Source organism: Pseudomonas avellanae BPIC 631, assembly GCF_000444135.1.
Classification (GTDB): Bacteria; Pseudomonadota; Gammaproteobacteria; order Pseudomonadales; family Pseudomonadaceae; genus Aquipseudomonas; species Aquipseudomonas avellanae.
In genome coordinates this window covers 1-44838 of sequence record NZ_ATDK01000220.1, presented here as the reverse complement: position 1 = coordinate 44838, position 44838 = coordinate 1, and the positions used below count along the sequence as shown (strand labels likewise).

35 protein-coding genes and 1 pseudogene are annotated in these 44838 nt (G+C 58.0%); 16 read left to right on the top strand and 20 right to left on the bottom strand.

Annotation, left to right across the window (positions count from 1 at the left end):
- The first annotated feature begins 317 nt into the window (after nt 1-317).
- Together purU and DW49_RS0109445 are read left to right on the top strand one after the other, a co-directional pair.
- Nucleotides 318-1169, top strand: coding sequence for a formyltetrahydrofolate deformylase (gene purU, locus DW49_RS0109450; protein ID WP_003363851.1), 852 nt, complete (start codon nt 318-320; stop codon nt 1167-1169).
- A 78-nt stretch (nt 1170-1247) separates the two neighbouring features.
- Complete coding sequence (locus DW49_RS0109445; RefSeq protein ID WP_005620207.1) at nt 1248-1457, top strand: hypothetical protein; 210 nt, start codon at nt 1248-1250, stop codon at nt 1455-1457.
- Nucleotides 1458-1508: 51 nt separating this feature from the next.
- Here DW49_RS0109445 and DW49_RS0109440 read toward each other — a convergent pair whose 3' ends face one another.
- Together DW49_RS0109440 and DW49_RS0109435 are read right to left on the bottom strand one after the other, a co-directional pair.
- Nucleotides 1509-2981, bottom strand: coding sequence for an inorganic phosphate transporter (locus DW49_RS0109440; protein WP_005620206.1), 1473 nt, complete (start codon nt 2979-2981; stop codon nt 1509-1511).
- Nucleotides 2982-3186: 205 nt separating this feature from the next.
- Entirely contained in the window at nt 3187-3384 is a 198-nt protein-coding gene (locus DW49_RS0109435) for a hypothetical protein (RefSeq protein WP_003381628.1), read from the bottom strand.
- 857 nt (nt 3385-4241) lie between these two features.
- Here DW49_RS0109435 and pcaR point away from each other — a divergent pair.
- The 5 genes from pcaR (at nt 4242) to DW49_RS0109405 (ending at nt 9525) form a co-directional block, all read left to right on the top strand.
- Entirely contained in the window at nt 4242-5084 is an 843-nt protein-coding gene (pcaR, locus tag DW49_RS0109430) for a pca regulon transcriptional regulator PcaR (RefSeq protein ID WP_005620205.1), read from the top strand.
- 157 nt (nt 5085-5241) lie between these two features.
- The gene (locus DW49_RS0109420) at nt 5242-6099 is read left to right on the top strand and encodes a CoA transferase subunit A (RefSeq protein WP_024419763.1); all 858 of its coding nucleotides are present in this window, start codon (nt 5242-5244) and stop codon (nt 6097-6099) included.
- Complete coding sequence (locus tag DW49_RS0109415) at nt 6096-6878, top strand: CoA-transferase subunit beta (RefSeq protein WP_170870100.1); 783 nt, start codon at nt 6096-6098, stop codon at nt 6876-6878. Before DW49_RS0109420 ends, DW49_RS0109415 begins: the two co-directional genes overlap by 4 nt.
- The gene (gene pcaF, locus DW49_RS0109410) at nt 6875-8077 is read left to right on the top strand and encodes a 3-oxoadipyl-CoA thiolase (RefSeq protein WP_005620202.1); all 1203 of its coding nucleotides are present in this window, start codon (nt 6875-6877) and stop codon (nt 8075-8077) included. Before DW49_RS0109415 ends, pcaF begins: the two co-directional genes overlap by 4 nt.
- Before the next feature lie 146 nt (nt 8078-8223).
- On the top strand, nt 8224-9525 hold the full coding sequence (locus DW49_RS0109405) for an MFS family transporter (protein WP_005620200.1): 1302 nt from the start codon (nt 8224-8226) through the stop codon (nt 9523-9525).
- Nucleotides 9526-9601: 76 nt separating this feature from the next.
- On the opposite strand, the gene DW49_RS0109400 is transcribed toward DW49_RS0109405, so the two are convergent.
- Genes DW49_RS0109400 through DW49_RS0109390 form a run of 3 tightly spaced genes read right to left on the bottom strand, consistent with a single transcriptional unit; the run spans nt 9602 to nt 15357 of the window.
- Nucleotides 9602-11062: an AdeC/AdeK/OprM family multidrug efflux complex outer membrane factor gene (locus DW49_RS0109400; protein WP_005620198.1), complete on the bottom strand. Its 1461-nt coding sequence runs from the start codon at nt 11060-11062 to the stop codon at nt 9602-9604.
- Nucleotides 11059-14193 (bottom strand): efflux RND transporter permease subunit, encoded by a 3135-nt coding sequence (locus DW49_RS0109395; protein WP_005620197.1) that lies wholly within the window; start codon nt 14191-14193, stop codon nt 11059-11061. Before DW49_RS0109395 ends, DW49_RS0109400 begins: the two co-directional genes overlap by 4 nt.
- Before the next feature lie 3 nt (nt 14194-14196).
- Entirely contained in the window at nt 14197-15357 is a 1161-nt protein-coding gene (locus DW49_RS0109390) for an efflux RND transporter periplasmic adaptor subunit (RefSeq protein WP_005620194.1), read from the bottom strand.
- Nucleotides 15358-15611: 254 nt separating this feature from the next.
- Here DW49_RS0109390 and pmeR point away from each other — a divergent pair, with 254 nt between their 5' ends.
- Both pmeR and DW49_RS0109380 read left to right on the top strand, forming a co-directional pair.
- Nucleotides 15612-16283 carry an auxin-lysine conjugate-binding transcriptional regulator PmeR gene (gene pmeR / locus DW49_RS0109385; protein WP_005620191.1) on the top strand — a complete coding sequence of 224 codons (672 nt, stop codon included), beginning with the start codon at nt 15612-15614 and terminating at the stop codon, nt 16281-16283.
- A gap of 462 nt (nt 16284-16745) precedes the next feature.
- Nucleotides 16746-17879 carry a DUF3396 domain-containing protein gene (locus DW49_RS0109380; protein ID WP_024419766.1) on the top strand — a complete coding sequence of 378 codons (1134 nt, stop codon included), beginning with the start codon at nt 16746-16748 and terminating at the stop codon, nt 17877-17879.
- Nucleotides 17880-17892: 13 nt separating this feature from the next.
- On the opposite strand, the gene DW49_RS0109375 is transcribed toward DW49_RS0109380, so the two are convergent.
- Nucleotides 17893-19389 (bottom strand): MDR family MFS transporter, encoded by a 1497-nt coding sequence (locus tag DW49_RS0109375; RefSeq protein WP_005620187.1) that lies wholly within the window; start codon nt 19387-19389, stop codon nt 17893-17895.
- A 127-nt stretch (nt 19390-19516) separates the two neighbouring features.
- Nucleotides 19517-19687: a hypothetical protein gene (locus DW49_RS1000000133070; RefSeq protein ID WP_005768700.1), complete on the bottom strand. Its 171-nt coding sequence runs from the start codon at nt 19685-19687 to the stop codon at nt 19517-19519.
- Nucleotides 19688-19836: 149 nt separating this feature from the next.
- Here DW49_RS1000000133070 and DW49_RS0109365 point away from each other — a divergent pair, with 149 nt between their 5' ends.
- Complete coding sequence (locus DW49_RS0109365; protein WP_003381648.1) at nt 19837-20076, top strand: hypothetical protein; 240 nt, start codon at nt 19837-19839, stop codon at nt 20074-20076.
- On the opposite strand, the gene DW49_RS0109360 is transcribed toward DW49_RS0109365, so the two are convergent.
- From DW49_RS0109360 to bglX, 9 genes and pseudogenes are all read right to left on the bottom strand, one after another.
- The gene (locus tag DW49_RS0109360; RefSeq protein ID WP_005739483.1) at nt 20077-20700 is read right to left on the bottom strand and encodes a flavin reductase family protein; all 624 of its coding nucleotides are present in this window, start codon (nt 20698-20700) and stop codon (nt 20077-20079) included. It abuts the gene before it with no gap.
- 18 nt (nt 20701-20718) lie between these two features.
- A pseudogene (locus tag DW49_RS0109355) lies at nt 20719-21085 on the bottom strand (hypothetical protein).
- 503 nt (nt 21086-21588) lie between these two features.
- The gene (locus tag DW49_RS0109350; protein WP_005620184.1) at nt 21589-22914 is read right to left on the bottom strand and encodes an MFS transporter; all 1326 of its coding nucleotides are present in this window, start codon (nt 22912-22914) and stop codon (nt 21589-21591) included.
- Between the two features lie 212 nt (nt 22915-23126).
- Nucleotides 23127-24683 (bottom strand): J domain-containing protein, encoded by a 1557-nt coding sequence (locus tag DW49_RS0109345; protein WP_005620182.1) that lies wholly within the window; start codon nt 24681-24683, stop codon nt 23127-23129.
- Complete coding sequence (locus tag DW49_RS0109340; RefSeq protein ID WP_005620179.1) at nt 24680-26374, bottom strand: molecular chaperone HscC; 1695 nt, start codon at nt 26372-26374, stop codon at nt 24680-24682. The genes DW49_RS0109345 and DW49_RS0109340 overlap by 4 nt, the downstream gene beginning before the upstream one ends.
- 167 nt (nt 26375-26541) lie before the next feature.
- A complete protein-coding gene (locus tag DW49_RS0109335) occupies nt 26542-28923 on the bottom strand; it encodes a PAS domain-containing protein (RefSeq protein WP_005620177.1) in 2382 nt (793 codons plus the stop codon).
- Nucleotides 28924-29148: 225 nt separating this feature from the next.
- Nucleotides 29149-30483 carry a sigma-54-dependent transcriptional regulator gene (locus DW49_RS0109330; protein ID WP_020325826.1) on the bottom strand — a complete coding sequence of 445 codons (1335 nt, stop codon included), beginning with the start codon at nt 30481-30483 and terminating at the stop codon, nt 29149-29151.
- A 6-nt stretch (nt 30484-30489) separates the two neighbouring features.
- A complete protein-coding gene (locus DW49_RS0109325) occupies nt 30490-32247 on the bottom strand; it encodes an ATP-binding protein (protein WP_024419769.1) in 1758 nt (585 codons plus the stop codon).
- Nucleotides 32248-32317: 70 nt separating this feature from the next.
- On the bottom strand, nt 32318-34615 hold the full coding sequence (bglX, locus tag DW49_RS0109320; RefSeq protein WP_005620171.1) for a beta-glucosidase BglX: 2298 nt from the start codon (nt 34613-34615) through the stop codon (nt 32318-32320).
- A gap of 329 nt (nt 34616-34944) precedes the next feature.
- Here bglX and DW49_RS0109315 point away from each other — a divergent pair, with 329 nt between their 5' ends.
- Together DW49_RS0109315 and DW49_RS0109310 are read left to right on the top strand one after the other, a co-directional pair.
- The gene (locus tag DW49_RS0109315; protein WP_029768470.1) at nt 34945-35628 is read left to right on the top strand and encodes a TPM domain-containing protein; all 684 of its coding nucleotides are present in this window, start codon (nt 34945-34947) and stop codon (nt 35626-35628) included.
- A 33-nt stretch (nt 35629-35661) separates the two neighbouring features.
- Nucleotides 35662-36279 (top strand): TPM domain-containing protein, encoded by a 618-nt coding sequence (locus tag DW49_RS0109310; protein ID WP_003381663.1) that lies wholly within the window; start codon nt 35662-35664, stop codon nt 36277-36279.
- A 58-nt stretch (nt 36280-36337) separates the two neighbouring features.
- On the opposite strand, the gene DW49_RS0109305 is transcribed toward DW49_RS0109310, so the two are convergent.
- Entirely contained in the window at nt 36338-37354 is a 1017-nt protein-coding gene (locus tag DW49_RS0109305; protein WP_005620164.1) for an alpha-xenorhabdolysin family binary toxin subunit B, read from the bottom strand.
- Nucleotides 37351-38574 carry an alpha-xenorhabdolysin family binary toxin subunit A gene (locus DW49_RS0109300; protein WP_024419770.1) on the bottom strand — a complete coding sequence of 408 codons (1224 nt, stop codon included), beginning with the start codon at nt 38572-38574 and terminating at the stop codon, nt 37351-37353. The genes DW49_RS0109305 and DW49_RS0109300 overlap by 4 nt, the downstream gene beginning before the upstream one ends.
- A gap of 297 nt (nt 38575-38871) precedes the next feature.
- Between DW49_RS0109300 and DW49_RS0109295 the strand changes: the two genes are divergently transcribed.
- The 4 genes from DW49_RS0109295 to DW49_RS0109280 all read left to right on the top strand — a co-directional run bounded on the left by DW49_RS0109295 (nt 38872) and on the right by DW49_RS0109280 (nt 43247).
- A complete protein-coding gene (locus tag DW49_RS0109295; RefSeq protein ID WP_005620159.1) occupies nt 38872-40092 on the top strand; it encodes a class I SAM-dependent methyltransferase in 1221 nt (406 codons plus the stop codon).
- A 134-nt stretch (nt 40093-40226) separates the two neighbouring features.
- The gene (gene yiaY, locus DW49_RS0109290) at nt 40227-41375 is read left to right on the top strand and encodes an L-threonine dehydrogenase (RefSeq protein ID WP_005620156.1); all 1149 of its coding nucleotides are present in this window, start codon (nt 40227-40229) and stop codon (nt 41373-41375) included.
- A 24-nt stretch (nt 41376-41399) separates the two neighbouring features.
- Nucleotides 41400-41846 carry a GNAT family N-acetyltransferase gene (locus tag DW49_RS0109285; protein WP_005620153.1) on the top strand — a complete coding sequence of 149 codons (447 nt, stop codon included), beginning with the start codon at nt 41400-41402 and terminating at the stop codon, nt 41844-41846.
- 135 nt (nt 41847-41981) lie between these two features.
- Nucleotides 41982-43247, top strand: a complete 1266-nt coding sequence (locus tag DW49_RS0109280; RefSeq protein ID WP_005620151.1) for a pectate lyase family protein — start codon at nt 41982-41984, stop codon at nt 43245-43247.
- On the opposite strand, the gene DW49_RS0109275 is transcribed toward DW49_RS0109280, so the two are convergent.
- Complete coding sequence (locus DW49_RS0109275) at nt 43236-44588, bottom strand: Fic family protein (protein WP_005620149.1); 1353 nt, start codon at nt 44586-44588, stop codon at nt 43236-43238. The genes DW49_RS0109280 and DW49_RS0109275 overlap by 12 nt on opposite strands.
- 111 nt (nt 44589-44699) lie before the next feature.
- A partial coding sequence (locus DW49_RS1000000134205; protein WP_420865880.1) for a type II toxin-antitoxin system RelE family toxin occupies nt 44700-44838 on the bottom strand: 139 nt, incomplete at its 5' end.

Genomic DNA, 44838 nt, shown 5'->3' with positions numbered 1-44838 from the left:
TTTTCGAAATAAGTTACCCATAACCTGCAAGCTAAGCTATTGATAAGATTTGAATTTTCCGTTAGTTGGTGGCTGATTTTTTCGAAAACAGTACACTAGGAACGCACCGTACCTCCTTCAAAAGAACCGCGCTATAAAGCCCTCCTTATTAGAGGTTTTGTTTAGCCTCGTGCGCGGTAAAAGCCGGTACTGGCACGGTGCAATCTTTTGCTTGGGCGGCGTGCTTTTCGACCTGCGCATTCAGGCAACACAGATACTGCAGTTTTGCTCCGCAGCCGCTAGAATAGCGGCTTTGCGAAGTTCTGGAGTTTCCCTAAATGCGCACTTTTCGTCTGGTGATTGCTTGCCCGGACCGTGTAGGCATCGTTGCCAAAGTCAGTAACTTTCTGGCGTCCCATAACGGCTGGATCACCGAAGCGAGTCATCATTCGGACAATCTCAGCGGCTGGTTTTTCATGCGTCACGAGATTCGTGCCGACACCCTGCCTTTTGACCTGGACGGGTTTCGTGAGGCCTTTACGCCGATTGCCGAAGAGTTCTCGATGGACTGGCGCATTACCGATTCGGCGCAGAAGAAGCGCGTCGTGCTGATGGCCAGCCGCGAATCGCATTGTCTGGCGGACCTGCTGCACCGCTGGCACAGCGACGAACTCGACTGCGATATCGCCTGTGTGATTTCAAACCATCAGGACCTGCGCAGCATGGTCGAGTGGCATGACATCCCTTACTACCACGTGCCGGTGGACCCTAAAGACAAGGAACCGGCGTTTGCCGAAGTGTCGCGTCTGGTCGGGCACCATCAGGCGGATGTTGTGGTTCTGGCGCGTTACATGCAGATTCTGCCGCCGCAGCTGTGCCGTGAATACGCCCATCAGGTGATCAACATCCACCACAGCTTCCTGCCCTCGTTTGTTGGCGCCAAGCCTTACCATCAGGCTTCGCTGCGCGGGGTCAAGCTGATCGGTGCGACCTGTCACTATGTCACCGAAGAACTCGATGCCGGGCCGATCATCGAACAGGATGTGGTCCGCGTCAGCCATCGCGACAGCATCGAAAACATGGTGCGCTTCGGCCGCGACGTGGAAAAGATGGTGTTGGCTCGCGGTCTGCGTGCGCACCTGGAAGACCGTGTTCTGGTACACGACAACAAGACAGTCGTCTTCGACTGATCTATCGTTTCGGGGGCGCACCCTCTGCGCCCCCGACGCATGACGTCGGCAATGGTGCAACCCTCAAGGTGAACGCCCGTGACCGATCCTCTCGATAAAGCCACGTCCACGGCCCCTGCCACACTGGGCGAAGGCTGTCTCAGCCGCTATGACCCCGCTGCCCTGACTCCGGAAAACGGTGCCGATTTCGACGGTGCGGCGGCATTGTGGCGCGAGTTGCAGCAATCAGAAGAGGCAAAAGAGGGGGGGCTGGCAAAGTGGTCACTGAGGGGCGCAAGTAATCAGTGATTCAAGCCCTTCAAGGCGGTGCGACGTGCGCACCGCCAGAAGGGCCATGAATCAGGACAGCGCTTTGGACGCCAGCCAGAACAGGGCGGCAGACAAGGCGACTGTCGCTGGCAGGGTCAGTACCCAGGCCAGCAGGATGGTGCGAACGGTTCCGCCTTGCAGGCCGCTCTTGTTGGCGACCATGGTTCCCGCAACACCCGACGAGAGAATGTGGGTGGTGGAAACCGGCAGGCTGAATACGTTGGCCAGGCCGATGGCGCAGGCGGTGGTGATCTGCGCCGACATGCCTTGTGCGTAGGTCATGCCTTGCTTGCCGATCTTCTCGCCGATGGTCAGGACTACGCGCTTCCAGCCGACCATGGTGCCGATGCCCAGTGCCAGTGCGACCGCCAGAATTACCCAGAACGGGGCGTATTCGGTGGTGGTGGTAAGGTCCTTGCGCAGTTTGTCCAGATCGGATTTTTCACGCGCCGAGAGGTCTGGAAGTTTGCCGACCTTGCGTGCGGTATCGTCCAGGCACAACAGGTAGCGACGTACTTCGATGCGGCTTTCAGGTGCCAGCGAGTGGTAATCGGACACACCCTTCAGGCGATCGAGCAAGGCGTCGATGGTCGGTTCGGTCTGTTTCGGGTTGCACGCAGAGCTGGACGGCAGGTCGCCTTTTTCAGCTTTGCCCATCGCCAGATACTCGCCCAGCGTACTGCTGTTGCGCTGATAGAACTGGCTCAGATGCTGGGTTGCATCACGGGTGCGTTCGATCTGATAGGTCGTGCTGGTGAGGTCGAGCACAAACTGGCTGGGCACGATGCCGATCAGTACCAGCATGATCAGGCCGATGCCTTTCTGGCCGTCGTTGGAGCCATGCACGAAGCTGACTGCCATGGCGGAGATGACCAGCACCAGACGATTCCAGAACGGCGGATGCTTTTTGTCATCCAGCTTGCGGCGCTGGTCTGGCGTCTTGTGCATCTTCGACAGCGGACGCCACCATTTCAGCGCCAGCAGGACCAGACCGGCAACGATAAAGCCGGCCAGTGGCGAGAACACCAGCGAGGCGCCGATATCGATCGCTTTCTGCCAGTTGACGCCATCGGCCAGAGGAATGCCGTTGATCAGCGCATTGGCCAGTCCCACACCGAGAATCGAGCCGATCAGGGTGTGTGAACTGGACGCCGGAATACCGAAGTACCAGGTCCCGAGGTTCCAGGTAATGGCCGCCGCCAGCAGCGAAAACACCATGGCCAGGCCGTGTCCGGTGTTGACGTTGATCAGCAGTTCGACCGGCAGCAGATGGACAATGGCATAGGCTACGCCCACACCGCCCAGCAACACGCCGAGGAAGTTGAATACACCAGAGAAGAATACTGCCAGATGAGGCGGCATGGCTTTGGTGTAAATGACTGTCGCCACCGCGTTGGCGGTGTCATGAAAGCCGTTGATGAACTCGAAGGTGAGGACGAACGCCAGGGCGAGCAGCAGGCTCACAAGCACCCAGGCATCAAGCCCGCTGAATAAATCGATCATGTAGGTTTTCTGACCGGGTCTGAAGGGGGCGCGATTATGACAGAAAAAATACCGAACGACTTGTCGTCACTGCGAGGTGTCGCCTCAAACCAAAAAAAAGACGCATGAGCGCCGCCCCGTTGAATACTCAATGAGGCAGTGAGGCATGTAATTACGGACGCTGGAAGGCTGAGATGAACAGTCAGGGATCATGCGACCCTCGATGTCATGGCTCTTCTTTCAGACCTTCTTCCATTTTTTGCAGTTCTTGCTTGAACGCCTGATCCAGCAGGCTGGCTCTCTTGCGCCAAGGCTTGCGTTCCGGTTCTGGCTGCGCGGCATAGGTGGTGATTTCTCCGCCGTAGACATCCTTGAAACGTTGCTCCTGGCGCTCAAGTTCCGCGCGCAGTTCATCTTTAGTCACTGTATTACCTGATCAAGTCAAAAGGGGTCTGGTGATTACGCAGAACAAGGCAAGTATGTTCGCTCCAGCCTGTAACCCATTACAGGCGGTGGCCTGTCCGGGCATTGCCCGAAAGGTGGCTGGACATCTTGTTGTTGCTTGCGGCTACGTGCACCAGAGAAACAGTTGTCGTAGCGACAGTCATTTGATTCCAAGCGCCGGGGCTTGCGTTGGCGGGCTTTCTGGCCATCGCGCTGGATCGTGCACCGTGACGGCGCGTCGACAGGGTAGTCGAAACAGATCATTCGTGCACAGACCAATCGTTACGAGGGTATTGCCAACCAACTGATGGATACTATCTCCAAGAAGTTCTGTTACGTCAACAACAGAGGTTGAATGAGTTCACGTGTCTGGTTTTTTTGTACGAATGTTCCGAAGTTTCAGTGGGGCATGTATATGACAGAACTTTTATAAACAAAATTTTCACAAACGGCGACAAACCGACGGCGATGAAATTCAAAAAAGTCTTATACCCGGGAGGGCTGGCGTTTTTTGCTGGGTGTCTGGAAGAGGATCGAGCAGAGGTTGCGGCATTCAGGCTGCGAGCGTAGGCAATAATAAAGCCGCGTGCGCAATAAAAACGGCCTTGCTTGGTAAGCAAGACCGCTGCCTTGGACTTCTCAGTGGGTACCTGACCAGTAATTTCCAAGAAGTCACTTCATGGCAAAGCTAAAGGTATAAGTATATTTACAGCGGGTCAATTGCGATTATCGGCCACCTGTTCGATAATCGCACAAGTGCAGGGTGGTCCGACCACCCCGATAGATCCGAAACCTGCGGCCTGCAAGGCCTGAGCGGGTGTTACCGAGGGTGTGGCCATGAACGATGAACTGCGTAATTCTTTTGCCTCATTGGCACCGCCCATCGTGGCGTCGCCCGCCAAGCGCATTCAGGCGCTGACCGGTGACCCTGATTTCATGACATCGCTGGCGCGTGGGCTTGCGGTAATTCATGCCTTTCAGGAGCGCAAGCGGCACCTGACCATCGCGCAAATCAGCCACCGCACGGAAATCCCCAGGGCGGCGGTGCGTCGTTGTTTGCATACGCTGATCAAGCTCGGTTATGCGACCACTGATGGCCGCACTTATTCGTTGTTGCCCAAGGTTCTGACCCTGGGCCATGCGTATCTTTCGTCAACGCCGTTGGCGACTTCTTCGCAGCCTTATCTGGACCGCATGAGTGATCACCTGCACGAGGCCTGCAACATGGCCACGCTGGAAGGTAACGACATTCTTTATATAGCTCGTTCGGCAACGACTCAGCGATTGATCTCGGTCGACCTTTCCGTCGGTGGACGTTTGCCAGCCTACTGCACGTCGATGGGGCGAATCCTGTTGGCCGCGCTGGATGATGTTTCGTTGCAGGAATACCTGGATCACGTCGATCTGCAGCCCAAGACCAGCCGGACCATTCGCACCCCCGAGGCGCTGCTTGAATGCTTGCAACTGGTTCGTCAACAGGGCTGGTGTATTGTTGATCAGGAACTGGAGCAGGGGCTGCGCTCTATTGCCGTACCGGTCTATGATGCGTCGGGTCAGGTGTTGGCGGCGCTTAATGTCAGTACCAGCGCCGGGCGGGTGGCACGCAGCGAGCTGGAACAGCGCTTTTTGCCGATCATGCTTGATGCCAGTCGCGACCTGAGTACCCAGCTGTTCACGTGACCGATCAAGCGCGGCTAACACCGTTAATTTGTTCGATTATCGAACGCTTAGTCGATTATCGGATTGTTTGCTGGCTTGCTCAGGCATAACCTCGTTTTCATTCCAGCGCAGGTCTTCGCGCTGATCAATGAACGTGATGTTGGGTTCGGAGCACCACATGGCAGACATTCTTTCTCTACGCGATGCAGTGAAGCAACTGGTCAACGACGACGACACCGTTGCGCTGGAAGGCTTCACTCACCTGATCCCGACGGCTGCGGGCCACGAAATCATCCGTCAGGGCAAAAAAGACCTGACCCTTGTGCGCATGACGCCCGACCTTATCTACGACCAGTTGATCGGTGCCGGTTGTGCGAAGCGTCTGATTTTCTCGTGGGGCGGCAACCCAGGTGTTGGTTCTCTGCACCGGCTGCGCGATGCCGTTGAAAAACAGTGGCCGCGGGCAATGGAAATCGAAGAGCACAGCCATGCCGACCTCGCCAACGCCTACGTAGCGGGTGCCTCGGGCCTGCCGTTCGCTGTATTGCGCGCGTACGCCGGCTCCGACCTGCCCAAGGTCAACCCACTGATCAAGACCGTCACCTGCCCGTTCACCGGGGAAGTGCTGGCCGCCGTGCCATCGGTACGCCCGGACGTGACCGTAATTCACGCACAGAAAGCCGACCGCAAGGGCAATGTGTTGCTGTGGGGCATTCTCGGTGCGCAGAAAGAAGCTGCGCTGGCGGCCAAACGCTGCATCGTGACCGTCGAAGAAATCGTCGATGACCTCAAGGCACCGATGAACTCCTGCGTGCTGCCGACCTGGGCGCTCAGCGCGGTGTGTCTGGTGCCCGGTGGCGCGCATCCTTCTTATGCGCATGGCTATTACGAGCGCGACAACCCGTTTTATCAGGCCTGGGACCCGATTGCCCGAGACCGGGAAACGTTTACGGCGTGGATTGACGAGTACATCCACGGCACTGCGGATTTCAGTGAATTCAAGAGCAAGCTGGCTCGCGCTTCGGAGGCCAAATAATGACTTACTCCACCAGTGAGATGATGACTGTCGCCGCTGCCCGTCGTCTGCGTAACGGTTCAGTGTGTTTTGTAGGGATCGGCCTGCCCTCCAAGGCGGCGAACCTGGCGCGCCTGACGTCGTCGCCCGATGTGGTGCTGATCTACGAGTCTGGCCCGATTGGTGCCAAACCTACTGTGTTGCCGCTGTCGATTGGTGATGGCGAGCTGGCGGAAACCGCTGACACCGTGGTGTCCACCAGCGAAATCTTTCGTTACTGGCTGCAGGGCGGCCGGGTCGATGTCGGCTTTCTCGGTGCTGCGCAGGTGGACCGCTTCGGCAACATCAACACCACCGTGGTCGGCGACTATCACAACCCCAAAGTTCGTTTGCCAGGTGCCGGTGGGGCGCCGGAGATTGCCGGTTCGGCCAAGTCGGTGCTGATCATTCTCAAGCAGTCGGCGCGCTCGTTCGTCAACAAGCTGGACTTCATCACCTCGGTCGGTCACGGCGAAGGCGGCGACTCACGCAAGCGGCTGGGCCTACCCGGCGCGGGCCCGGTCGGCATCATTACCGACCTGTGCATCATGGAGCCGGAAGCGGACACCCACGAGTTTGTCGTGACCACCCTGCACCCCGGCGTGACCCGCGAGCAGGTGATCGCGGCCACCGGTTGGGAAATCCGTTTTGCCGAAAATGTTGTGGTCTCCGCAGAGCCCACTGACGTGGAGCTGACCGCGCTGCGTGATCTGGAAGCCCGCACGGCTGCCGCACATGGCCAGGTTGCAGGAGAAGCATGATGCGTGACGTCTTTATTTGCGACGCGATTCGTACTCCTATTGGCCGTTTCGGCGGCGGGTTGTCCTCGGTGCGGGCCGACGATCTGGCCGCCGTGCCGATCAAGGCACTGATGGAGCGCAACCCCTCGGTGAATTGGGAAGAGATCGACGAGGTGTTCTTCGGCTGCGCCAACCAGGCCGGTGAAGACAACCGCAATGTGGCGCGCATGGCGGCCTTGCTGGCGGGCCTGCCGACCAGCGTGCCGGGCGTCACCCTCAACCGTTTGTGCGCGTCGGGCATGGACGCCATCGGCACGGCGTTCCGGGCCATCGCCTCGGGCGAAATGGAGCTGGCGATTGCTGGCGGCGTCGAGTCGATGTCCCGTGCGCCGTTCGTCATGGGCAAGGCCGATGCAGCGTTTTCGCGCAACATGAAGCTGGAAGACACCACCATCGGCTGGCGTTTCATCAACCCGGCCATGAAAGCGCTGTACGGCGTGGACTCCATGCCTGAGACCGGCGACAACGTTGCCACTGACTTCAAGATTTCTCGAGCCGATCAGGACGCTTTCGCCCTGCGCAGCCAGCAACGCACCGCCGTTGCCCAGGCTGCGGGCTTTTTCGAGGAAGAGATTGTGCCGGTGCGGGTTGCCCATAAAAAAGGCGAAACCCTTGTCGACAAGGATGAGCATCCGCGTGGCGACACCAGCCTGGAAACCCTGAGCAAACTCAAGCCGGTCAACGGCCCGGACCAGACCGTCACGGCGGGCAACGCATCCGGGGTCAACGACGGGGCGGCGGCACTGATTCTGGCGTCGGCCGAGGCCGTCAAAAAGCACGGCCTGACGCCTCGCGCGCGGGTGCTCGGCATGGCCAGCGCGGCGGTCGAGCCTCGGGTGATGGGCATTGGCCCGGTGCCCGCGGTGCGCAAGCTGGTCGAGCGGTTGGGCCTGGCGGTCGCCGATTTCGACGTTATCGAGCTCAACGAGGCCTTCGCCAGCCAAGGCCTGGCGGTCTTGCGTGAGCTGGGCCTGGCGGACGACGCCGCGCAGGTCAACCCCAATGGTGGTGCGATTGCACTGGGGCATCCGCTGGGCATGAGCGGTGCACGACTTGTACTGACGGCCTTGCACCACCTGGAAAAAACCGGCGGGCGCAGAGGCCTGGCGACCATGTGCGTGGGTGTCGGTCAGGGCCTGGCGCTAGCCATAGAGCGTTAAACCCTTCTGTTTCAACCCTGTTGTTCAGCAACCCGGTTCATCTATTTGCCTCCACGAAAAGGCATGCCGATGGACCGGGTTGTTGTGCTTGGTCGAAGAGGATGTTACAGCTTGTTTCTTATGGACAGTTTTGCTTGGGGAAAATAATGACGACAACATCAAAAGCACCGCATTACACCGGCGAGGAGCGAAGCAAAAGAATCTTCGCGATCGTCGGGGCGTCATCGGGGAATCTCGTTGAATGGTTCGACTTCTATATCTACGCATTTTGCGCGATCTATTTTGCACCGGCGTTCTTTCCTTCCGATGACCCGACCGTCCAGTTGCTCAACACCGCAGGCGTGTTTGCTGCTGGCTTTCTGATGCGCCCGATTGGTGGCTGGCTGTTTGGCCGGGTAGCCGACAAACATGGCCGCAAGAACTCCATGCTGATTTCGGTCACCATGATGTGCGCAGGCTCGCTGATCATCGCTTGCCTGCCGACCTACGCATCGATTGGTGCCTGGGCACCGGCCTTGCTGCTCATGGCGCGCCTGCTCCAGGGGTTGTCGGTGGGTGGCGAGTACGGCACCACCGCGACTTACATGAGTGAAGTAGCGTTGCGCGGGCAGCGCGGCTTTTATGCCTCGTTCCAGTACGTGACCCTGATCGGAGGCCAGTTGCTGGCCGTATTGACTGTGGTCATCCTGCAGCAGTTTCTCACTACTGAAGAGCTGCGTGACTACGGCTGGCGTATCCCGTTCGTGATCGGCGCGGCTGCAGCAGTCATTGCCTTGCTGTTGCGCCGCACGCTCAACGAAACCACCACCGCCGAAAGCCGTCAGGACAAGGACGCAGGCAGCATTGCCGCGCTGTTCAAGAATCACGCAGCGGCTTTCATCACGGTGCTGGGTTACACCGCCGGCGGCTCGCTGATTTTCTACACGTTCACGACGTACATGCAGAAGTACCTGGTCAACACCGGCGGCATGGAGGCCAAAACCGCCAGTTACATCATGACTGGCGCGCTGTTCCTGTACATGTGCATGCAGCCGTTTTTCGGCATGCTCGCGGACCGTATCGGTCGTCGTAATTCGATGCTGTTGTTCGGTGCGCTTGGCACGCTGTGCACGGTGCCGATCCTGATGACCCTGAAAACCACGACCAACCCGTTCATTGCGTTCGCACTGATTACCCTGGCGTTGGCGATTGTCAGCTTCTACACCTCGATCAGCGGGCTGGTCAAAGCCGAGATGTTTCCGCCACAGGTGCGGGCATTGGGTGTCGGTCTGGCGTATGCGGTGGCCAACGCAATGTTCGGCGGTTCAGCCGAATTCGTTGCCTTGAAACTCAAAAGCGCCGGGATGGAAAACAGCTTCTACTGGTACGTGACCGCGATGATGGCGGTGGCGTTTCTGTTCAGTCTGCGGCTGCCGAAAGAGCCCAAGTATCTGCATCAGGATCATTGATCGCAGGTTTATTCCAGGCGTAAAAAAACCCATCAAACGATGGGTTTTTTTTTACGCTGCAATCAGAACACTGCCTCTAGAACAGTTGCACCGAAGGTTTCTCTTTGGAGATGGTTTCGGTCTGCCCGGTCCTTTCGTACCAGCCGCCGCCGAGGGCCTTGTACAGGTTGACCTCGCTGGTCAGCTGCGACAGGCGATCGGTGATCAGCGTTTGTTGCGCGCTGAACAACGAGCGCTGGGCGTCGAGGAAGGTCAGGTTGCTGTCGATGCCGATGCGATAGCGACGCTCTGCCAAACGATAGTAGTCCTGGTTGGCGGTGACAAAGTCACGTTGCGCCTGGAGCTGCTCGTCGTAGGTCTTGCGTGAAGCCAGGCCGTCGGACACTTCCTGGAAGGCGGTCTGAATCGACTTCTCGTAGTTGGCGACGCTGATTTCCTTCTGGATTTTCGAGTAATCCAGGCTGGCGCGCAGGTTGCCGGCGTTGAAGATCGGGATGTTGATGCTCGGCTGGAACAGCCAGGTTCCCGAACCCCCTTTGAACAGACCGGACAACTCGGTGCTGCTGGTGCCGGCACTGGCCGTCAGGCTGATGCTTGGGAAGAACGCTGCGCGTGCTGCGCCGATGTTGGCATTGGCGGCCTTGAGCGAGTGCTCGGCTTGCAGAATGTCCGGACGGAGTTGCAGCAGATCGGACGGCAGGCCTGCCGGCATTTCGGTCAGCATGTCGGAGTCGAGCAGATGGCTGGCCGGCAGGTTGTCAGGCAAGCCTGTGCCCAGCAGCAGCACCAGGCTGTTTTGATCCTGAGCGACCAGGCGCTGGTACTGGGCCAGTCGGGCGCGAGCGCTTTCGACAGCGGTGCGCGACTGGCTGAGGTCGAGTGCCGAAGAAACACCGACTTCGTTGCTGCGCGAGGTCAGGCGGAAGCTTTCTTCGTAGGTCTTGAGGGTGTCCTGCGTCAGCTTGAGCAGCTCCTTGTCGGCCTGCCAGGTCATGTAGGCATTGGCGACGTTGGCAACCAGACTGATCTGCGTACTGCGGCGCGCTTCTTCGCTGGAGAAATAGGTTTCCAGCGCCTGTTCGCTGAGGCTGCGCACCCGACCAAACAGGTCCAGCTCGTAGGCACTGACGCCCAGCGTTGCCGAATAGCTGCTGCTGATCGCCGATTGGCCGGTCTGCGTCTGGTCGGCAGGCACGCGCTGACGTGAGCCGCTGCCGGTGGCCGAGACCGCCGGGAACAGGTCTGAACGCTGGATGCGGTACTGCGCACGGTAAGCGTCGATGTTCAGCGCCGCAACCCGCAGGTCACGGTTATTGAGCAGCGCGGTCTCGATCAGCTGTTGCAGCGCCGGGTCATTGAAGAAATGACGCCAGCCTTGCTCCGCAGCGGCCATTTTGGCCCCTTCGACCGGCGAGTAGGCCGGGCCTTGCGGGTATTGTGCGGCGACCGGTGCTTCCGGCTGCTTGTACTCAGGGATCAAAGAGCAGCCGCCGAGTATGAACGCGGTAACTGCAAGAGAGATCAATGACTTGCTCATTGGCCAGCCTCATCGTGTGAAATATGTTTCTGCTTGCTCTTGAAGAGCCCTGAAATCGATACGAAGAACAGTGGCACCCAGAAGATCGCCAGGACAACGGCTGTGATCATACCGCCAATTACGCCCGTACCGATCGAATGCTGACTGCCCGAACCTGCGCCCGAGGAAATCGCCAGCGGCACAACGCCGAGGATAAACGCCATGGACGTCATGATGATCGGGCGCAGGCGCATGCGACAGGCTTCGATCGCAGCATCGGTCAGGCTCTTGCCCTGTTCGTGCAGCTCTTTGGCGAACTCGACGATCAGGATGGCGTTCTTCGCCGCCAACCCGACTGTGACCAGCAACCCGACCTGGAAGAACACGTCGTTCGACAGTCCGCGCAGGCTGGTTGCCATCAGTGCACCGATAACCCCCAGCGGTACCACGAGAATGACCGCGATCGGAATCGACCAGCTTTCATACAGCGCCGCCAGACACAGGAACACGACCAGCAACGACAGTGCGTAAAGGGCAGGGGCCTGGGAGCCGGACAAGCGTTCCTCGTAGGACAGACCGGTCCAGGAAATGCCGATACCTTGCGGCAGTTTCTTGGCCAGCGCTTCAACTTCGGCCATTGCATCGCCGCTGCTGTAGCCCGGTGCCGGCGTACCGAGGATTTCCTCTGCCGCCACGCCGTTGTAGCGCGACAGTTTTGGCGAACCGTAGGTCCACTTGCCGCTGGCGAAGGCCGAGAACGGCACCATTTCGCCCGCGCTGTTGCGCACGTACCATTTTTTCAGGTCTTCAGGCGTCATGCGGGCACCTGCATCACCTTGGATGTACACCTTCTTCACACGGCCACGGTCGATGAAGTCATTGACGTAGCTGCCACCCAACGCAATGGACAGGGTGTTGTTGATGTCCGACAGAGTAATGCCCAACGCACTGGCGCGTTCGTCGTCGATGATCAACTGGTACTGCGGCTCGTCGTTCAGCCCGTTCGGACGCACACCGGCGAGAATCTTGCTCTGCGCGGCCATGCCAAGGAACTGGTTACGCGCTTCCATCAGTTTTTCGTGACCGACACCGCCCTGATCCTGCAGGTAGACGTCGAAGCCTGTTGCGTTACCCAGCTCCAGTACCGACGGCGGCACGATGGCGAACACCATTGCATCGCGCAGGCTGAAGAAATAGCCCTGAGCGCGCGCTGCCAGTTTGAAGACGCTGTTTTCGGCGTCACGTTCTTCCCACGGCTTGAGCATGACAAATGCAATCGCCGAGCTTTGACCGCGACCCGCAAAGTTGAAGCCGTTCACCGAGAACACCGACTTCACTGCACCGCTTTCCTTGGTCAGCAGGTATTCACGCATGTTGTCGATGACTTCTTGCGTACGCTCGGTCGAGGAGCCGGCCGGTGTCTGGATCTGGGCGAAGATAACGCCCTGATCTTCGTCCGGAAGGAACGCTGCGGGAATGCGCATGAACATGAAGACCGTGCCAGCAACGATCACGATATAGCCCAGGTACGACAGCCACTTGTGCTTGAGCATGTTGCCGACGCCGCGTTCGTAACTCACAACGCTGCGGTCGAAGGTACGGTTGAACCAGCCGAAGAAACCACGCTTGGGCTGGCCGTGGGTTTTCTCGTCGATGGGCTTGAGCATGGTGGCGCACAGCGCCGGGGTGAAGATCAGCGCGACCACTACTGACAGGGCCATGGCCGAGACGATGGTGATCGAGAACTGCTTGTAGATCACACCGGTCGAGCCGCCGAAGAACGCCATTGGCAGCAGAACGGCCGACAGCACCAGCGCAATACCGACCAGTGCGCCCTGGATCTGCGTCATGGATTTGATGGTTGCGTCACGCGGAGAAAGCTTTTCTTCCTCCATCACCCGCTCGACGTTTTCCACCACCACAATCGCATCGTCCACCAGCAAGCCGATGGCCAGTACCATGCCGAACATGGTCAGGGTGTTGATGGTGAAACCGAAGCCTGCGAGGATGCCGAAGGTGCCCAACAGTACGACCGGAACCGTCAGCGTGGTGATCACGGTGGCGCGGAAGTTTTGCAGGAACAGGTACATCACCAGGAACACCAGCACGATGGCTTCAATCAGCGTGTGAACTACACCTTTGATCGATTCGCTCACCACAGGCGTGGTGTCGTACGGGTAAACCACTTTCATGCCCGGCGGGAAAAACGGCTCCAGCGACGAAACGGTCGCGCGGATGGCCTTGGCGGTGTCCAGCGCATTAGCGCCGGTGGCCAGCTTGATCGCCAGGCCCGAGGCCGGTTTGCCGTCGAACTGCGAGTCGGTGCTGTAGTTTTCTGCGCCCAGACCAACGGTGGCGACGTCTTTCAGGCGAACCTGTGAGCCGTCGGTGTTGACCTTGATGAAGATATTGCCGAACTGTTCAGCCGTCTGCAGACGCGTCTTGCCGATGATTGTAGCGTTTAGTTGCTGGCCGCTGATCGAGGGCAGGCCACCCAACTGACCGGACGACACCTGAACGTTCTGCGCAGTAATCGCGGTTTTCACATCCACTGGCGTCAGCTGGAAGTTGTTCAGCTTGGCCGGGTCCAGCCAGATACGCATGGCGTACTGGGAGCCGAACACCTGGAAGTCGCCCACACCGGAGGTCCGGGAAATCGGGTCCTGCAGGTTCGACACGATGTAGTTGGCCAGGTCTTCCTTGCCCATGCTGCCGTCTTCAGACACCAGGCCGATAACCATCAGGAAGTTCTTCACCGCCTTGGTCACGCGAATACCCTGTTGCTGCACTTCCTGTGGCAGAAGCGGGGTCGCCAGGTTGAGCTTGTTCTGCACCTGCACCTGCGCCGTATCCGGGTTAGTGCCCTGATTGAACGTCGCGGTAATGGTCATGCTGCCGTCGGAGTTACTTTCCGAACTCACATAACGCAGGTTGTCGATGCCGTTGAGCTGCTGCTCGATGACTTGCACCACGGTGTCCTGCACGGTCTGTGCAGAAGCGCCCGGGTAGGTCACCTGAATCGCAATGGCGGGTGGCGCGATACTTGGGTACTGGTTGATCGGCAGGCTGGAAATAGACAGCGCACCGACCAGCATGATCACGAGGGCAATAACCCAGGCAAAAATGGGCCGATCAATAAAAAATTTCGACATGGGTTACTCCCCTTTGCTGCCTGCGGGTTTTTCAGTGGCCGGGGCAGGTGCCGGGTTTGCTCCTTTGACGTTGGTCGCTTCGGCAGCTTTCACTTCTGCGCCTGGTTTGACGTATTGCAGACCTTCGGTGATCACGCGATCGCCTTCTTTCAGGCCGTCCTCGATCAGCCAGTCGCTGCCCACGGTGCGGTTGGCGACCAGTGTGCGCAATTCAACCTTGTTGTCCTGATTGACAATCATGGCGGTCGGCGTGCCTTTCAGGTCGCGGGTCACGCCCTGTTGCGGTGCCAGAATGGCTTTTGCATTGACGCCTGCCTGCAATTGCGCGTGAACGAACATGCCTGGCAGCAAGCGGTGTTCAGGGTTCGGGAAGACTGCGCGCAGGGTGACGGAGCCGGTGGTCTGGTCAACCGACACTTCGGAGAATTCCAGTTTGCCTTCCTGAGCGTAAACGCTGTTGTCTTCCAGGGTCAGCTTGACCTTGGCGGCGTTGTCGCCTGACTTCTGCAGTTTGCCGCTGTCCAGGTCATTGCGCAGCTTGAGCATATCTGCGGAAGACTGGACCACGTCCACGTAGATCGGATCAAGCTGCTGAATGGTTGCCATTGCGTCTGCCTGGGCGCTGCTGACCAGCGCACCTTCGGTCACCGCAGAGCGACCTATGCGGCCGGAAATCGGCGCCAGCACCTTGGTGAAGCGCAGGTTGATCTGCGAAGTCTGCAGCGCTGCCTGTGCTTCCTGAGTCGATGCCAGGGCGGTGTCGTACTCCTGACGACTCACCGCCTGCTCGTTGACCAGTTGCTTGTAGCGATCAGACATCGACTTGGCGGACTGCAGGGTTGCCTTGGCACTGTTGGCGTTGGCTTCATAGATAGCCGGGTCGATCTGATACAGCTGCTGACCGGCCTTGACGTCGCCACCTTCGGTGAACAGACGCTTGAGAATGATGCCGTTGACCTGAGGGCGGACCTCGGCCACACGGAAAGCGGTCGTCCTGCCCGGAAGCTCGGTGGTCAGGGTATAGGGCTGTGCTTTGAGGGTAACGACGCCTACCTGAGGGGTTTGCGCAGGCGGGGCCGCCTGTTCCTTCTTGCTACAGCCACTGAGCAGGGTTGCCAGGGCGACGGCAGTGACCAGAACGGTAACAGCTGGCTTGAATTGCATGAAGATCCTCGGGGCAGGAGCCTGTTTTCTCAACAGTACGTTGAAGTGTTAAAAAATATTTCGGCTAGATAAGTAGCATGCTAAGGAATATACTTACATTCGCGGTTGTTTGTAAACACCCGCTTTGCGCATTCGGCCACTATTTAAGGTGCTGAATGCCAGTTTAGGACAAGGCGAGACAAATGCCGCCCGGTCATACCTCATGGCATGCATCAGATGCACGCCTGAGGTGAATCTTTTGAGGTCTTATTGCCATGGTTCGTCGCACCAAAGAGGAAGCTCAGATCACCCGCAGCCAGATTCTGGAGGCCGCCGAGCAGGCTTTTTATGAGCGAGGCGTCGCCCGCACCACGCTGGCTGACATTGCGACCCTTGCCGGTGTGACCCGTGGCGCCATCTATTGGCACTTCAATAACAAGGCTGATCTGGTCCAGGCGATGCTCGACAGCCTTCAGGAACCGCTCGACGAAATGGCCCAGGCCAGTGAGAGCGAAGACGAAGAAGACCCGCTGGGTTGCATGAGGAACCTGTTGATTCATTTGTTTCATGAGCTCGCACTGAACCCGAAAACCCGTCGCATCAACGAAATCCTGTTTCATAAGTGCGAGTTTACTGACGAGATGTGTGATTTTCGTCGTCAGCGCCAGGACAACGCCATTCAGTGTCACGACCGTATCACCCTTGGGCTGAACAATGCCGTGCGCCAAGGCCAGTTGCCACAGGAGCTGGACACCGGCCGGGCTGCGGTTACACTGTTTTCCTACGTCAACGGCATCATTTATCAATGGCTGTTGGTCCCCGACAGCTTTTCGTTGTTGGCCGAGGCCGAGCAACTGGCCGATGTGTGCCTGGACATGCTGCGCTTCAGCCCCACCTTACGGGTAAAAAACAGCCCGGAACTGAACGTCGAACGTGAAAGGTTATAGCGCCTGCCGGTTCTGTTGGGTAGTCACCTCTTCGTATAGAGCCTAACTCCAATTCGTGCTGCTTATACAGCGGGTTTACCGATCGTTTACCCGTCAGCCCTGAATATGTCCGCCAAGTACGACTAATTGGCCTGCGAACTTACAAAAATTTGTAGGACGCAGGTAGGACATTTCCTGATACATGTAGCTGATTTCCCAAAGTAATTTCCGACTATTGCCCTGTGGGAAAACTCCCTTCACTCTGCGCGTCCTGAAAGACCAGAAGAGAGGAAGGTTGCATGCTTTTGCCGAATCTTGCGCCTATGTGCCCCGAAATCAACGTCAGCTCCGTTGATGTCCACTCGCGTGGACAGGGCCGTGGCTATCCCACCCGCACACAGCTGTCGGATGTGATCGAAACATGCCAAGGGCATGCAGACATGAGCGCAAGCGCGGTTCACGCAATCGACGGGAGGACTGCTCATGTTGGACACCGGAACTGACACCGTGAGGCTATTGGCCCGACTCACGCAGCAATCTGAACGAATGGGTGTGGATTCCGCCCTGGGGATGCCGGTCATTCGGCTGGGGTTGATTACCACGCTGTATTTTCGCAATGGTCACACTCCGGAGATGAAGCGCCGGGTCGAGGCGTGCTTTTCGCGTTTTTACGAGGCATTCAAAACCAGGCTCAAGTGGCAGCTGTTCAAGCGCATGCGGCGCTTGAGCGGGTCCGGTTTTGCGTCCACCCGGCGTCAGGTTGTCGAAAGCCCGCCCGACGAGCAGTTCACTTGGTCGATCGCCAGCGCGACGCAGGCTGAAGTCGCCCTGTACAGCCTGTTTGTGATGAACACCTCGCAAGGGCAGGCCGACAATGACCGCTCGTGCCTGAAAATGGTCTTGCCCTGGTCTTACCTGACCGAACCAGACGGGCTGAAAAACTATGAGGCCTGGATCAGGTACCTGAGCAGCGAAGTGCAGGCCGAACACGGTTTTGGCGGGCTGGCCTGTGTGCTGCCCTGCGATGGTCACCAGTATTTACCGTGGGAATATCGGCTGGCTCAGGATCATATGGGGTTGATGGTCGATCCCAATCCGCATATAGAAAGCCTGCGACTGTTGGACCGTATCAAGGGTGTCAGCTGGTACACGGTGCTGGGTGAGTCATTTGTCAGGCAGTTGGGGGGAAGTGACCGATTGCGTGGTCAAATGAGCCCGCACCGCGACATCGTTTTTCACAGCTACAGCAATGGTTTGTTGATTCGTGCGGGCGCGGTGCCTGAATTGGGCGGCAGAGGCCTGCCGCCGCCACAGCCTTATGTCACAGTCAACAGAGTCATCAAGCCGATCCGCCTGCAGGACACCGGCAACCTGCACCCTTATCTCGGGTCAGGGAACAGCTTTACCGACGAGACCACTGCGCGGTGGTATGCGCGCTTTGATGAAAAACCGGTGCCCCCGGTTGATGCCGGGCAAGCGTGCCCTCGATCAGGTTGCTGGTTCAGCAGCGCACAGTACGGCTCCCGGCGACATTTCGACGAAGGCGAACTCATGCCTGCGTTTGCTCATGTAAAGAGCAAGAAAACCCAGTGGTTCTGGGCTGAGGTGTCTTCTTGAAGAACCAGCGCGGCTAGTCTCGGCCTCGTAGCAGTGTATTGGGCATTGCCGCAGCCGCAGCAAGGCCCAGCAACGAGATGGCCGCGCTGGTTATCAGCAGGTTTCTGAAGGTCGATGCCAGTTCGATACGCAGGGTTTCCAGTGCCGGTCCGGTGGCGGCATTGAGGCTGTCCAGCAGCACATTGCCGGAGCTGCCTTCGCCGCCAAGGGCTCCCGCACCGAGCTGACCGACTCCGGCATGCTGCAACATGGCCAGTAACAGTGCCGACATCAGCGCCACGCCCATTGCGCCGCCCAGTGAGCGGAACAGGTTGGTCGTGCTGGTGGCCACGCCCATGTCCCGGGGCTGGACGGCGTTCTGGGTGCCGACCAGTGAAGTAGGGAATTGCATGCCGGTCGCGATGCCCGTCAGGATCATGAACAGGCTCATCACCACCAGCGACTGGGGCGGGGTGAAAGCCATGCCCAGAATGGCAACGGGCATCAGCAGTGCGCCGGTCAGGATCAGCGGTTTGTAGCGTCCGGTCTGCGCGGTGCGTCGCCCGGCAAAATAAGCGCCCATCGGCATGCCGATAGCCAGCGGAAGCAGGTGCAGCGCGGCGCTGTCCGCACCGCCACCGGTGACGGTCTGGTAACGCAGCGGCATCAGCACAATCAGCGAAATAGCTTGAAAACTGGTGAAGAACACGGTGCACCAGCAAAGAACAGCGCTTTTGTTGGCAAACAAATGCATGGGCAATAATGGTTCGGGGGCGCGGCGTTCGTACCAGACGAAAACTGCCAGCGCCACCAGGGCAGTGCCCAGTAACAGTTGAACGTCACGGTCTCCCAGGTCGTGTCCCTGGCCTATTTCGGTGATCCCCAGCAACAGGGCGGTCAGGCCGATGATCATCAGCACCGTCCCGAGGTAATCGATAATCGGTTTGCGCTGTGGAACCGGCAGGCCGACGAGGGTCCTGTAAGCGACGATCAGGGCGGCAGCTCCCAATGGCAGATTGATCAAAAACACCCAGCGCCAGGACAGGTATTCAGTCATCAGGCCGCCCAGCACCGGGCCTGCGACGCTGGCAACGGCGTACATGCTGCTGAAATAGCCCTGATAACGGCCCCGTTCACGAGGCGGAACGATATCGGCAATGATCGCCTGGCTCACCGACACCATGCCGCCCGCACCGATGCCTTGAAGCACGCGTGCCAGCACCAGTTGCTCCATGCTTTGCGCCATGCCGCAGAACAGCGAGGCGAGGGTGAACAGCCCCAGCCCGAACAGCATCAGTTTGCGCCGCCCGTAAAGATCGCCCAGCTTGCCGTAGATCGGCACAGCCACGGTCAGCGAAACCATGTAAGCGGAAATGACCCAGGCCAGCAGGTCGATATCCTTGAATTGAGCGGAAATGGCCGGCATCGAGACGGCGACGATGGTCTGATCCAGCGCGCTGAGCAGTACCGCCATCATCAGCGCGAACAAAATGCTGCGAATGGCCGGAGGCGTTTGAGTAAGACTGGTCAAGGCAAAACCTGATGGCAATGATGACCCGCCTCAAGTGTGGCGGGAGAGTCTGGCCAGTCTAATCCGATAGCTTGCTAATCGATAGCTGCCTTTGCTGAACGACCCTGCATTTCACGTGACGCGAGTGTCATCGCAAGATGCTGAACGTTGCATCGGTCGGCACGCAATGGCCGAACGTGCAACTGGCGACCTGCGGCGCCTGCCGTGCCATTTCATTGCGGTAGGCCCCGGTGGCGTACACCGCCATGACGGCGAGAGTACCGATTACAAGCATGCATTTTCTTGTTTTTACTTTCATGACGCACTCCTTACCTTGGCTACAGAGCAGTTTGAAAGAACTGACTTGAGTGTAGAACAAGGTCGGGCTTTGCGTCGGTTATCATCGGCGCATATAGCGCGACGGACGCGCTAGAATTCGCGCTTTGATTGAATGGCAGGGTTGGACAAATGGCACGCAAGGAATACAACGGGTTTGAAGTGGTCTCGGCGGTAATGCCCTCCGAGCAGGGTTACAACGCGGCGATTGCCATCAAGGCGCTGGGCGCAGGTGGCGCGCCGCGTTTTCACGCGCTGCTGCCCGATCAGAAGTTCAAGACTGCCGATGATGCCGACCTGGCCGCTGTGCAGGAGCTGCAACGGCTGACCGGCATTGATGCCGAGGGCGAACCGGTCTGGGCCGATTCCTGATCAGGCGCCTGGCCGGAACATCTTGAACAGCGCTTCCGGCCCGAGCTGGAAGTAGTCCGCAGGGCCGCCGCCACGCAGGATCGGCTCTGCGGCCGCCGTATCATAGACGCCGTCCTTGAGCAGTGACTTCTCGATATGCACCGCCACCACTTCGCCCAGAATCAACCAACTGGGCACGAGTTCCTTGTCAGCACGCTGCAACTGAATGATCTGCGTGACCTTGCACTCGAACGACACCGGCGTCTCAAGTACGCGCGGCACCGACACGATCTGTGATTTCAGGGGTGTCAGATTCGCCAGCTCGAATTCGCTGACGTCGGGTGAGACCGGCGCGCAGCTCTGATTCATTGCCTCGGCCAGCGAGCGAGTCGCCAGGTTCCAGACGAACTCGCCCGTCTGTTCGATGTTGTTGAGGCTGTCCTTGCGACCGACACTGCAGAAACCGATGATCGGTGGCACGTAATTGAACGCATTGAAAAAACTGTAGGGTGCCAGGTTCAGCTTGCCGTTGGCATCCTGAGAGGAAATCCAGCCAATCGGGCGTGGACCTACGATCGCGTTGAACGGGTCATGTGGCAAGCCGTGACCTTTGGAGGGCTCGTAGGAGTGAATAGCGTCAGACATGCTCGATTCCTGATGGGCTCATGGGTTAACGAACATAGTGCTGTGCATTGGCGGTGGATGCCAGAGCAGTGTGTGTTTCAGCCTGAGCCATAAATGAAGAAGCCCGGCATAAACCGGGCTTGGGGTGTTGCAGGGGCGATCAACCCAGACGATTGGCGCCTACGCGATCTGCACCGTCTGCGGCCAGGCGATTGGCACCGACGTGGTCAGCACCGTCAGCCGATACGCGAATCGAACCAACGTTAGTGTGCTTGGTGCCGCCTTCAGCAACGAGGGGGGCTTTGGACATATCGCTGTTGTTGAAGGTATCGACTGCTGGAAGCGCAAATGCGCTGGAAGCCAGAACAGAGAAAGCCAGGCCGAAGATTAATTTAGTGGTTTTCATGATGAAGTCTCCAATGAGTGTCGGGTGAGTTGTCATCCCGGTATGGAGGCAATGCTACGCGCCAGCGGATTATTAAGAAGTTAATAGGGTTGCTAGCGATCATCGCTGAAAATGATAGTTGGCTGGAGTGCGCTGATTTCGGGCCTTGCAGGGAGAATTGCATTGTAAGTGTGCAAATTCTGAAAAATCTTGTAATAAACTCACTTGACAAACTGGAAGTGTAATTTATTCAAGGTGTTATCGCGGATAAACGTTGAAAGTATGCACTGTATTGAAACACTTGGTTGCAAGTGCTGGAGCGATCTCGACGTTGGTTTGCGGTTGTTGTATCGATGGGGCAGATGGCAGCGCGCGGTTGCGACGCATATCACAGTCAAGTGGGGATCGCCATCCCAGGACGTGTATAAGCGTGAGCGCACAGCGTCGGAATGCCCTGGATCGAGGCTCCGCACTGCACGCTAATGCCCAGTCAGGCTTGTAGCGGCTATGGCTTGTTTGCTGAGTCAGTCAGTTTCGATACGCGAGTGCTTGCGGGTGTCTTTCATGAAGACATAGACCAGCAACGAACAGGCGATGCAGGCGGTGACGTACCAGTAATAGCCCGTCTCCAAGCCGACGCTCTTGAACCACAGTGCGATGTATTCCGCTGTGCCGCCGAAGATCGACACGGTCAGGGCATACGGCAGGCCGACGCCCAGTGCGCGGATCTCGGTCGGAAACAGTTCGGCTTTGACCACTGCGTTGATCGAGGTGTAGCCACTGACGATGATCAGCGCCGCCATGATCAGGAAGAACGCGCCCCACCAGGTTTGAATGGTGTACAAGGTGGTCAGGATCGGCACCGTGCACAGCGTGCCCAGTACGCCAAATGCAATCAGGATCGGACGTCGTCCTATCTTGTCGGACAGCGCCCCGACCACGGGCTGCAACAACATGAACAGAAACAGCGTCGCGGCCGATATCGAGGTCGAGTCGGTGATGCTCATGCCGACGGTGTTGACCAGGTACTTCTGCATGTACGTGGTGTAGGTATAGAAAGCCAGCGTACCGCCCATGGTCAGGCCGACCACGGTCATCAGTTCCTTGGGATGGCGCATCAACGTGCGCATCAGGCTTTCCTTGCGTTTTTCCTTTTTCTTGCGGGTGAACGACTCGGTTTCTTCCATGCCGCGACGCAGAAACAGCGCCACTACCGCACACAGGGCACCGATGACGAAAGGGATACGCCAGCCCCAGGCATACAACTGCTCGGTGGTCAGGGTCTGTTGCAACACAATCAATACGGCCAGCGCGATGAGCTGACCGGAAATCAGCGTGACGTACTGAAAGCTGGAGAAGAAGCCGCGACGCTCTTTGGTCGCCATCTCGCTGAGGTAGGTGGCCGAAGTACCGTACTCGCCGCCGACCGACAGGCCTTGCAGCAATCGGGCGAACACCAGCAGGATCGGAGCACCGACGCCAATGCTTTCGTAGCCAGGGGTCAGGGCGATGATCAGCGAGCCGAAACACATCAGCAGCACCGACGCCATCAGCGCGGCCTTGCGTCCTTTGTAGTCAGCGTACAGCCCCATCAGCCAGCCACCGATAGGTCGCATCAGAAAGCCGACGGCGAAGATCGCGGCGGTGTTGAGCAATTGGGCGGTGGTGTCGCCCTTGGGGAAGAACGCTTTGGCGAAGTACAGCGAGAAAGCTGCGTAGACGTACCAGTCGTACCACTCGACCATATTGCCGACCGAGCCACTGAAAATGGACTTGAGACGGCTGGAGGTGGTTTTCTGACCGGCGATGCTGGCTGCCGGCCCGTTGGAGGCGGGGTTGGAGGTTTCCATGGTGTTCCTTGTCTTTCATTATTTTTAGAGGAGGCATGTAATGCCCTGACCAGTTCCATAGCAGGAGCTGTGCCACACCGTGAGGGCCTGTTCCAGAGCGGTTTTGTCGAACGGATGAGCAAAAATCCGCTTACTCCCCGGTAGCGAGTAAGCGGAAAGTTGCCGAAGAGGGGCGTTGTTGCCGTGTCAGCCGATGGTTAGCTGAAGCTTGTTCAACTGCTCAGCTGTGACGCGAACAGGATAGTGCCCATGATGATGCTCACTGTGGTGAAGACCACCAACACGGTATGCCTCAGGTAAAACTGGCGAATTTTCTGTCGGGCGGACGCAGTCTGATGAAGGTAGCGATAGGGCGACAAGACAACCCACAGCACGGCAAGCAGCAGGTAAACCAGAAGCGTCCTTGGCCCACTGAGGGCATAGAACAGCCCGAGGAACAAAAACGGAATACCGTGGCGCAGAATCAATACCTGGGTGCCGGGCCAGCTTAAGGCTCTGGGCAGCAATTTTGTGCTCAACCAGGCATCAGCATGCTCTGCCAGCACCATCAGCGGACGCCAGATGCAGATAAAGATGAAGAAGCCGACCATGGTCCAGAAGGGCGACAGGAACACCATCATCACCCTTGTTCCCACATCGTATTCCGTACCCGCTGGTGGTAGCTGAGGCGCGAGCAGTTCCAGCAGGAACGCTCCGATGTACACCCAGATCATGGGCCTGAAATCGCTCTGCATACGCATCAGCTTCCAGGCGTTCAGGTCTGCCTCGGGGTAGCGCTGCAGGATGTCCGGGTAGCGGACGGTCAGTTGTTCACAAATATGCTCGCAGGCATTCCACACCGACTCGTCGTACTTTCTTGCCATGCGCAGGCGTGCGGCCAGACGAGGTGGCTTGAACAGCAAGTGCGCAGCCTTCGCTTCCGCCGTTTGTGGTGCTGAATCAAGAATTCGTCGCAGGTACTCGTCGTATTCGACTTCCTCCCAGCGGTCCCGCAACGCCTGCCACAGGTCCTCAGGGCCGGGGTGAACGTTATGCCCCATGCTCCAGCCAAACATCGCACTGATCTGTTCGAACAAGTCCGACGTCAGGTTTTTGCTGGCAATCAGCAACACCATGCACCGGCATTGCAAATACTCGCGGCGCTCCAGTTCGGTCAGCCAGGGTTGCTGTTCGAGTGCCTGCAGCTCCTCCAGAAAGCGTGTGTGCTCACCACATTCGATCAGCAGACCAAACCCGGTGAACGCATCGTGAAAAATCGCCTCTGCCAATGCATGCTGTTGATAACTGCTGATTTGAATGCTTTGCCAGACCGTCAGCCAGCGCAAGTGCTCGAAGGCGGCCTTGATCAACTCGACACGCTGCGCCGAGTCGTTCAGGCATTGCGCCAATAACAGCTGTTGAAAGCGTTCGCTGTGCCCTTGATCCAATGCAATCTGATGGCGCGTTGGCAGGTTCTGCGCGTCGGTCTGCCTGACCTGTTCAAGCCAATCGATACCGCAAGGTTGCTCGATAGCCGTCATGATCGGCGCAGTTTGAAGCGGGGCGGGCGAGGGCGTTATCAGCGGCTGATTCGGTGTAACAGGCTCGTCATCTTCCACAGTACGAGCCCGCGCCAGTTGCAGTGCCCGTTCGTAAGCGTCACGAAGGTTCTGGAAGGCAACCGGGTCCTCATCGGGCCGGTTGACCTTCAACAACTTAGCATAGCTGCGTTTGATACTGCGCTCGTCGGCACCCTGGTCCAGCTCGAGAACGGCCCAGCAGTCCATCATCGTGTGCCCTGCTCGAACTTATCGACTTCCTGCTTGAGCTGCTTGCGTACTTCGTTGATCTGACGCTCGTCCTGACTTTCCAAAACATGCTGGAACTGCGAGGTCCAGTAGCCGATGAGTTCTCGATCACTGCCCAGGCATTCCTGATACAGGCGTTCAAGTCGGGCAATCAGGTGAGTATTGGCTTGCTGTTCGCGCGGATGAACCTTGAGTGCTTCCAGTACCTGAAGGCGCTCCTGTATTTCTTCTGGCGTCATGACACCAGGATTGTTTTCGATGACCAGCGTGTGACGTTCCCCCGTCAACAGTGTCATCACGTCGGCCTCCAGCAAGCCGTTGTTGTCATACGTGAAGCGCACATCCAGCGCGACTTCGCCAGCCTTGGCCTTAGGGATCGGAAGGTGCAGCTCGCCCAGCGCGATGTTGTCCTTGACCATACGACTTTCGCCCTGAAATATCCGGACCAGCACGTGCTCCTGATCATCGGCTACGTTGTAGACAGTCTTTACCCGGCTGACAGGTACGACGCTGTTGCGCTCGATGATGGGCAGGTAATGACCGCTTTCATAGCGGTTGGCGATTTGCTGAGTGGTCTCGATACCCAGGGTGTATGGGCACACGTCGGTCAGCACGATTTCTTCCAGCGCGGCGTCGCGCTGCTTGAGCGCGGCCTGTACCGCTGCGCCCTGAGCGACGATTTCATCGGGGTTGAGCGCAATGGACGGGAAACGCCCGAACAGGCTGGCCGCAAGCTTGCGTATCAGCGGCATGCGCGTCGTGCCGCCCACCAGCAGGATCTCGTCGAGGTCGGCTACGCGTATCCGCGCATCACGAAGCGCCCGCTCGGCTGGCGCACGAAGACGGTTCAGCAGGGGCGCGAACAGCTCGCTCATCTGCTCTTGCGTGATGGTCTTGCGCCATTCCCGGTCTGCATGGCGCAGGACGAAGTCGGTCGTGCTGTCCTGCCCGAGCGCTTTGCGAACCCGCTCGGCTTCGCGCTTAAGGGCAGGGGCGATTTGCGTTGGCGAGGGGAAATCCGGTTCGTTGCGATGCAGTTTTTGAAAGTGTTCGACCATCAGATTGTCGAAGTCTTCACCGCCCAGAAAGTTGTCGCCCGCGCTGGCCCGCACTTCCATAACGCCATCGAACAGTTCAAGAATCGAGATATCGAACGTGCCGCCGCCCAGGTCGAAGACCAGAAACGAGGTCTCGCCTTCCTTCTGGTGCAGCCCGTACGCGAGGGCTGCCGCTGTTGGCTCATTGATGAGCTTTTCGACTTTCAGGCCCGCCAGCTCCCCGGCGATACGCGTCGCTTTGCGTTGAGCGTCGCTGAAATAAGCGGGAACACTGATGACTGCCTCGGTTACAGGCTCGCCAAATGCGCGCTCGACGTCGGCTTTCAGGCTTTTGAGGACCAGCGAGGACAACTCTTCCGGGCGATAGGTGCCAGAGCCGAGGCGAATTTCCTGAGCGCTGCCCATGTAGCGTTTGAATAGCGCTGTGGTTTTCTCCGGATGGGTCTGCAGGCGTTCGCGTGCGGCCTTGCCGACCAGTATCTGCCCGTCGTCGTCCAGCCCGACAACGCTTGGGGTCAGTGTTTCACCCAATGCATTGGTGACCAGCTCGCTGCTGCCGTCGCGCCAGACAGCCACCAGGCTGTTGGTGGTGCCCAGATCAATACCGACGATCATCTCGAAACGCTCCCTGCTTGAAGGTTGTCGCACTATTTTGCGTGATTTTGAATCAAGGCAGCGTGCGCTGTCTCGATTTTGTGACCCCGTACTGCACTTTCGTACCCGAAAAAAAGTCAGCGGTGGGCATCAGCGAAACGAACAGCCAGATGCCCTCAGGCACACGTTCACGACCTGTGGTCCACGCTGCGGCCCACGGCCTTGTGCAGCAAGGCCGCCAGGTCGTCTCTGGAATAGGGTTTCTGCAACAGGTCGAAGCGGTGTGTTTCGTCCTGCGCGAGTGTTGCAAATTCAGTGCTGTAGCCGGTCGTCAGGACCACCGGCATCCAGGGGTAGCACGCCTCGATTTCGGCGTACAGCTCCAGCCCGCTCATGCCCGGCATGGCGATGTCGGAGAACACCACATGAAAGTTTTCCGGGTTGCCGGAAAGCTCCTGTAACGCATCACTGGCACTCGATACCCAGAGCACTTGAAAACCCAGCTGTTCAAGCATCGGACGTGTGTAAGTGCCGATGTCCTGATTGTCTTCGACCATCAGTACGCATAAACCGGGCCGTGCGGCGAGCGTCAGGTTGCAGTCTTCTGCTGCGCGCTCATGAGCTTCGACGCTGGGCAGGCACAGGGTGAAACGGCTGCCGCTGCCCAGTTCGCTTTCGACCAGAACTTCACCGCCCGATTGCTTGGCAAAACCAAATACCTGCGAAAGGCCCAGCCCTGTGCCCTGGCCCACACTCTTGGTGGTATAGAACGGCTCGAAGATCTGGCTGAGTTTATCCTTGGCAATACCTTCGCCGGTGTCGATCAGCGACACCGTCACGTAGTCGCCCGCGCTGAGCGAGGAGGGCAGGCTGGCCGACGAACAGGTTACGCAGTCAACCTTGATGACGAGCCGGCCAGAGCCTGACATCGCATCACGGGCGTTGACCACCATGTTCACCAGCGCGGTATCGAACTGGCTGCCATCGGCGAAGATAAAGCCCGGCTCGGCAGGCAAGTCGATGTGCACCTGAATGCGCGAGCCGGTGAGTGTGTCCATCATTTCGCCGATGCGTGCCACGCTTTTGCAGACATCGAACACTTCAGGCTGCAATGCCTGACGGCGGGCAAAGGCCAGCAACTGGCCGGTCAGGCGCGCCGCGCGGTCTACGGTGCTGGAAATGGCCTCGACGTATTTAACCCGGCGCGGCTCTTCAAGGTTTGCAGATTTCAGCAGGTCGCTGCACGAGCGGATAACCGTCAACAGGTTATTGAAGTCATGCGCCACACCGCCGGTCAGTTGGCCTATGGCTTCCAGTTTCTGCGCCTGATGCAGGGCGTCGCGAGAAAGCCGCAGCGCTTCGTTGGCCTCTTCTTCGGCCTGGATGTCGCGCCCGACGGCATGGATAAACTGTTTGTCCGGCACCGCCGTCCAGGAAATGGTCCGGTATGAGCCGTCCCTATGGCGATAGCGATTCTTGAAGTGCGGAATATTCTGGCCGTTTTCCAGGCCGCTCATGGCCGCCAGGGTATTGTTCACATCGTCCGGGTGCACCAGCCCCAGAAACTGGCTGTCGAGCAGTTGTTTTTCCGGCCAGCCCAGTGCCTGGGTCCACGCCGGGTTGACCGCGGAAATGATCCCGTCGAATTGCGCCACCAGCATCAGGTCGGTCGATAGCCGCCAGATGCGGTCGCGGTCCTGGGTGCGCTCGACCACGCGTTGCTCAAGTGTCTCGTTGAGCGTGCGCAGAGCTTCTTCCGCATTTCTGAGCTGGGTCATGTCCCGAGACACGCACAGGATTTTCTCAGGTTTACCATCCTTGCCGAAAATCGGGCCGACCTGTACGTGCCACCATTTGACGGTGCCGGCGATGGTTTGCGCCGAGCCCATGAAGCTGGCGTTCTGGCCGGCGCGGGCAGCTTCTACTGCGGCGATGGCGTCCAGGTTGCCCTGGTCCTGCCAGAAGTCAGGCCAGGGGCAGCCGACGATCTCGTTGAAATCGCTGACTTCCATGATGCGCTGGCCGCCTTCGCTCATGAAGGTCAGGCGCGAATCAAGGTCCAGCACTTTGATGCAATCGTTGATGCTCGACAGAACCCGATTGGTAAACGCTTCGTTCTGGGACTGCCGGGCCTGAGCGGTGACCTGAGACGTGGTTTCGTTGACCCGGCAGAAGACGCCTTCAATCAGGCCGCTATCACCATAAAGAGGTGAATAGGACAGCGACCACCAGGTCTGCTCGGACTTGCCGTCGCGCACGAGCACTCGCTGAATATCGTCGGACCGGCAACTGTGCCCGGCGAGCGCTTGTTCTGCCAGCGGACGCACGGCTTCCCACGCATCGCCCCAGATCGCAGCGATCGGTTGCCCTTGCGCTTGGTGTGCGGGTACGGGCAAGACCTGGCTGTAAGCATCATTGAAGAACAGGGTGAAATCCGCTCCCCACAGCAGGTACATGCTGTCCGGGCAACTGAGCATCAGGTTCAGCGAAGACAGTAACGCGGTGGGCCATGCTTGCTTCGGTCCAAGCGCAGACGTCGACCAGTCTGTCTCTCGGGTAAGCCTGCCCATTTCGCCGCCTCCCAGTGGGAGGTCGAGGGGAGTATTCACGGTAGAAAATGCCCCATCTTTCGTGCTGTCAAGGTAGGCTGAATAGCCAAGGCAAGCATGATGTCATTATGCCCCGCCTATATCCAGCCATCACGACTCCATATAGCCGCGAACAGTATGCAGACCCGGCGCTGCGCGAAATGTTCGTTTATCACTTGAAGATGCCGTAAGGAGCAGGCAAACACCTCAGCCGAGAAACATTTCCCGCACCAGAGCATGACGCTGCATTTTCTCGTTCAGCGTCCGTCGGGGCAATTGCAACTCGTTGAGCACAGCCTTGATATCGCCTTTGTGGCGGGTCAGTGAGGCACGCAGACATTGCGCTTCAAAGGCTTCCTGACGCGCCGCCAGTGAATGCCCCGGCAGTTGAGTGTCGGCCTGCGGTGGCGTCATTTCCAGGCCCAGGGTCTGCCGCTCGGCCGCATTGGCGAGTTCGCGCACATTGCCGGGCCAGTCATGGCTGAGCAACTGGCTCAGGCGCGCGGCGCTCAGGGCGGGCACCTCACGTCCCATACGCTCGGCGGCGGCCCTGCTGAAATGGCTGAACAGTTGCGCAATGTCCTCAAGCCGGTCGCGCAGCGGTGGCAAACGCAACTCGGCGACGTTCAGGCGGTAGGCCAGGTCCTCGCGGAAGCGCCCGGCGCGAGCTTCTTCGAGCAGGTCCGGTTTGGTCGCCGCAATAATCCGCAGGTCAACCTTTATGCTCTGGTTGGAGCCCAGCCTTTCAAGGCACTTGTCCTGCAGGACGCGCAGCAGCTTGACCTGTTGCGCCAGCGGCATGCTCTCTATTTCATCGAGAAACACCGTGCCGCCGTCGGCGTATTCCAGCCGCCCGATACGCTTGCCCTGCGCGCCGGTAAATGCGCCGCTTTCGTGCCCGAACAGCTCGGCCTCGAACAGGTGTTCCGGGATGGCGGCACAGTTGAGTGCTACGAAGGGTTTGCCGGCGCGCGGGCCGAAGTCGTGAAGGCAGCGAGCAACCAGCTCTTTGCCGCTGCCGGTTTCACCGCGAATGATCACGTTGACAGGCAGTTGCGACAACTCCAGCACCTGGCGCCGCAGGGTCTGCAGGCTTGGGGATACGCCGAGCAGGGTGGCGTCCAGCCGGGTTCTGGCGTCGGCCTGTTCATGCAGGCGACGGTTTTCCAGTACCAGTTGGCGTTTTTCCAGCGCGCGCCGCAGGTTGCTGATCAACGTTTCCGGGCTGAATGGCTTTTCCAGAAAATCATAGGCACCTTCGCGCATTGCCTCTACAGCCATAGGCACATCGCCGTGGCCGGTCAGCAGAATGACGGGCAGGTCCCGGTCAAGGGCGTGCAGATGGGTCAGCAATTGCAGGCCGGTCATGCCCGGCATGCGTACATCGGTCAGCACCACGCCCGGGAAATGCTCTGGTATCTGCGCCAGACACTCTTCGGCGCGGGCGAAGACCTGCACCTCGAAACCTGACAGCATCAGCCATTGTTCGACGGCTTGCCGGATAGGTGCCTCGTCGTCTACCACGATGACCGAGTTCAGCATCACAGGTCAGGTCTCCAGAAAGTCATTAGGCAGGCTGAACCAGAACCGCGCACCATCGGCATGGTTTTCAGCAGTCAGTTGCCCGCCCAGTTCGTGAATGATCGCGAATGACACCGCCAGACCAAGGCCAAGACCATCGCCCACCGGTTTGGTGGTGAAGAACGGATCGAACAGGCTCGCCATATGTTCTGCAGCGATTCCTGCGCCGCTGTCGCTGACGCTGAGCCGCCAATGGCTATTGCAAGCATCGATACGTACTTCGAGGCGTCTGGACGGGCGCTCTCGCATGGCATCCAGTGCGTTGCGCAACAGATTGATCAGCACCTGCTCCAGACGTATCGCATCACCGCGCACCCAGGCGGGCCGTGCCAGGTGCAGCGCGCAGTCAATGCGTTCTTCGCGCAGACGCGGTTCGAGCAGCAACAAGGCCTGATCAACGACGGTGGCCAGGTCCAGGCGCTCGCGCAGGCCGCTGGGGCTCTTGCGCGCAAAGGTTTTCAGGTGGCCGGTCAGTGCGGCCATGCGGGTCAGTTGTTGATCCACTGGCACCAGCGCCTTGTAGGCTTCATCGATTCGGCCCTGATCCAGCAACAGGCGCAGGGTTGCCAGTTGCATGCGCTGGGCGGTCAGCGGCTGATTGATTTCATGAGCCAGCGCCGCTGACATCTGCCCCAGCGCGGCAAGTTTGGCCGACTGCACAAGGCCGTCCTGCGCGGTTTGCAGATCACGGGTGCGCTCTTGTACCAAACGTTCAAGTTCGTCATGGTTGCGCTCGCGTAACCGCGCCAGTCGCCAGCGCTGGTAAAGAAACAGGCCCAGAAACACAGTGGCCAGCCAGATACCAGCGGCAGCAAGCGCGGCGTTGCGAACGTCCTCACTGGAGACGGGCGGCTTGCGCAGCAGGTGCAACGTCCAGTTTTCGTCGGGCAGCGGCAGCGACTGCCAGAGGTAATCAGTTGCGCCGTCCGGGCCTTCAATACGGCTCAAGTGGCTGTTTTCACCGAAACGCTCAAGCACCCGACTGCGCAGCAGTGACAGTGATTTCTTGTCGTACTGGCGGGTGCGCAACAGATCGGCACGGCCCTCTACTGAAATGGGCAGCAGCTCGCGATAGCGCCAGCCAGCCCGATTGGCGATGAAGACAATGCCTTTCTCGTCGCTGACCAGCAGCAGGTCGTCACCCTGGCCCCATTCCTGTTCAAGGTTCGGAAACTCCAGTTTGACCACCATCGCGCCCATGAATGCCCCCGCATCGTCCACGACCGCACTGGACAGAAAGTACCCTGGAATGCCGGTGGTCACACCCACCGCGTAGAAACGCCCGGTGCCCTGGGCTCGGGTTTGCAGGAAGTAGGGGCGAAAACCGTAATTGTGGCCAAGGTAGCTGTTGGGCGTGCGCCAGTTGCTCGCGCCAATCGCAAGGCCGTGCAGGTCGAGCAATTCGAGGGTCGAGGAGTGCGCCGCGCTGTTGATCTTCTCCAGCTTGGTGTTGAGCGCGTTTTGCACCTCTTCGGTCACCGGGCCGTTTAATGCGGCACGAATTTCCGGGTCCAGTGCCAGAACCGAGGGAAGGGCGCGATAACGCTCGATGAGGGTGTGCAGGGTGTTGGCATACAGCGCCAGTTGCCCACCGGCACGCGCGGCATCTTCTGACAGCGTATGACGCTGCGCCTGACGCATTGCAAGTCCGGACGACAGTGCAGCGCCGGCCAGAATCAACAGCACGTAAAGGGTGATGCGCCAGTAGCGATGCTTGAGGGTCATGTTGCGGCCTGATCGGACTCCATTGGCGTGTTGGCGAGTGAGTGCTCGCCAACACGCCAATGGGCGGGCGTTACAACAGGTTGAAAGTGGCTTCTTTCACAGTCTGTGAGTCCAGGCCGATCATTACCTTGAATTCGCCGGGTTCTGCAGCGTACTTGAGCTCGCTGTTGTAGAACTTCAGGTCGTCTTCGCTGAGGGTGAAGGTAACGACTTTTTCCTCACCAGGCTCGAGCATTACCTTGTCGAAGTTTTTCAGCTCCTTGACCGGGCGACTGATCGACGCCGCCACATCGTGCAGGTACAGCTGCACAATGGTAGCGCCCGCCACCTTGCCGGTGTTCTTCACGGTCACGCTGGCGGTGAGCTTGCCTTTGCGCGCCATGTTGGCATCCGACAGCTTGATGTCCGAGACGTCGAACTGCGTGTAGCTCAGGCCAAAACCGAACGGGAACAGCGGGCCATTGGGCTCTTCGAAGTAATGCGAGGTGTAGTTGCCCGGCTTGCCTTCGTGGTACGGACGACCCGTGTTCAGGTGCGCGTAGTAGACCGGCAGTTGGCCAATCGAACGCGGGAACGACATGGCCAGTTTGCCCGACGGGTTGTAGTCGCCGAACAGCACGTCAGCCACGGCATTGCCGCCTTCGGTGCCCGGGAACCAGGTTTCGAGCATGGCGTCTGCCTGCTCCTGTTCGTCGACCAGTACCAGCGGACGACCATTCATCAGCACCAGCACCAACGGCTTGCCAGTGGCCTTCAGCGCCTTGATCAGATCACGTTGCTTGCCTGGAATGTTCAGGCTGCTGCGGCTGGCCGATTCGTGGGACATGCCACGCGACTCGCCTACCACGGCAACGATTACATCGGACTGCTCGGCGACCTTGACGGCTTCGTCGATCATTTCCTGCGCCGGGCGCGGGTCGGTCTCTACTTCCTTCTCGATGAAGTTCAGGTAAGTGAGTACGTGTTCATTGTCACTGACGTTGGCGCCGCGGGCGTAAAGCAGTTTGGCTTTGTCGCCGACCGCATTGGCCAGACCTTCATACACGGTGACCGACTGAGCGGGACGGCCAGCAGCCGACCAACTGCCAAGCATGTCGAGGTGACTTTGTGCCAGCCCGCCAATGACTGCGATGGTGCCCTGTTTCTTCAGCGGCAGCGTGTCGTTCTGGTTTTTCAGCAGGACCAGCGTCTTGCGCGCGACATCGCGGGCTTCGGCGCGGTGCAAGCGGTCGTCGGAATACGTGTCGGCCGGATCATCGGCGGCAACGCCAATGCGCCCGTAAGGCGAGGCGAACAGGCCCATGTCGTACTTGGCACCCAGCACTTCACGCACGGCGCTGTCGATTTCCTTCATGGAGACCTCGCCGTCCTTGACCAGACCGGGCAACTGCTCGCCATAGGCCACATCGTTCATGCTGAGGTCGACGCCAGCCTTGATTGCCAGCTTGGCAGCTTCGCGGTAATCCTTGGCCACGCCGTGTTCGATCAGTTCCTTGATCGCGCCGTGGTCGCTGATGGTCACGCCCTTGAAGCCCCAGTCCTTGCGTAGCAGGTCCTGCATCAGCCATTTATTGGAGGTGGTCGGGACGCCATTGATCGAGTTGAGTGCGACCATGATGCCGCCAGCCCCGGCATCGATGCCGGCCTTGTAAGGCGGCAGATAGTCCTGGTACATGCGCGTCATGCTCATGTCCACTGTGTTGTAGTCACGCCCGCCCTCGACCGCGCCATACAGGGCGAAGTGCTTGACGGCGGCCATGATGCTGTCGTTCGCAGCGACGTTCTTGCCCTGAAAAGACCGGACCATCACGTCGGAAATGCGTGACACCAGATAAGTGTCCTCGCCAAAGCCTTCGGAGCTACGGCCCCAGCGCGGATCGCGGGAAATGTCGACCATAGGCGCAAAGGTCATATCGATGCTGTCGGCACTCGCCTCTTTAGCCGAGACACGACCCATCAGGGCGACGGCGTCCATGTCCCAACTGGCGGCCATGCCCAGGCTGATCGGGAAAATCGTGCGATGGCCGTGAACGACGTCATAGGCAAAGAACATCGGAATCTTCAGGCGGCTGTTGGCAACAGCGGCTTCCTGCAGCGGACGGTTTTCCGAGCGTGTAATGGAGTTGAACGTGCCGCCGATTCTTCCGGCAGCAATTTCCTTGAGAATTTGCGGCTGCGGCATTTCCCCGCTGATACTGATCAAACGCAACTGGCCGATCTTTTCGTCCAGAGTCATTTGTTTCATCAGTTTGCCGATGAAGGCATTCTTGGCCTGAAGCGTTGTATTGTCCGTGGCGGCAGCGCTTTGGGCCATCAGTGACTGACTGGCCATACCGACCAGAAAACCTAATAAACACAGCTTATTCATGAATGATTTCTCAAGGCTTTTGTCAGCAACTCGCGTTTAATGTCTGACAGCCAGTTTTTGGGTTATGGACCTTTGGCGTTATGGTTCGGGCAGGACGCAAGGATAGTTGCCATCCGCTTCACTGCACGAAGTCTTCCCAAGGTGTGTACGAAAATGGTGATTTGATTGATTTTTGTACAAACCCTGTCTGATCGATTATTGACCGTACCGGGTGTCGGCGATGGATTATGCCGGGGAAGTTGTGTTTTGGCTAAGGCGTGTCGTTTCAATAGATTCAAAAAAGCACCGGAGGTCTGATTTTGAAGTCTGTTTCACGGTTGATGTTGTACATGGTGATGCTTTTGGGAGGGGTATTTCGTGCCGACGCGCAGGAGCCTGCACTGGTATTTCCGCCGATGACCGGTAGCGTGGTCGATGCTGCGCAGATGCTCGACAGCCAGACCACGGTTCGCCTGGCCAGACTGCTACGTGCCCACGAGCAGGCAACCGGTGAGCGGGTAGTGGTGGTGACCCAGGCTGATCTGCAGGGGGCGAGCCTCGAGGAATTCGGCGCTCGGCTGGGCGATGCGTGGGGGTTGGGGCTGCACGGCGAGGACGACAGCGTGCTGCTGATGATCGACCGTGACAAGCGCAAGGTGTTCATGGAGGTCGGCGCTGCCTTGCAGGATCGTCTCAGTGATGCGCAGAGTTCGTTGATCATCGACATGCTGATGACCCCCGAGTTTGACGATGGCCGCTTTGCTGTCGGAATAGAGCGCGGTGCCCGTGCGGTTATCGCAGCGCTGGGCGGTCAGATACCTGACTATCCTGAACCGACACGGCAGATGGCTGGCTATGAAGAGCAGGCCAGTGACGACCAGGTCTGGCTGTTCGCTGTTGTGCTGACCCTTATTGTGTTGGCGATTGTGGTCATCAGCATCAGGCGCGGTGCCGCTGCACGGCCTGCACGTGACAGAACCGCTGAGCTCAGCGGCGGGCGCTTCGGTGGCGGCGGCGCTTCAGGCAACTGGTAGTTGATTGATTCGGGATGAGGGAATGAGTGAACCATGGCGTTATTGAACAAAGACGAACAGCGGCAAGTCGCTGAGGCGATTGACCGCGTCGAGCAACGTACCGATGCCGAGCTGGTCACGGTGCTGGCCGCTCGTTCCGATGACTATGCGTACATGCCGCTGATCTGGGCCGGGCTGATCGGCCTTTTGCTGCCGGGTACGGTCAATTACTGTGTTCAGTGGTTGAGCGCGGATGAGCTGATGCTGGCACAGATGAGCACGTTCATTATCGTTGCGCTGGCGTGCCGCATCCCGAAAGTGTCCGCCTTGCTGGTGCCAGTCTCGGTCAGACGCTGGCGTGCCGGTAACCTGGCGCGTCGGCAGTTCCTCGAACAGAACCTGCACAAGACCCATGACGGCACCGGCATTCTGGTTTTTGTCAGCGAGGCCGAGCGTTACGTCGAAATTCTGGTCGATCACGGCATAGCCAGTCGCCTGCACGACGACACCTGGAAGGCCATGGTTGATGTGTTCACTCAACAGGTTCGGGACGGGCAGATTTTGCAGGGTTTTCTGGGTTGTATTCACGCCTGTGGCGAGTTGCTTGCCGATCACGTTCCGGTGACCCACGGCAAAAACGAACTGCCCAACAGGCTGGTGGTGCTGGGTTAAGAACAAGAAAGCAGGTGTCGATTTGATCGCCACCTGCCTTTGTTGAAACCCGTGCGGGTCAGACAATACGTTTTACGTCGTGAAACGATTTTATGTAAGTTTGTAGTTCTTCGACCTGCTGGCTGATCAGCGTCGAAGTATCAACGGGCGACGTTATCTGATCCAGAAAATGGTAGAGCGATTGATAAACCTTTTTCGCCTCTTGTACCCAAAGCGCTTTGCTCTGAGCAACGCCTGCGAGCGCTGTCAACTCGTCGAGTTTTTCTTTGATTACCTTTGCTTCCCGGGTAGCCGTGCGAGACTCTTCGAGGAGGGCGTTATAGCGCGACCTCAGTCTGTCGCGTTCTTCAATGAGGTCAAGGTATTTCAGGGCGCTGCTGACCCTGTCGAGTAGTTTTCCGAGTCTGGCAATCCCGGCGTTGACCAACGCAAGTTCCGGCGATGTCATGGTGACCAGATTGAGCTCCTCCGGAGTGGGCAACATTTCCTTGAACACGTCTGCAAGATTGTATTCTTCAAATGTCTTGATGGTGGCGTCAAGCAGGCGTCGATCGGCGGTGATTTCACCCATCGTGCTTTCCAGCGCTGCTGAGCGTAGGGTCATGCTGTCGATCTGTTCCTGGAGTGTCTCAAGCAAGCGATTGCCTTCCAGCTTCAGGTTGATCTGCGCCATATCATCGCTGTGCCCGGCAATGGCTTGAGCGCTGCGGCGCACTACAGTGGTGAGATTCGATACCTGCCGAATGCGCTGCCCGTTCAACAGGCTGATCGCTTGTTGTTTCTGTTTGTCGCTGAGCCTTGCGTCGGCTTTAATCAGTTGTCGTTTCTGATCGATCGACTTCAGGTTTACGTTATTCAACTGTACGGTGACAGTGGCCAGTTCCTGGCTATAGACCTTGTCTGCACTCATCAAGGCGTCCTGAAGCGGCCGCATTTTTTCTTTCATGACCGGCAGAAAGTCCAGCTTTAGCGCGGTCACTTGCGCAAGAATATTCTGGCGTGCGGATTTCATGACTTCAGTGTCAGGCGGGGTGAGGATCAACAGCTCACTCAGGGTTTTAGTGCTCATGCTCATCGTCCCACTACAATAACGGGTTGTTGTTCGCGTTGAAACTGATCCAACGCACTGTCAAATATCTTGAGTAGCTGAGTCGTCATGCCCCTTATTTCCAGCCAGGGTGTGACTACGCCTTGAAACTGCAGGGCGAAAATCATCAGCGCCTGATCGTCAGTGATCGCCGCCAGTTCATTGGCAGAGCTGTCGATGTACGCTGCCAGCATGGTCCAGAGGTCTTTCAGATGGGTGGCGCTCTGATGAGCGTCCATCATGCGAATGTTCATGTCTTCGAAGAGTATTTGCAGGCTGCGCACGGCGGCCGCTAAAGGAACTTTTTCCTTGAGTATTTGAACTTTCTGATTCTTGGAAGCCACCATCCGATTTTTTTCTTTTCGGATTTTCTCCGCTTTGGCGCCAAAAATACCTCCCGTGATAGCGACCCCGATGGGCCCGCCGAAACCACCCCAGGCAACATTAGTCATGGCGGATTTATACTCTTTGTTTTTCTCCTCGATCTCCTTCGTCAGTTGTTCGATATCTTTTTCCAGGTCCTTGATCTGCTGGTCCAGGTCAGAGCGACGTGCCAGTTTTACCTTGTCGTTGATACCAGGAATGAGTTGAACGCTCAGCACGGTACTGAACGTGTCGATGTGTTGCGCCAATGTGCCTGCAGCGTGCTGGTGATTCTTTATCTGAGAGGCGGTCTTTTTCAGAAACGCTGCCAGCGTGATACAGACTTTTTGGTCGGTTTCACCCAAGGGAACCAGCTTTTTTTCGCGGACCTCTTCGATGGTCAAGTCGGCAACGCTCAGATCCATCTGTCTGGCAAAATCCATCTTTTCGATGTAGTTGATGATCTGTTGGCCCTGCCCCGAGAATTGCGCGGCAAACAAGTCAATGGCGAACCCACTGCGCTTGATGTCATCCTCGATACCCAGCCAGCTCTTGCCATGGTTATTGATTGCCCGGTAAGTCACCAGCATATCTTTAGGCTCAAGCCCGGGAATACCACTTTTCGTAAAACCCAATTGCTGTTCGACACGAGGAAGCGAGGTGGGAATATTCAGGGCATGACGCTCGTAACGCTTCAGACTGAGGATGTCTTCCCTGGTCAGAATAAGTGCGGCGCTCCGGCCACCGTTTTTTTCATCATCGAGTATGACGCTCAAGTACTCTACGGGTTTTAAAGTAACCCGTGCGATGTATTCGTTCTCTAATAGTGCTGCTTGACTTAACATACTGCACGTTCCTTGTGCGGGTTATTTTTCTGGAGTAACTGTTCTCCAAAAGTGTGATCTGATTACGTGTAATCAGTCAGGGCGACTATAAAGATGTTTTTGTACGGTGCAAGTAATGGCCCGTGGTTTTCGGCAGGGATTACTTTACCGGTTATGTGCGTTTCACCGTGGCCTGTAGGGCAATGCGAACAGTGTGTGTAGTCTTTGAAAAATAGGGGTGCCCATGACGCGTTGACGCGCCTAAAATGCCGCTCTGATTTTTCGAGTCCCGGCCGGGACGCCTGAGGCACATTTTCAATGTCAGTCATTACCTCCACGTCACCCATCGCTGCGACCGATCATCTCGCGCAGTTCCTCGGCCTGCTGGAGACCAGTCTGTCGCAGAACGCGCTGATCAAGCTGGTCCTGGCCAAATACGTGGGCAGCGAAGCCGAGTTGCAGCGGATCATCATCAAGCCACTGACCGTCAAGGAGCAGCCGTGCCTGAGCTTTGTGTATCGCTACAAGACGCGCGATATCACCAAGAACTTTCCGCTTTCCGAGGCGGTAGCCGTTATTGCCAGCCTGATACCTGAATCGTTCAAAAACGCGCACCTGCTGTCATTGAGCGATGAAGTCCAGCTGGAATTCAGCAAGAAGGGCAAGACCACGCTGTTCAAAAGCAAGGCTCAGCAAGAGCGTGAAGCGCCTTCGGCCGGGCATGATCGCGAGAAAAAGCGTTATCTGGAGCTGACCCGCCCGTTCCTCGCCGATCTGGGTGTGACCAACAGGCAGCATGAGCTGATCCCGGCCATGTCGCGCAAGTGGAAGCAGATCAACAAGTTCATCGAAGTGTTTTCCCATGCGTTGAGCTCATCGCCACTCAAACTGGATCAACCGATCAAGGTGGCAGATTTCGGCTCGGGCAAGGGCTACCTGACCTTCGCCATTCACGATTACCTGTGCAATACCTTGCAGGCGCAAGGGCAGGTGACCGGCGTCGAGTTGCGCGAGGACATGGTCACGCTGTGCAATAACGCCGCTGCCGGGCTTGAACACCCCGGCCTGACGTTCCAGCACGGCGACGTGCGCAGCGTCGCGCCCCGTGCACTGGATGTGATGATCGCGCTGCACGCCTGTGACATCGCGACTGACTACGCCATTCATATGGGCATTCGCTCCGGCGCCTCGATCATCATGTGCTCGCCGTGCTGCCACAAGCAGATCCGCTTGCAGATCCAGAGCCCGGCACTGTTGAAACCCATGCTGCAATACGGTCTGCACATGGGCCAGCAGGCAGAAATGGTCACTGACAGCCTGCGTGCGCTGCTGCTGGAAGCGTGCGGTTATGAAACCAAGGTCTTTGAGTTCATCTCTCTGGAACACACCAACAAGAACAAGATGATCCTCGCCGTCAAACGCGCCGAACCGGCCAATCCTGCCCAGTTGCTGGTGCGTATCCAGGAGCTCAAGGCGTTTTACGGCATCAGTGAGCAGTGCCTTGAAACACTGCTTCAGGCGGACGGTTTTCTCGGCTGACAGCATTTATCGCGCTGACGACCGGCGGTAAGGTCTTTGACCGGTTGTATTGCGCTGGATCAACGTCCGCGCCTCGCGCAAGGCGGATGCTTGGGCTATCACCCGAGCGTCCGAGCCATTCACGAGGATCCGTCATGAGCAGCACTTTTTTCATTCCAGCAGTGAACATCATTGGGGCTGGCTGTATCGATGAGGCCATGCTCGCCATACGCAAATACGGATTTCTCAAGGCGCTGATCGTCACCGATGCAGGGCTGGCCAAGGCCGGCGTGGCCAGCCAGGTCGCCGGGCTGCTGGTGGAGCAGGGCATCGACTCGGTGGTGTATGACGGTGCCAGACCCAACCCGACCATCGCCAACGTCGAAAACGGCCTGGCTTTGCTGCGGGAACGTCAGTGCGATTTCGTGATTTCTCTGGGTGGTGGCTCACCCCACGACTGCGCCAAGGGCATTGCCCTGTGCGCCAGCAACGGCGGTCACATCAGCGACTATGAAGGCGTCGACCGTTCGGCAAAACCGCAGTTGCCGCTGATTGCGATCAACACTACCGCCGGAACCGCCAGCGAGATGACCCGCTTCTGCATCATCACCGATGAAGCGCGTCACGTAAAAATGGCCATCATCGACCGCAACGTAACACCCCTGTTATCCGTCAACGACCCCAACATGATGATCGCCATGCCCAAGTCACTGACCGCCGCCACCGGTATGGATGCCTTGACCCACGCCATCGAAGCGTATGTGTCGACCGCCGCCACGCCGATCACCGACGCCTGCGCATTGCAGGCCATGTCATTGATCGCCAACAACCTGCGAGAGGCCGTCAGCAACGGGACCAACATCACGGCGCGCGAGAACATGGCCTATGCCCAGTTTCTCGCCGGCATGGCTTTCAACAATGCCTCGCTGGGTTACGTGCACGCGATGGCGCATCAACTGGGCGGCTTCTATGATTTGCCACATGGCGTATGCAATGCCGTGCTGCTGCCTCATGTGCAGCGTTTCAACGCGAGCGTCAGTGCTGCACGCCTGACCGATGTTGCCCATGCAATGGGGGCCAGTGTTCGTGGTCTGTCGCCGGAAGAAGGCGCGCATGCGGCGATCGAGGCCATCCGGACCTTGTCTGCTGCGGTTGAGATCCCGGCGGGCCTGACGGCACTGGGCGTCAAGGAAGAGGATTTCCCTGTTCTTGCCGCCAATGCATTGAAAGACGCTTGCGGTTTCACCAACCCGCGCCCGGCGGATCTTGAGCAGATTCAGGAACTGTTCCGCCAGGCACTTTGATTTCTGGATAAAACAGACTCGCACATGGACATGCTCAGGCCTTACACGCTCGCGGACCGGGATATCTGTCTGGATATTTTCGATAGCAACGTGCCGCGTTATTTTGACCCGGTGGAGCGCAAGCAATTTGCCAGCTTCCTCATGGCTCCGCTGGGTCACTACTTCGTTGTCGAACGCGAGGGGGCTGTGCTGGCGTGCGGCGGCTATCTCGTGCTGTCGGACCCTGCTGTGGCCGAGCTCACATGGGGCATGGTGCACGGTGAGCACCACGGCAGCGGTCTTGGCAGGTTTCTGACCGAGGCACGGCTGGATGTCATGCAATCGTTACCGGGTGTCACCCGAGCCCACATCAATACCAGCCAGCACGTTCAGGGGTTCTATTCAGGTCTGGGGTTTGTCGTGAGCGCCATCAAGGCGGATGGGCATGGTCGCGGAATCGACAGCGTCAAAATGGATCTGGCGTTCCGGTAAACCATGTACATGCCCGCGCTTTTCATCTGAACAGGGGCTGACGAAAGCGGCAGAACATGAGCCATGCGGGCCACTGTCCGTTTAGCATCCAGATTGTTTTCGCGGCTCCCGCGAATATGCCTGGAAGCTCAGTTGATGAGGCCCCTGCCGTTTGTTCTGAAAAGCCGCTTCATGCAATGCGCTGCTGCTGTGTTGCTGACGCTTGCAGGGCCGCAGTACTTGCCAGCGGCTGACCTGCCGGAAGGTTTTGCCAAAGGCGTCACCGGTGGCGGGGCGGCAGTTGCTGTGCACCCATCGACCCTTGATGATCTTCGATCAGCGTTGTGTGCGTCCCATGACGCGCACGGTGCGTGCACTGACCAAACCCCAAGAGTCATTGTGCTGGACCACCTGTTCGACTTTCGTGGCAGCGTCGTTGCCAACGGCAGCGCCGAAACCACTGCCTCAGGCTGTGTCGTCAAGCCCTGTGCGCAGGGTGGAGAGCAGCTCGCACTCAATGGCGCCAACGACTTCTGCCAATCCAGGCCAGCGGTCATGGTGACCTACGACAATGCCGGGTTGAAGCCATTGAAAGTTGGCTCGAACAAGACGCTGATCGGTGCAGGCGACAAGGCGGGCATTGCAGGCACAGGGCTGTTCATCGGTGACGGCGCGCACAACGTGATTGTGCGTAACCTGACGCTTTCAGACATCAACCCCAGTGTCGTATGGGGCGGGGATGCGCTCACCCTGAACAAGGCCGATGGTGTATGGATCGACCACAACACCTTTGCCCGCATTGGCAGGCAAATGATCGTAACCGGCTGGGGCACCGCTTCACACGTCACTATTTCCAGCAATGAATTCGATGGCCGCACGCCTTACTCATCGACCTGCGATGGCCATCATTACTGGGTCTGGCTGTTCCTCGGCAGTCAGGACACGTTGACGTTATCGAGAAACTACCTGCACGACACGTCCGGCAGGGCACCGCATTCCGGCGGAATGAAAGATGCTCAAATCCGCGCTCAACTGGTCAACAACGTGTTTCAGCGCATGACCTACCAAGGCGCAATCATGTCGCGTACCTCATCCTCAACGTTGCTGGTAGAGGGGAACGACTTCGAAAACGTAGCCCATCCTCTGTTCAACGATACGGACCAGCCGGGTACGGCATTCGCTTTGTTCGAGCCGGTTTCAGCGGCTGAGAACAGCACGTGTATGAGCGTGATCGGCAGGCCTTGTGTAGCGAATCAGCAACGGGCCAGCGGCGAAGACTATCGCCCGCAGGACGCCTCCGCTTTGCAGGCGTTCCGGGATTATCGGCAGTACCTGATGGTGCCGGTCTCGGCGCAAGAAGCTCGGGCGCGGGTGCCGGGGGAGGCAGGGGTGGGGAAGGTGGGTGTTGGTTTACGGCCTTGATTTGACTGTCTGGGTTGTATCGATCATCGAGTAAACCCACTCGCTGCCGGTCTTCACTTTGTGAAACAGTTGCAGGTCCACCAAACCATTCAGCACAGTTGCCGCTGTGTTGTAAGCACATCCCAGTTTGTTTTTGACATCGGTTACGGTGAAAGACGTTATGCCTGAAGAGTTGGCCGCGTTGAAGATTATTCGTTGTTTATCAGACAGCTTCGCATACAGCCCCGACTCATAAAGGAACGCGTTGAAGCGATCAATTGCTGCCACGGCCGCTTCATGATTTCTCGTAAATTCCTGAATGGCCCGCGCAATGACCTGGCATTGATAATCGATGAAGTACGTCAGGTCCATGTCATCCGTTTCGGTGTACAGGTAGCTTTTGCCATACTTGACCGGCGCGATTTTCAGAAGCCTGCTGATGGCGAGATACCTGAATCCGCCAAAACCGCATTTGAACAGGTACCCATAAAATAATGACCTGGCGACTCGACCGTTGCCATCATGAAAGGGATGTTCATAACCGATGACGAAATGCAGGATGATCGCCTTTATCAACGGATGAATGTAGGTTGGACTGTCTATGTGCGAGTGCTCTTTATTCGCCCATGCGACAACCGACAGAAGCCTTTTCTGAATACCGTGAGCGGGCGGTGGCTGATGAACGATGTTGCCGTTACCGTCCTCGACGACAACGTCATCCACCGACCGTAGTTCGCCTGGCCGATAACGCTCGTCTTCTATCCCTTCGACGCCCACTTGGTGCAGATCGGTTAACAGCTCAAGCGACAGCTCCTGGTCCCGGAATTCCCAGGCATGTTGCATCATCCGGAAGTTGCCGATGATCATCTTTTCATCTTGGGTCCGGGCACCACGCTTTCTTTTCAGCAGTTCCTTAGCCACCTTGGTCGTCGTTGCCGCTCCTTCGAGCTGGCTGCTGCTGATCGCCTCGTCTTCGACCAGATCGTTGAGCAGGTATTTCAATTGTCTGGATTCTCCGATTCTGGAGCACATCCATTCCAGCGCTGCCGTGGTCGTGTTCTGATCACAGGCAGACACAGCCATCTGCATCGCAGGCGTATAAAGAAAACCGCAGGGCCGTGACGGTTCACTTAGAGAAATGGCCGTCACAAGCTGGCGATTCCTGGCTTGCCTGACGACCGACCAGGCCAGATCTGCATTCAGAGACTTCGGAAACCTGAAACGCAGCGTGTCGAAATGCAGATAGCGCCCCTGCGCATCGAAGGGCTGCGCAAGCTCAAGGTAAGCGTCTGCCTGATCAGCATGGTCGCTGATAATCCTGGCGAATGGATTCTGGATGAGCGTGGGCGGCGACTTGACCATGATTTCAAATTTCCGGGAATTTGAGATGGAGAGTACGGATGTTGGGGTTTGATTTCAATTTTTAGCGAAATTGAAATCAATGAAAACCCGCCGAAGCGGGTTTTTTGGAAGTCAGACCCGCCGGTATGCGGCTTCGTAAACTTCGTCATCGCGTCGAGCTCCCACACACAGAACCAGCACGATTTCAGTACCGTTGATGCGATACACGATACGAACATCTCCTGTCCGGATTGCGGATTCCACGACCATC

Excerpts from the sequence above, each read along its gene's own strand:
- purU (WP_003363851.1), top strand. The coding sequence starts at position 318 with ATGCGCACTTTTCGTCTGGTGATTGCTTGCCCGGACCGTGTAGGCATC.
- DW49_RS0109440 (WP_005620206.1), bottom strand. The coding sequence starts at position 2,981 with ATGATCGATTTATTCAGCGGGCTTGATGCCTGGGTGCTTGTGAGCCTG.
- pcaR (WP_005620205.1), top strand. The coding sequence starts at position 4,242 with ATGAACGATGAACTGCGTAATTCTTTTGCCTCATTGGCACCGCCCATC.
- DW49_RS0109420 (WP_024419763.1), top strand. The coding sequence starts at position 5,242 with ATGGCAGACATTCTTTCTCTACGCGATGCAGTGAAGCAACTGGTCAAC.
- pcaF (WP_005620202.1), top strand. The coding sequence starts at position 6,875 with ATGATGCGTGACGTCTTTATTTGCGACGCGATTCGTACTCCTATTGGC.
- DW49_RS0109405 (WP_005620200.1), top strand. The coding sequence starts at position 8,224 with ATGACGACAACATCAAAAGCACCGCATTACACCGGCGAGGAGCGAAGC.
- DW49_RS0109400 (WP_005620198.1), bottom strand. The coding sequence starts at position 11,062 with ATGAGCAAGTCATTGATCTCTCTTGCAGTTACCGCGTTCATACTCGGC.
- DW49_RS0109395 (WP_005620197.1), bottom strand. The coding sequence starts at position 14,193 with ATGTCGAAATTTTTTATTGATCGGCCCATTTTTGCCTGGGTTATTGCC.
- DW49_RS0109390 (WP_005620194.1), bottom strand. The coding sequence starts at position 15,357 with ATGCAATTCAAGCCAGCTGTTACCGTTCTGGTCACTGCCGTCGCCCTG.
- pmeR (WP_005620191.1), top strand. The coding sequence starts at position 15,612 with ATGGTTCGTCGCACCAAAGAGGAAGCTCAGATCACCCGCAGCCAGATT.
- DW49_RS0109380 (WP_024419766.1), top strand. The coding sequence starts at position 16,746 with ATGTTGGACACCGGAACTGACACCGTGAGGCTATTGGCCCGACTCACG.
- DW49_RS1000000133070 (WP_005768700.1), bottom strand. The coding sequence starts at position 19,687 with ATGAAAGTAAAAACAAGAAAATGCATGCTTGTAATCGGTACTCTCGCC.
- DW49_RS0109365 (WP_003381648.1), top strand. The coding sequence starts at position 19,837 with ATGGCACGCAAGGAATACAACGGGTTTGAAGTGGTCTCGGCGGTAATG.
- DW49_RS0109360 (WP_005739483.1), bottom strand. The coding sequence starts at position 20,700 with ATGTCTGACGCTATTCACTCCTACGAGCCCTCCAAAGGTCACGGCTTG.
- DW49_RS0109350 (WP_005620184.1), bottom strand. The coding sequence starts at position 22,914 with ATGGAAACCTCCAACCCCGCCTCCAACGGGCCGGCAGCCAGCATCGCC.
- DW49_RS0109345 (WP_005620182.1), bottom strand. The coding sequence starts at position 24,683 with ATGATGGACTGCTGGGCCGTTCTCGAGCTGGACCAGGGTGCCGACGAG.
- DW49_RS0109340 (WP_005620179.1), bottom strand. The coding sequence starts at position 26,374 with ATGATCGTCGGTATTGATCTGGGCACCACCAACAGCCTGGTGGCTGTC.
- DW49_RS0109335 (WP_005620177.1), bottom strand. The coding sequence starts at position 28,923 with ATGGGCAGGCTTACCCGAGAGACAGACTGGTCGACGTCTGCGCTTGGA.
- DW49_RS0109330 (WP_020325826.1), bottom strand. The coding sequence starts at position 30,483 with ATGCTGAACTCGGTCATCGTGGTAGACGACGAGGCACCTATCCGGCAA.
- DW49_RS0109325 (WP_024419769.1), bottom strand. The coding sequence starts at position 32,247 with ATGACCCTCAAGCATCGCTACTGGCGCATCACCCTTTACGTGCTGTTG.
- bglX (WP_005620171.1), bottom strand. The coding sequence starts at position 34,615 with ATGAATAAGCTGTGTTTATTAGGTTTTCTGGTCGGTATGGCCAGTCAG.
- DW49_RS0109315 (WP_029768470.1), top strand. The coding sequence starts at position 34,945 with ATGGTGATGCTTTTGGGAGGGGTATTTCGTGCCGACGCGCAGGAGCCT.
- DW49_RS0109310 (WP_003381663.1), top strand. The coding sequence starts at position 35,662 with ATGGCGTTATTGAACAAAGACGAACAGCGGCAAGTCGCTGAGGCGATT.
- DW49_RS0109305 (WP_005620164.1), bottom strand. The coding sequence starts at position 37,354 with ATGAGCATGAGCACTAAAACCCTGAGTGAGCTGTTGATCCTCACCCCG.
- DW49_RS0109300 (WP_024419770.1), bottom strand. The coding sequence starts at position 38,574 with ATGTTAAGTCAAGCAGCACTATTAGAGAACGAATACATCGCACGGGTT.
- DW49_RS0109295 (WP_005620159.1), top strand. The coding sequence starts at position 38,872 with ATGTCAGTCATTACCTCCACGTCACCCATCGCTGCGACCGATCATCTC.
- yiaY (WP_005620156.1), top strand. The coding sequence starts at position 40,227 with ATGAGCAGCACTTTTTTCATTCCAGCAGTGAACATCATTGGGGCTGGC.
- DW49_RS0109285 (WP_005620153.1), top strand. The coding sequence starts at position 41,400 with ATGGACATGCTCAGGCCTTACACGCTCGCGGACCGGGATATCTGTCTG.
- DW49_RS0109280 (WP_005620151.1), top strand. The coding sequence starts at position 41,982 with ATGAGGCCCCTGCCGTTTGTTCTGAAAAGCCGCTTCATGCAATGCGCT.
- DW49_RS0109275 (WP_005620149.1), bottom strand. The coding sequence starts at position 44,588 with ATGGTCAAGTCGCCGCCCACGCTCATCCAGAATCCATTCGCCAGGATT.